At 57.1% G+C, this 57,671-nt stretch carries 51 protein-coding genes and 1 tRNA gene (2 of these 52 cut by a window edge); 17 read left to right on the top strand and 35 right to left on the bottom strand.

Features of this window, described 5'->3' with window-relative positions; all coding sequences use genetic code 11:
- Both Q666_RS56455 and mazG read left to right on the top strand, forming a co-directional pair.
- Positions 1–563, top strand: partial view of an ABC transporter permease gene (locus Q666_RS56455; protein WP_022998591.1) — the final stretch only. It extends 583 nt beyond the left edge of the window; only the last 563 of its 1,146 coding nucleotides appear in the window; the start codon falls outside the window, past its left edge; its stop codon occupies positions 561–563.
- Between the two features lie 76 nt (positions 564–639).
- Positions 640–1,461 carry a nucleoside triphosphate pyrophosphohydrolase gene (gene mazG / locus Q666_RS56450; protein WP_031268469.1) on the top strand — a complete coding sequence of 274 codons (822 nt, stop codon included), beginning with the start codon at positions 640–642 and terminating at the stop codon, positions 1,459–1,461.
- A gap of 39 nt (positions 1,462–1,500) precedes the next feature.
- Here the strand turns inward: mazG and hflX are convergent, their stop codons facing one another.
- From hflX to dusB, 9 genes are all read right to left on the bottom strand, one after another.
- Positions 1,501–2,781 (bottom strand): GTPase HflX, encoded by a 1,281-nt coding sequence (gene hflX, locus Q666_RS56445; RefSeq protein ID WP_022998589.1) that lies wholly within the window; start codon positions 2,779–2,781, stop codon positions 1,501–1,503.
- 120 nt (positions 2,782–2,901) lie between these two features.
- On the bottom strand, positions 2,902–3,159 hold the full coding sequence (gene hfq / locus Q666_RS56440) for an RNA chaperone Hfq (protein WP_173006241.1): 258 nt from the start codon (positions 3,157–3,159) through the stop codon (positions 2,902–2,904).
- A gap of 187 nt (positions 3,160–3,346) precedes the next feature.
- The gene (locus Q666_RS56435; protein WP_022998588.1) at positions 3,347–4,210 is read right to left on the bottom strand and encodes a D-amino-acid transaminase; all 864 of its coding nucleotides are present in this window, start codon (positions 4,208–4,210) and stop codon (positions 3,347–3,349) included.
- A gap of 103 nt (positions 4,211–4,313) precedes the next feature.
- Positions 4,314–5,690 (bottom strand): Trk system potassium transporter TrkA, encoded by a 1,377-nt coding sequence (trkA, locus tag Q666_RS56430; RefSeq protein WP_022998587.1) that lies wholly within the window; start codon positions 5,688–5,690, stop codon positions 4,314–4,316.
- 50 nt (positions 5,691–5,740) lie between these two features.
- The gene (locus Q666_RS56425; protein ID WP_022998586.1) at positions 5,741–7,108 is read right to left on the bottom strand and encodes a sigma-54 dependent transcriptional regulator; all 1,368 of its coding nucleotides are present in this window, start codon (positions 7,106–7,108) and stop codon (positions 5,741–5,743) included.
- The gene (locus Q666_RS56420; protein WP_022998585.1) at positions 7,098–9,362 is read right to left on the bottom strand and encodes a PAS domain-containing sensor histidine kinase; all 2,265 of its coding nucleotides are present in this window, start codon (positions 9,360–9,362) and stop codon (positions 7,098–7,100) included. The genes Q666_RS56425 and Q666_RS56420 overlap by 11 nt, the downstream gene beginning before the upstream one ends.
- Positions 9,363–9,744: 382 nt before the next feature.
- Positions 9,745–11,184 (bottom strand): nitrogen regulation protein NR(I), encoded by a 1,440-nt coding sequence (ntrC, locus tag Q666_RS56415; RefSeq protein ID WP_022998584.1) that lies wholly within the window; start codon positions 11,182–11,184, stop codon positions 9,745–9,747.
- A 2-nt stretch (positions 11,185–11,186) separates the two neighbouring features.
- Positions 11,187–12,326: a nitrogen regulation protein NR(II) gene (locus Q666_RS56410; RefSeq protein WP_035909465.1), complete on the bottom strand. Its 1,140-nt coding sequence runs from the start codon at positions 12,324–12,326 to the stop codon at positions 11,187–11,189.
- An 8-nt stretch (positions 12,327–12,334) separates the two neighbouring features.
- Positions 12,335–13,339 (bottom strand): tRNA dihydrouridine synthase DusB, encoded by a 1,005-nt coding sequence (gene dusB, locus Q666_RS56405; RefSeq protein ID WP_022998582.1) that lies wholly within the window; start codon positions 13,337–13,339, stop codon positions 12,335–12,337.
- 170 nt (positions 13,340–13,509) lie between these two features.
- On the opposite strand from dusB, the gene Q666_RS56400 reads away from it, so the two are divergent.
- The 5 genes from Q666_RS56400 (at position 13,510) to Q666_RS56380 (ending at position 17,032) form a co-directional block, all read left to right on the top strand.
- The gene (locus Q666_RS56400) at positions 13,510–14,763 is read left to right on the top strand and encodes a bifunctional 2-C-methyl-D-erythritol 4-phosphate cytidylyltransferase/2-C-methyl-D-erythritol 2,4-cyclodiphosphate synthase (protein ID WP_022998581.1); all 1,254 of its coding nucleotides are present in this window, start codon (positions 13,510–13,512) and stop codon (positions 14,761–14,763) included.
- Positions 14,764–14,769: 6 nt separating this feature from the next.
- Positions 14,770–15,279 (top strand): CinA family protein, encoded by a 510-nt coding sequence (locus tag Q666_RS56395; RefSeq protein ID WP_022998580.1) that lies wholly within the window; start codon positions 14,770–14,772, stop codon positions 15,277–15,279.
- 104 nt (positions 15,280–15,383) lie between these two features.
- Positions 15,384–15,851 carry a hypothetical protein gene (locus Q666_RS56390; RefSeq protein ID WP_022998579.1) on the top strand — a complete coding sequence of 156 codons (468 nt, stop codon included), beginning with the start codon at positions 15,384–15,386 and terminating at the stop codon, positions 15,849–15,851.
- Between the two features lie 171 nt (positions 15,852–16,022).
- Positions 16,023–16,499 carry a hypothetical protein gene (locus Q666_RS56385; RefSeq protein WP_022998578.1) on the top strand — a complete coding sequence of 159 codons (477 nt, stop codon included), beginning with the start codon at positions 16,023–16,025 and terminating at the stop codon, positions 16,497–16,499.
- Positions 16,500–16,597: 98 nt separating this feature from the next.
- On the top strand, positions 16,598–17,032 hold the full coding sequence (locus Q666_RS56380; protein ID WP_022998577.1) for a hypothetical protein: 435 nt from the start codon (positions 16,598–16,600) through the stop codon (positions 17,030–17,032).
- A gap of 18 nt (positions 17,033–17,050) precedes the next feature.
- On the opposite strand, the gene Q666_RS56375 is transcribed toward Q666_RS56380, so the two are convergent.
- The 10 genes from Q666_RS56375 to Q666_RS56330 all read right to left on the bottom strand — a co-directional run bounded on the left by Q666_RS56375 (position 17,051) and on the right by Q666_RS56330 (position 25,565).
- Complete coding sequence (locus Q666_RS56375; RefSeq protein WP_023014591.1) at positions 17,051–17,503, bottom strand: type II toxin-antitoxin system RatA family toxin; 453 nt, start codon at positions 17,501–17,503, stop codon at positions 17,051–17,053.
- 29 nt (positions 17,504–17,532) lie between these two features.
- Positions 17,533–18,507 carry a lipoyl synthase gene (gene lipA, locus Q666_RS56370; RefSeq protein ID WP_022998575.1) on the bottom strand — a complete coding sequence of 325 codons (975 nt, stop codon included), beginning with the start codon at positions 18,505–18,507 and terminating at the stop codon, positions 17,533–17,535.
- A 56-nt stretch (positions 18,508–18,563) separates the two neighbouring features.
- Positions 18,564–19,004: a thioesterase family protein gene (locus Q666_RS56365; protein ID WP_022998574.1), complete on the bottom strand. Its 441-nt coding sequence runs from the start codon at positions 19,002–19,004 to the stop codon at positions 18,564–18,566.
- On the bottom strand, positions 19,001–19,240 hold the full coding sequence (locus tag Q666_RS56360; protein WP_022998573.1) for a GlsB/YeaQ/YmgE family stress response membrane protein: 240 nt from the start codon (positions 19,238–19,240) through the stop codon (positions 19,001–19,003). Before Q666_RS56360 ends, Q666_RS56365 begins: the two co-directional genes overlap by 4 nt.
- 32 nt (positions 19,241–19,272) lie before the next feature.
- The gene (locus Q666_RS56355) at positions 19,273–19,521 is read right to left on the bottom strand and encodes a GlsB/YeaQ/YmgE family stress response membrane protein (protein ID WP_022998572.1); all 249 of its coding nucleotides are present in this window, start codon (positions 19,519–19,521) and stop codon (positions 19,273–19,275) included.
- A gap of 181 nt (positions 19,522–19,702) precedes the next feature.
- Positions 19,703–21,151, bottom strand: coding sequence for a dihydrolipoyl dehydrogenase (lpdA, locus tag Q666_RS56350; RefSeq protein ID WP_022998571.1), 1,449 nt, complete (start codon positions 21,149–21,151; stop codon positions 19,703–19,705).
- Between the two features lie 72 nt (positions 21,152–21,223).
- A complete protein-coding gene (locus tag Q666_RS56345; protein ID WP_031268462.1) occupies positions 21,224–22,570 on the bottom strand; it encodes a pyruvate dehydrogenase complex dihydrolipoamide acetyltransferase in 1,347 nt (448 codons plus the stop codon).
- A 16-nt stretch (positions 22,571–22,586) separates the two neighbouring features.
- Positions 22,587–23,984 carry a pyruvate dehydrogenase complex E1 component subunit beta gene (locus tag Q666_RS56340; protein WP_022998569.1) on the bottom strand — a complete coding sequence of 466 codons (1,398 nt, stop codon included), beginning with the start codon at positions 23,982–23,984 and terminating at the stop codon, positions 22,587–22,589.
- A 14-nt stretch (positions 23,985–23,998) separates the two neighbouring features.
- Positions 23,999–25,048 carry a pyruvate dehydrogenase (acetyl-transferring) E1 component subunit alpha gene (gene pdhA, locus Q666_RS56335; RefSeq protein ID WP_022998568.1) on the bottom strand — a complete coding sequence of 350 codons (1,050 nt, stop codon included), beginning with the start codon at positions 25,046–25,048 and terminating at the stop codon, positions 23,999–24,001.
- Between the two features lie 175 nt (positions 25,049–25,223).
- Positions 25,224–25,565, bottom strand: coding sequence for a septum formation initiator family protein (locus Q666_RS56330; protein ID WP_031268460.1), 342 nt, complete (start codon positions 25,563–25,565; stop codon positions 25,224–25,226).
- 123 nt (positions 25,566–25,688) lie between these two features.
- Here Q666_RS56330 and Q666_RS56325 point away from each other — a divergent pair, with 123 nt between their 5' ends.
- Positions 25,689–26,345, top strand: a complete 657-nt coding sequence (locus tag Q666_RS56325) for a protein-L-isoaspartate(D-aspartate) O-methyltransferase (protein WP_022998566.1) — start codon at positions 25,689–25,691, stop codon at positions 26,343–26,345.
- 238 nt (positions 26,346–26,583) lie between these two features.
- Here the strand turns inward: Q666_RS56325 and mfd are convergent, their stop codons facing one another.
- Positions 26,584–30,069 carry a transcription-repair coupling factor gene (gene mfd, locus Q666_RS56320; protein WP_022998565.1) on the bottom strand — a complete coding sequence of 1,162 codons (3,486 nt, stop codon included), beginning with the start codon at positions 30,067–30,069 and terminating at the stop codon, positions 26,584–26,586.
- Between the two features lie 17 nt (positions 30,070–30,086).
- Complete coding sequence (locus Q666_RS56315; protein ID WP_022998564.1) at positions 30,087–30,404, bottom strand: succinate dehydrogenase assembly factor 2; 318 nt, start codon at positions 30,402–30,404, stop codon at positions 30,087–30,089.
- Between the two features lie 231 nt (positions 30,405–30,635).
- Here Q666_RS56315 and recG point away from each other — a divergent pair, with 231 nt between their 5' ends.
- Complete coding sequence (gene recG / locus Q666_RS56310; RefSeq protein WP_031268456.1) at positions 30,636–32,738, top strand: ATP-dependent DNA helicase RecG; 2,103 nt, start codon at positions 30,636–30,638, stop codon at positions 32,736–32,738.
- A 104-nt stretch (positions 32,739–32,842) separates the two neighbouring features.
- Here recG and Q666_RS56305 read toward each other — a convergent pair whose 3' ends face one another.
- Complete coding sequence (locus Q666_RS56305; RefSeq protein WP_022998562.1) at positions 32,843–33,580, bottom strand: DUF502 domain-containing protein; 738 nt, start codon at positions 33,578–33,580, stop codon at positions 32,843–32,845.
- A 122-nt stretch (positions 33,581–33,702) separates the two neighbouring features.
- Between Q666_RS56305 and Q666_RS56300 the strand changes: the two genes are divergently transcribed.
- The gene (locus tag Q666_RS56300; protein WP_022998561.1) at positions 33,703–34,122 is read left to right on the top strand and encodes a YbaN family protein; all 420 of its coding nucleotides are present in this window, start codon (positions 33,703–33,705) and stop codon (positions 34,120–34,122) included.
- Between the two features lie 9 nt (positions 34,123–34,131).
- Here the strand turns inward: Q666_RS56300 and Q666_RS56295 are convergent, their stop codons facing one another.
- The 3 genes from Q666_RS56295 to glmU form a co-directional block, all read right to left on the bottom strand.
- Positions 34,132–34,572, bottom strand: coding sequence for a GNAT family acetyltransferase (locus Q666_RS56295; protein ID WP_022998560.1), 441 nt, complete (start codon positions 34,570–34,572; stop codon positions 34,132–34,134).
- A 3-nt stretch (positions 34,573–34,575) separates the two neighbouring features.
- Positions 34,576–36,402 (bottom strand): glutamine--fructose-6-phosphate transaminase (isomerizing), encoded by a 1,827-nt coding sequence (glmS, locus tag Q666_RS56290; protein WP_022998559.1) that lies wholly within the window; start codon positions 36,400–36,402, stop codon positions 34,576–34,578.
- Between the two features lie 116 nt (positions 36,403–36,518).
- Positions 36,519–37,874: a bifunctional UDP-N-acetylglucosamine diphosphorylase/glucosamine-1-phosphate N-acetyltransferase GlmU gene (gene glmU / locus Q666_RS56285; protein WP_022998558.1), complete on the bottom strand. Its 1,356-nt coding sequence runs from the start codon at positions 37,872–37,874 to the stop codon at positions 36,519–36,521.
- Positions 37,875–38,320: 446 nt separating this feature from the next.
- Here glmU and Q666_RS56280 point away from each other — a divergent pair, with 446 nt between their 5' ends.
- Positions 38,321–39,322, top strand: coding sequence for a hypothetical protein (locus Q666_RS56280; RefSeq protein ID WP_152533424.1), 1,002 nt, complete (start codon positions 38,321–38,323; stop codon positions 39,320–39,322).
- A 70-nt stretch (positions 39,323–39,392) separates the two neighbouring features.
- On the opposite strand, the gene Q666_RS56275 is transcribed toward Q666_RS56280, so the two are convergent.
- The 3 genes from Q666_RS56275 to Q666_RS56265 all read right to left on the bottom strand — a co-directional run bounded on the left by Q666_RS56275 (position 39,393) and on the right by Q666_RS56265 (position 41,965).
- Positions 39,393–40,133, bottom strand: coding sequence for a cytochrome c biogenesis protein CcdA (locus tag Q666_RS56275; protein WP_022998556.1), 741 nt, complete (start codon positions 40,131–40,133; stop codon positions 39,393–39,395).
- A gap of 126 nt (positions 40,134–40,259) precedes the next feature.
- The gene (locus tag Q666_RS56270) at positions 40,260–41,276 is read right to left on the bottom strand and encodes a TAXI family TRAP transporter solute-binding subunit (protein WP_035909458.1); all 1,017 of its coding nucleotides are present in this window, start codon (positions 41,274–41,276) and stop codon (positions 40,260–40,262) included.
- A gap of 395 nt (positions 41,277–41,671) precedes the next feature.
- Positions 41,672–41,965, bottom strand: coding sequence for a hypothetical protein (locus Q666_RS56265; RefSeq protein WP_031268452.1), 294 nt, complete (start codon positions 41,963–41,965; stop codon positions 41,672–41,674).
- Positions 41,966–42,336: 371 nt separating this feature from the next.
- Here Q666_RS56265 and Q666_RS56260 point away from each other — a divergent pair.
- Positions 42,337–42,412 (top strand) — tRNA-Lys (locus Q666_RS56260).
- A gap of 238 nt (positions 42,413–42,650) precedes the next feature.
- Here the strand turns inward: Q666_RS56260 and Q666_RS56255 are convergent.
- The 6 genes from Q666_RS56255 to tpiA form a co-directional block, all read right to left on the bottom strand.
- Positions 42,651–45,806, bottom strand: coding sequence for a multidrug efflux RND transporter permease subunit (locus Q666_RS56255; RefSeq protein WP_022998553.1), 3,156 nt, complete (start codon positions 45,804–45,806; stop codon positions 42,651–42,653).
- Positions 45,807–46,967 carry an efflux RND transporter periplasmic adaptor subunit gene (locus tag Q666_RS56250; protein WP_208984171.1) on the bottom strand — a complete coding sequence of 387 codons (1,161 nt, stop codon included), beginning with the start codon at positions 46,965–46,967 and terminating at the stop codon, positions 45,807–45,809.
- Between the two features lie 295 nt (positions 46,968–47,262).
- Positions 47,263–48,090, bottom strand: coding sequence for a VOC family protein (locus Q666_RS56245; RefSeq protein ID WP_022998551.1), 828 nt, complete (start codon positions 48,088–48,090; stop codon positions 47,263–47,265).
- Positions 48,091–48,118: 28 nt separating this feature from the next.
- Positions 48,119–49,747 carry a CTP synthase gene (locus Q666_RS56240; protein ID WP_022998550.1) on the bottom strand — a complete coding sequence of 543 codons (1,629 nt, stop codon included), beginning with the start codon at positions 49,745–49,747 and terminating at the stop codon, positions 48,119–48,121.
- Between the two features lie 133 nt (positions 49,748–49,880).
- Complete coding sequence (gene secG, locus Q666_RS56235; RefSeq protein ID WP_022998549.1) at positions 49,881–50,264, bottom strand: preprotein translocase subunit SecG; 384 nt, start codon at positions 50,262–50,264, stop codon at positions 49,881–49,883.
- 125 nt (positions 50,265–50,389) lie between these two features.
- Entirely contained in the window at positions 50,390–51,148 is a 759-nt protein-coding gene (tpiA, locus tag Q666_RS56230) for a triose-phosphate isomerase (protein WP_031268450.1), read from the bottom strand.
- Positions 51,149–51,379: 231 nt separating this feature from the next.
- Here tpiA and Q666_RS56225 point away from each other — a divergent pair, with 231 nt between their 5' ends.
- The 5 genes from Q666_RS56225 to glp are packed head-to-tail and all read left to right on the top strand — an operon-like array spanning position 51,380 to position 56,850.
- The gene (locus Q666_RS56225; protein WP_022998547.1) at positions 51,380–53,272 is read left to right on the top strand and encodes a peptidylprolyl isomerase; all 1,893 of its coding nucleotides are present in this window, start codon (positions 51,380–51,382) and stop codon (positions 53,270–53,272) included.
- 24 nt (positions 53,273–53,296) lie between these two features.
- Entirely contained in the window at positions 53,297–54,310 is a 1,014-nt protein-coding gene (gene trpD / locus Q666_RS56220) for an anthranilate phosphoribosyltransferase (RefSeq protein WP_022998546.1), read from the top strand.
- A gap of 3 nt (positions 54,311–54,313) precedes the next feature.
- On the top strand, positions 54,314–55,126 hold the full coding sequence (gene trpC / locus Q666_RS56215) for an indole-3-glycerol phosphate synthase TrpC (RefSeq protein ID WP_022998545.1): 813 nt from the start codon (positions 54,314–54,316) through the stop codon (positions 55,124–55,126).
- A 6-nt stretch (positions 55,127–55,132) separates the two neighbouring features.
- Positions 55,133–55,645 (top strand): cyclic pyranopterin monophosphate synthase MoaC, encoded by a 513-nt coding sequence (gene moaC, locus Q666_RS56210; protein ID WP_022998544.1) that lies wholly within the window; start codon positions 55,133–55,135, stop codon positions 55,643–55,645.
- A complete protein-coding gene (glp, locus tag Q666_RS56205) occupies positions 55,645–56,850 on the top strand; it encodes a gephyrin-like molybdotransferase Glp (protein WP_022998543.1) in 1,206 nt (401 codons plus the stop codon). Before moaC ends, glp begins: the two co-directional genes overlap by 1 nt.
- A 133-nt stretch (positions 56,851–56,983) precedes the next feature.
- On the opposite strand, the gene Q666_RS56200 is transcribed toward glp, so the two are convergent.
- Positions 56,984–57,671, bottom strand: the 3' portion of a protein-coding gene (locus Q666_RS56200; RefSeq protein WP_022998542.1) for a xanthine dehydrogenase family protein subunit M. It continues 110 nt past the right edge of the window; the window shows 688 of its 798 coding nt (coding positions 111–798); its start codon lies off the right edge, out of view; its stop codon occupies positions 56,984–56,986.

Raw genomic sequence — 57,671 nt, 5'->3', positions numbered from 1 at the left:
ACGCCATCGGCTGTGGTTCGGCGTTCATCACTGCCATTCTGGTGGACCGGGTGCCGTTCCTTCGCCGCGGCCTGCTGCCGATCGGCAATCTGGTGTCTGCACTGCCGATCATCGGTGTCGCCCCCATCATGGTGATGTGGTTCGGCTTCGACTGGCCGTCCAAGGCAGCGGTCGTGATCATCATGACCTTCTTCCCGATGCTGGTGAACACGGTATCAGGTCTCGCCGCTTCTGATGCCATGCAACGCGACCTGATGCGCACCTATGCCTCCAACTACTGGCAAACGCTTTTCAAGCTGCGTCTGCCGATGGCCATGCCCTTCATCTTCAATGCGCTGAAGATCAATTCGACGCTCGCCCTGATCGGCGCGATTGTCGCTGAATTCTTCGGCACACCGATTGTCGGCATGGGCTTCCGTATCTCCACGGAGGTCGGCCGCATGAATGTCGATATGGTCTGGGCAGAAATCGCCGTTGCCGCCCTCGCCGGATCGCTGTTCTACGGCCTCGTCGCGCTCCTGGAACGCGCCGTCACCTTCTGGCATCCGTCCGTCAGGGGGTGATTTGCCTCTCCACTTGTCATCCCGGATATGCCAAAAGCATCATCCGGATGACAAGCAGACAGGATGTTTCCACTCCATGACTCCCAGCCGAGACATTTCCCGCCTTATCGAAATCATGGCAGCGCTCAGAACGCCCGTGACCGGTTGTCCCTGGGATCTGGAACAGACGTTCGCAACCATCGCGCCCTATACGCTGGAAGAGGCCTACGAAGTCGCGGACGCCATTGCCAAGAACGATCTGGTGGAACTGCGCGAGGAGCTCGGCGATCTGTTGCTTCAGGTCGTCTACCATGCACGCATGGCTGAAGAAGACGACCACTTCGACTTTGGCGATGTGGTCGAAGCCATTACCAAAAAACTGATCCGCAGACACCCGCATGTTTTCGGTGACGAAAACGGAGAAAAACCGGAACTGGTCAAAGGTATCTGGGAACGGATCAAGGCTGAAGAACGAGCGGAAAAGCGAGCCGCCAGGGAAGCGCTCGGCATGGAAGAAGCGCAAAAGGGCTTTCTCGACGACGTCCCGACCGCCTTTCCGGCCCTTCAGGAAGCCGAAAAGCTGCAGCGACGGGCTTCAAGGGTTGGTTTTGACTGGAACGATGCCAGACTGGTTCTGGACAAGATCAGAGAAGAAACCCACGAACTCGACGAGGAACTCGCCAAATCCGCTCCGGACAAAGACCGGATCTCCGACGAACTCGGCGACACGTTGTTCGCGCTTGCAAACCTCGCCCGGCATCTGGACATCGATCCGGAAGAATCTCTCAGGCGCACAAACCGGAAATTCCGCAAGCGTTTTGCAGCCATTGAAGCTCACGCAGTGAAAACGGACACGACACTTGAAGCGATGACGCTGGATGAGATGGAAGCAGCCTGGCAGGCCGCGAAGAACAAATAGTTCCCCTGCTCAGCTCGTTCCGGCTTTCTATCCGACTAGCTAAAGATAAGCGGCATAAAGCTCGCGAAACGGGCCACGTTGCTTGTCGGAAACGCGCACTTCCGCTGTTACAAAATCTTCGGCATCGGTGCGTTCCAGCACCTCTGCCATCTGATAAAGTTTCGCCAGCAAAGCGCCATCGGCAACGGGGATCTTCACAGTCAGAATGTCGTCGTGCTGCGCCATGAAAGCATCGACACGGGCATAAAGCTGCTCGATCCCTTCGCCGGTCAGCGCGGAAAGGGCAATCGGCCCCTCTTCACCGGCATCTTCCAGCAACTTGTCGCGGTAAGCCGGATCAAGGCAGTCGATCTTGTTCCAGACTTCGATGATCGGCGCGCCCGTCAACGCGTCTACACCAAGATCGGTCAGCGTCTTCTTGACGTCTTCTGCCTGCGCTTCGGTGTCGGCATGCGAAATGTCCCGCACATGCAGGATGAGATCCGCTTCAAGCACCTCTTCCAGCGTCGCCCGGAATGCGGCGACCAAGTGGGTCGGAAGATCGGAGATGAACCCCACCGTATCCGACAGGATGACTTCCTTGCCATGCGGCAAGGCTACCTTGCGCAGGGTCGGATCGAGCGTGGCGAACAGAAGATCCTTGGCAAAAACGTCAGATTCGGTCATCCGATTGAAAAGCGTCGATTTACCGGCATTGGTATAACCAACCAGCGCAACAACCGGCTGCGGGATTTTCTTGCGTTTCTTGCGGTGCAGGTCACGCGTCCGGCGAACCTGTTCCAGCTGTTTCTGCAGCGCAATGATCCGGTCCTGAATCTGGCGCCGATCGGCCTCGATCTGGGTTTCACCCGGACCGCCCATGAAACCTGCGCCGCCGCGCTGGCGCTCAAGGTGGGTCCAGGAGCGGACGAGACGGCTCTTCTGCCAGGTCAGATGCGCCAGATCGACCTGAAGCCGACCTTCCTTGGTGCGGGCCCTGTCGCCGAAGATCTCCAGGATAAGGCCGGTGCGGTCGATGACCTTGGTCTTCAGCCGGCGTTCAAGGTTTCGCTGCTGAACCGGGGTGAGCGGATGATCTATGACAACGAGGTCCAGATCCTCGCTTGCAACGATCCCGGCAAGCTCGGCAACCTTGCCATCGCCAAACAGGGTTGCAGGCTTGGGATTGTTGACCCGGACAACGCCGGAATGCGCGATATTGAGATTGATGGCAGCACTCAGGCCGAGGGCTTCTTCCAGCCGCGCTTCCGGGCTGCGATTGCCGCGCAGTTCTGTCTGCGCGGACTCGCCACGCAACTGCAGAACCGGCTCCAGAATCATCGCACGGAAGGGCTGGGGCAGACGGTCTACCCCAGTATCTTTCAACCTTAGAGATTTCTGGCCAGGTTCCTCGGAACCGTTGGATTTAGAAAAATCGTCTGCGCGAGACTTCGGTTTCAATCAGCTTGCCTTTTCAGCGTTTTCCTCAGCCTGATCGAACAGTTGAACAGGTCCGTTTGGCATAATTGTGGAAATCGCGTGTTTGTAAACCAGCTGGGAATGCCCATCACGACGCAGCAGAACGCAGAAGTTGTCGAACCATGTCACGACACCCTGCAATTTCACACCGTTGATCAGAAAAATCGTCAGAGGAGTTTTTTGCTTGCGAACGTGATTAAGAAAAGTGTCTTGGAGATTTTGTGCGCGCTCAGCCATCAGTCTTTTTATCCTATTTGCCCCGGATGCGGCCGAGCATCCGGCGTTTCAGCAGCCTACCGTCAAAAGCCGTTCAGTATCAATGACTAATGTTTGACGCACCGCCCGCTTTTCGTATAGCCCACCAGTCAAGACCGTCTGCCTCGGTCTAAAATAGTTTCGTACTTTCGACCCAATGAGGCCAATCGAATCATACCGCCTGCAAATCAGTAGCAGTATGGAACAATTCGCGCAATCGGGTTGCCACCGATCCAGGATGACCGTTTCCGATAATCCTGCCGTCCAAACGTGTCACAGGCATCACGACAGTCGTCGCTGCCGTGACGAAAGCTTCCTTCGCATCGAAAGCTTCCTCAAGGCTAAACGGTCTTTCCTCAAACGTCAGCCCTTCCTTTTGGACGAGATCAAGAACCACGGCACGTGTAATACCGCGCAGGATTCCGCTCTCGGCCGGCCGGGTGACCAAAACGCCTTCCTTGGTAACGATCCAGGCGTTGGTCGATCCACCTTCTGTGACATTGCCGTCGGCATCCACATACCAGGCTTCCTTGCCGCCCTGTTCCTTGGCGTTCTGTTTCGCCAGCACGTTCGGCAAAAGCGCAACGGTCTTGATATCGACGCGCGGCCAACGGTTTTCCGGATAACTGAACACCGAGATACCCTGTTCGGCCTGTGCCTTGGCAGCAGTCGGGCTGGACGAACGGGCGGTCACCACGATCGACGGTGCAACGTGCGCCGGCGGGAAGAAGTGATCGCGCTTGGAAACACCGCGCGTCACCTGAATATAAACCAGTCCGTTGCGAACAAGATTCCGACGGACTACCTGATGCAGCACGAATTCCACGGCGTTGCGGGCCATTGGCCAGTCTATGCGCAGCTCACTCAAGGACCGGCCAAGGCGGTCCAGATGGCGCGGAACGTCGACGATCTTGCCCTGCCAGACTTCACAGACTTCATAAACGCCATCGGCAAATTGATAACCGCGGTCTTCAACATGCACCGCAGCATCGGCATGACGCACATACTGGCCGTTGACATAGGCAATCCGGCTCATGGTTCCTCCAGAACAGGACGGTTCGAAACGAACCGATTGGTATTTTTGAAAGTTTTGACCTTTCGGTCAGACAAAAGCAAGGCCAGAAAGAAGCCACTCAGCCTTAAAAGAAGTCAAGGCTGACGCGGAACATCTGTTCTACCTGACGCACGCGGTTCGCAACCGCGAAAATCACGATACGGTCTTGCGCCTGAATCTGCAGGTCACCATTAGGCGTAAGCACCTCACCGCCGCGGAAAACCGCACCAATGCGGATACCGGACGGCAGATCGATAACCCTAAGCGGTTTGCCGACCAGCGGCGACGTATCAAGTGCTTCCGCCTCGACAATTTCCGCAGCCCCGTTCTGAAGCGAATGAACGCCGCGGATACGACCACGTCGGACGTGTTGGAGAATACGAGAGATTGTTACGGCGCGCGGGTTGATAAACGCATCAATCCCCAGCGCGTTGGCAAAAGCCGGGTAACTCGGATTGTTCAACAGCGACAAGGAGCGCTTGCAGCCAAGCTTCTTCGCCATGACGGAAGACAGAATGTTGACTTCATCCTCGTTGGTGAGAGCCACCATGGTATCGGCATCGCCGGCATCGGCTTCATTCAGGATCGTCTGATCCAGCGCGCTGCCATGCAGGATAACCGATCGCTTCAGCTCATCGGCAACAGCCATCGCCCGCTCACGGGAAGCTTCGATAAGCTTGATCTTCGTTCCGGACTGGCGCTGTTCAAGTGCCTTGGCGACATAGAGCCCGATGTTGCCACCACCGCAAATCACGACACGGGCCGCTTCCGGTTCCTCGTGTCCGAAAATGCTCAGCGTTCTGCGAACCTGGTCGCGGCGGGCAACCACATAGGCAAGATCACCCGTCAGAATGGAATCGCTGCTCTTGGGAACAAACAGCCTATTGTTTCGATAAAGGCCGACGACAACGGCCCCAAGGTCCGGGAAGAGTTCGGTAAGCTGGCGCAAGGGAGTGTCCACCACCGGGCAGTCCTCCTCGCACATGATCCCGACGACAACAACCTGGTCGTCGGCAAACCGGACAGTCTCGACAGCGCCTGGAAGCGCCAGACGGCGCAGTACCATCTCGCCAACTTCGATTTCTGGCGAGATGATCACGTCGATCGGCATGTGGTCGCGCGAAAACAGATTGCGCCAGCGCCCCTGCAAATAGGATTGCGCCCGGATACGGGCGACCTTCGTGGGAACGTTGAAGAGCGAATGCGCCACCTGACAGGCCACCATGTTGACCTCGTCATAAAGCGTGACGGCAACAATCATGTCGGCCTCTTCGGCCCCGGCCTGTGCAAGAACGTCCGGATGCGCGCCATGCCCGACAAAGCCACGCACGTCCAGCTGATCGCCAATGGCGTTGATCAGTTGGGGAGAAGAATCGATCACGGACACGTCGTTCTGTTCCGCAGCCAGACGTTCGGCAATGCCGTAGCCCACCTGCCCCGCGCCGCAAATCACGATTTTCATGGAAAGATCCCTTTCCCGCCTTGCCGTTACCTATCGCTTCCCGAAGTGCCTCAGGTCATGCCCAGGGTTTTCAGCTTCCGGTGAAGCGCAGACCGTTCCATACCGACAAATTCGGCAGTCCGCGAGATGTTCCCGTCAAATCTCTTGATTTGAGCCTGAAGATATTCACGCTCGAAGATCTCCCGGGCCTCGCGCAGAGGCACGGACATCAGGTGTTCTCCCGTACCTGACGTGGGCAGGCTCGGCAGAGTTTCTCCAATTTCCGCTGGCAGCAGGTCCGCGGTGATGGTGCTGTCCGGATCGCCACGGCTCAGAATCATCAGACGTTCGACGTTGTTGCGTAGCTGACGCACGTTGCCCGGCCAGTCATGCGTTTGCAGAACCGCCATGGCGTCATCACCGATAGGCCTTTGCGGAATGCCTGAAGCACCGGAAATCTGGTGCATGAAGTGATGCACCAATACCGGAATATCCTCACGCCGTTCTGCAAGACCGGGCACACGCAGGGGAACCACGCTCAGACGGTGGTAGAGATCCTGTCGGAACAGTCCCGACGCAATGTGTTCTTCGAGATTTTTAGATGTCGAGGACAGGATGCGAATGTCGACCTGAACCTTCTGGGTGCCGCCAACGCGGGCGAAGCTCTGCTCCACGAGAACCCGCAGGATTTTCCCCTGGGTCTCGGCGGGCATGTCGGCGACTTCGTCGAGGTAAAGCGTACCGCCATGGGCTTCTTCCAGCGCACCAATCTTGCGCAGATTGCCGTTTTCATCCTCGATGCCGAAGAGTTCTTCTTCCATCCGAGACGGCGTGATGGTTGCAGCGTTCAGCACAACGAACGGGCTTTTGGCGCGCGGCGACATGTCGTGGATCATCCGGGCAGCACGCTCCTTGCCCGCACCGGAAGGACCGACGATCAGGATACGACTGTTCGTTCCCGCAATCTTCTGGATGGTTTGCCGAAGGTTGTGAGCTGCCGAGGAGTTGCCAATGATTTCGCTGGTTTCGCCGCTGCGCTGCTTCAGATCGCGGATTTCACGTTTCAGGCTGGAAGCTTCCAGGGCGCGCTCGACGATATGAACCAGCCGGTCTGCCTTGAACGGCTTTTCGATGTAATCGTACGCCCCGCGCTTGATGGCAGAAACCGCTGTTTCAATGTTGCCGTGACCGGAGATGATCACGACCGGCATTTCAGGATCCGTTTCACGGAAGATATCGAGCAGGGCCAGTCCGTCGAGGCGGCTTCCCATCAACCAGATATCCAAAATGACAAGCGAAGGCTTGCGCTCCTTCACTGCAGCCAGGGCGCTGTCTGAATCGTGCGCGGTCCGCGTTCCATAACCGTCATCATCCAGGATGCCGGCAATCATTTCGCGAATATCGGTTTCGTCGTCTACGACAAGAATATCATGCGCCATGGGCAGTCACAGTCTGGTTTTGCAGGTCGGTCTCCGGCTCGATCTCGGCATGTGCTGCCAATGTCAGTCGAACGAGCGTGCCCGTGTCCTCTGGTTTGGTTTTGGGGGCGTCGAGCAATTCGATGCCACCGCCGTGGTCTTCCAGGATCTTGCGAACGATGGCAAGGCCAAGGCCCGTCCCCTTCTCCCGGGTTGTCATATAGGGTTCCAAAAGCCGGCTGCGATTTTCTTCCGGCAGCCCGATGCCATTGTCGATGACATCAATCACGATCCGGCCGCTGCCGTCTTCCAGTTCACCGCGCAAATGCACGGTCACCTTGCCTTTGGGCAAATCGTCTCCAATGCGCGCACTCACCGCCTCCGCAGCATTCTTGACCACATTGGTCAGAGCCTGGCCAACGAGACGCGCGTCAAAGACAGCCGTCACCGGACTGGACGGAACATCCGCGGTAACACTGATTTCCGGATTTGCCACCGACTGCATGAACGCCGCATCGCGCACCGCCTCGCGCAGATCTCCAGATGTCTTCGTTGGCTTGCGCATACGGGCGAAGGACGAGAACTCGTCCACCATCTGGCCGATATCGCCCACCTGCCGAACAATGGTGTCGATGCATTGATCGAAGACTTCCCGGTCTTCCTCGATGCGTTTGCCGTAGCGGCGGCGGATGCGTTCTGCCGAGAGCTGGATCGGTGTCAGCGGATTCTTGATCTCATGCGCGATGCGCCGGGCAACATCCGCCCAGGCCGAATTGCGCTGTGCCGAAACCAGATCTGTAATGTCATCCAGCGTCACAACAAAACCATGCTCGCGCCGGGTAGACTGCTCCCTCGTTATACGCACGTTGATCGTACGCAGGCGTCCGCCCCGCGTGATCTCGATCTGCGATTCCGGAACCCTGTCACTTTCATTCTTCAAGACATCGGAAATGCAGTCGTTCAGCTCCGGCACCACCTCGATCAGAGACTTGTTGAGGATCTGCACTTCATCCAGCTGCAGCAATTCCAGGGCGGAGCGGTTGATCAGCATGATCGATGCTTCATCGTCAACGCCAATGACGCCGGTGGACACTCCGGAAAGAACGGCTTCGTTGAAGCGGCGGCGGCGGTCGATCTGCTCGTTAGCCGCCAGAAGCGCATCACGCTGCCCGAGAAGCTGACCGGTCATCTTGTTGAAGGTCTCGCCCAGGTTGGCGAGGTCACCACCGGATTTCTCGGTCGGAACCTTGACGACGAGATTGCCTTTGGACACCTCGTCTGCTGCCGAAATCAACGTTCGGATCGGCGAAACAAGTCGATTGGCAAACCCGAAACCTATCCAGATCGCCGACAAGAGCAACACCAGCGCGACGCCGAGATACACCAGAGCAAAGGCCACCTGGACGCCAAAGCGGCTATTCTCCATCTGCTGGTATTGCGAAGCACCTGTCTCGGCAAGACGCAGATATTCGACAACGCGCGGATCTATGGCGCGAACGGCATAGAGATAGAAATTGTCATAGGCGGACAATTTCATGACACCGCCGACCAGGTTGGAACTTCCCGGTGCGATCAGGATCGGATCCCCGGATTTAGCCTTGAAGAAACTGTCGGCAGGCGGCAGCGGCACTTCCGCGTTGGGATCTATGACGACGCGGGTGACCACCTCGCCGTTCTCGTTCAGGATGAAGGCCGCGAGGATACCGCGGAGGGAAACCTGCGTTGCAAAGAACTGATCGAAACGGGTCGGCTCGAATTCATAAACCGCCTTTGCCCGGTCGATATCGTTGGTCATGGCGATCAGGTCACCGCGCAGAACCCTGGCGTGTTCCTGAAGATAGGCCTGAGCAACGGTCAGGGCGTTGTCGATAATCTGACGCGTCCGGTCCTCGAACCAGCGATCAAGGCCGCGGTCCAGCGTAATCGCTGCCAGAATGGCCATGAGAACGGCCGGTACAGCAGCAACCACACTGAACAGGGCCACGACCCGCACGTGCAGGCGAGCAGCAGCCCGTCCACGCTGCCGCGCTTGCCACAACTTCAGGATCTCGAAGGCGATGACACCCACGAGAATTGCCGCGAGCGCACCATTTATAGTCATTGCGACCATGATGACTTCCCGCGTGGGATCGATGGACGTCAACCCCATCAGGATAACGAAGGTGACACCGATGGAAACGAGGGCAAGCAGGATGATCGCAAGACCCACGCGCCGCCAGAATTTGCCTGCGGCGCTGGATTGAGCGACGGGTTCTTGTACTGCTTCCAGTATCATTCGGTCTCTTTTGATTTCAGCTCGCCAAATGCGGACTGTCTTGCTGTATTTGCGGCAAACTTATCACACAATGTTGCGAAATTGCGACAGACCAGAAGAGGCGCAGAAAATTTGCGGTGGACAGGTGATCACTTTATCGCACACTGCTGAATTCGTTATTCTTTTTTGAAGCATTCACAAAATGAATGCCCCGTCTGTAATTGGAATTTTCCTTCAGATGACCCAATGAAACCAGGCTGATATTGAGGACCAAAATATCTCCTCGTGGTTTCGCACCCCGTGAATCACAAGACCACTCGTCACGACAACCTGCACCTGGAACAAAAAAGCGGCCAGACCTTTCGGCCTGACCGCATCAATTTGCCGCCCTGTCCTGAAAAGACTATCGGGTAGACCGCATCACCTGGATGTCGAGATCCCGGATCTTCTTGCGCAGAGTGTTCCGGTTGACACCGAGAAGCTCTGCCGCCTTGATCTGGTTACCACGCGTCGCCGCCAATGCTGCGCTGATCAGAGGGTACTCCACTTCCCTCAGGATGCGGTGATAGAGACCGGGAGGCGGCAAGGCATCGCCGAACGTGTCGAAATAACCGGACAGATATCGCTCGACCGATCCACCGAGATTGACGGTCTCCTGGGATTCCTCTTCCATCGGCGAGACCGAAGGCTGACTCAACTCCTGCTCCAGCAGGTTTTCGCTGATCACGTCCTGCGGATACAGCGCGGCCAAACGACGAACGAGGTTCTCCAGTTCGCGCACGTTTCCAGGCCAGCGATACCGGCGCAGAAGATTGAGCGCTCCCTGGTCGATCTGCTTTGCCGGCAGCCCCTCTTTTTCAACGAGCGTAAAGAAGTGCCTCACCAGATCCGGAATGTCCTCGACGCGCTCGCGCAGCGGCGGCAGGCGGATTGGAACCACATTCAGCCGGAAATAAAGGTCTTCGCGGAATAGGCCCTGATTAATCAGGTGCCGCAGGTCCTTGTTGGTGGCTGCAATGATCCTGACGTCCGTCTTGATCGGAGTGCGACCACCGACAGTGGTGTATTCGCCCTGCTGCAAGACGCGCAGCAACCTGGTTTGAGCTTCCATCGGCATGTCGCCGATTTCGTCCAGAAACAATGTGCCGCCATCTGCCTGTTCAAACCGACCGGAGCTGCGGTTCTGTGCTCCGGTGAAGGCACCCTTCTCGTGACCGAACAACTCGGCTTCGATGAGGTCTCGTGGAATGGCCGCCATGTTGATGGCAACAAACGGTCCGTTGCGCCGCTTGCCATAATCATGAAGCGCCCTTGCGACAAGTTCCTTGCCGGTACCGGACTCGCCGTTGATCATCACCGTCAGGTCGGTCTGCATCAGCCGTGCAAGAACCCGGTAGATCTCCTGCATGGCGGGAGACCGCCCCACAAGTGGCATGCCCTCGCCCGCATCATCAAGATCGACAGCCGGCCGCTTCTTCGGCTCTTCCAGTGCGCGCTGAACAATACTGGTCAGCTCCTTCAGGTCGAACGGCTTGGGCAGATATTCATACGCCCCCTTCTCCGAGGCCTTTATGGCCGTCATGAAGGTGTTCTGCGCGCTCATGACCAGAACCGGCAACTCCGGCCGCATCTTTTTCATGCGTGGCAGCACGTCGAAGATATTTTCGTCCGGCATGACCACGTCGGTGATCACAAGATCGCCATCGCCGGATGAGACCCATCTCCAGAGCGTTGAGGCGTTGGAAGTCAGCCGCACCGTATAACCTGCCCTGGACAGGGCCTGGTTGAGAACGGTGCGGATGGCTGCGTCGTCGTCTGCAACTAAAATCGTGCCCGTCGGCATGGTTACTCGGTTCCTCTGCTGGTCCGGTCGGACGAAGCTGTGCTGTCACCCGTGAACGCGGGCATCAGAATGCGGAAAACTGTCTTCTGGCGTTGGCTGTCACATTCGATGACACCGCCGTGGTCACCAATGATCTTGGCAACGAGTGCCAGACCAAGGCCTGAGCCATTGGTCTTTGTCGTGATAAACGGCTCAAACAGATGCGGAAGAAGGTCTTCCGGAACGCCCGGTCCATTGTCCTGAACACAGAACTCCAGCGGCAGGCTGACCTTTTCGTCGGTACCGGGAACAGACAGCCGCACACCGGGCCGAAACGCCGTCGAAACGCGAATTTCACCATCGGGATCATCGCCAATCGCTTCGCTGGCATTCTTGATCAGGTTCAGGAAAACCTGAATCAGCTGATCCTTGTTGGCATAAACCGGAGGCAACGACGGATCATAAATCTCCACAATCCGTTTGCCGCGGGCAAAGCCGGAATCCGACAAGCGCTTCACGTGGTCCAGAACCACGTGAATATTGACCGGCTCTCTTTCGATCGGCCGTTCGTCCGAAAATACTTCCATCCGGTCGACCAGTTTCACGATCCTGTCGGTCTCATCCATGATCAGACGTGTCAGCGCCCGGTCTTCGGCTGGCACCGACTGCTCTATAAGCTGGGCCGCGCCACGAATTCCTGACAGCGGGTTCTTGATCTCATGCGCCAACATGGCGGCAAGTCCCGTCACGGTGCGGGCGGCTCCACGAGACGTCAGCTGCCGGTCGATCTTTTCCGCCATGGTGCGTTCCTGGAACATCAACACCACAGCCCCCGGCCGCTCCGATACCGGCGCAGCGTTGATATCGACCACCTTCGGCGCACCGATACGCGGAGAACCGATGTCGACCTTGTATTCGTTGACAGGCGCGCTGCGTTCACGCACCTGCTCGATCAGGGTCAGCAAGGGGCTCCCGAAAGGAACAAAGTCGCTGATTGGATGGCGACGGAGCACCGATACACTGGACCGCATGAAAATTTCCGCGGCCATGTTGGCAGACTCGATCACGCCATCCGGCGCAACCAGAAGCACCGGGTGTGGCAAGGCATCCAGTATAGTCGGCCCGTCACTGGCAAGCGCGGCCGTACGGCCTGTCTGAGACATGATGTCCTTCAAGCTGCTGTCCGTTTGTTCGAGGAAGAAAGCCAGTCGCTTGCGAGGCGGATAACCTCCGACGGCTGATTGGAAGTCAAAAGGGTCTTGCGGACAGATCCAGGGATGTCGGCCGCGCCAGCAGACGTTGTCTCGTCCAGATACCAACCGAGATGCTTGCGCGCGATGCGAACACCCTGCCGCTCACCGTAGTGGCTGAGGATGGCCTCGTAGTGCTCCGCCACTAACTCCGCCAGCTCTGTTCCCGTTGGTGCGTCGAGCTGTTCGCCACTTGCCAGAAAATGTCCGATGTGGCCGGGCAACCAGGGACGTCCATATGCGCCCCGGCCAATCATCACGCCGTCAGCGCCGGAAAGCTCAAGCATACGCAAGGCATCTTCAGCACTCTTGCAATCCCCATTGGCAATCAGGGGAACCGAAATAGCGTCCTTGACAGCTGCTATCGCACGCCAATCGGCCTTGCCCTTGTAGAACTGGCATCGGGTGCGCCCGTGAACGGTGATGAGTTGCACCCCGGCTGCTTCCGCACGGCGGGCCAGCTCCGGTGCATTCAGGTTCTTGTCATCCCAACCAAGGCGCATCTTCAAAGTGACGGGCACATCGACCGCTGCCACTGTCGCATCAACCAGCGTCAGGGCATGGTCGAGATCCCGCATCAGTGCGGAACCGGAGTATCCGGATGTCACCTTTTTGGCGGGGCAGCCCATGTTGATATCGATTACATCGGCACCAAGACCAGCGATAACCTTGGCGGCCTCCCCCATCCAGCGGGCTTCACGCCCTGCAAGCTGAACGACATGAAGACCCTTGTCCTGAGCCTCCGCACGCATTTGCGTTTCGGCGTCGCCTTTGACGAAGGATTCGCTCGCAACCATTTCACTGACAACCATGCCGGCGCCGTATCTGGCAGCCAGCCGGCGGAAAGGGAGATCGGTCACGCCGGACATCGGCGCGAGCACGGCCGGGTTTGCGAGTTGATACCGGCCAATCGTGAGTGTTTTCATAGACGGCGACACAGCGTCTCTTTTCTGCTTATTGACTGTGCAGATTCATAATTGCCTATATTGTAGACAAGTTTCGCAATGCAACAAGTCAAAATTTGCGGTCCGAACAGGTTCCTAGGTAAAGACGGTTCAAAGCTGACGGTTTGATGCAGAGCACGAGGAGCCCGTTAATGACAAAAACCGCTGCCGCCCTTGTCGTTGCCGCAGGGCGTGGCACCCGTCTTGCGGGCTCCGACAATGCGTTACCCAAGCAATACAGGCCGTTGGCTGGCCGTCCTGTGCTGAGCCATACACTGGATGCTCTCGGGAATCACCCCCGGATCAACCGTCTCGTAACCGTCATTCACCCTGACGACGTGAACCATTTCTCTGAAGCAGCAAGAGCGGCCTCCACTGAAACAGCGTCCAAGATCGGGCCGGCAGTCTACGGTGGTGCCACCAGGCAGCAATCGGTCCTGGCAGGATTGAAGGCTCTCGCCCTCGAAGGATTTGATTACGTTTTGATCCACGACGCAGCACGGCCGTTCCTCCCATCTTCCGTGATAGACAGATTGCTTGAGCGACTGCAGGCAGAAAACGAAGGCGTACTTGCCGCCCTGCCCGTGGCCGACACGTTAAAAAGAGCCGATCAATCGGGTCGTTCGCTGGAAACCGTTGACAGAGCCGGGCTCTGGGCAGCGCAGACGCCACAGGCCTTTCCCTTGCAGCGCATACTCAAGGCGCATGAAAAGGCGGTAGCTGCGGGAAAACTCGATTTTACTGACGACACCGGCCTTGCGGAATGGGACGGGATGACCATTGTCCTGACGGAGGGCGACCCCGCTGCATTCAAGATCACAACTGCCGCCGACCTCCGTCGTGCAGAACAACAGGCCGAGTTACAACTGATGTCGACTACCCCCGCCTCCCCGTTGCCGCTTTCAGAACTTGCCGATGTCAGAACCGGGATCGGATACGACGTTCACGCCTTTGAAGATGGCGATGCCGTCATTTTGGGCGGAGTAGCCATTCCCCACTCCAGCAAGCTCAAAGGTCACTCAGACGCGGATGTCGTGCTGCACGCTATTACGGACGCAACGCTTGGTGCCATTGGCGATGGCGATATCGGCCAGCATTTCCCTCCAAGCGACCCGCAGTGGAAAGGTGCCTCTTCTGACCAGTTTCAACTGGACGCCATGCGCCGTTTGTCTGAACGCGGCGGCAGACTGGCGCATGTCGACGTCACCATCGTATGTGAGGAACCGAAGATCGGCCCCCACCGCGAGGCAATTCGCTCTTCGATTGCCAGGATTTGCGCCGTGCCTGTTTCGAGGATCTCGGTCAAGGCCACGACATCCGAGCGCCTGGGTTTTACAGGCCGCAAGGAAGGTATCGCGGCCCTGGCCAGTGTGACTGTGCGTCTTCCTTTTCAGGACGAGGACTAGAAATCCATGACCGAGACATATCCAAACAACCTGGAAGAGCTTGCGCCTCTGTCAATTGCTGTGCTGGACGGGCTCATTGCCGCCAAGAAAATGGTAGCGACGGCAGAATCCTGCACCGGAGGCCTGATTTGCGGAGCACTTACGGAGATCGCGGGATCTTCGGCCGCCGTGGACCGGGGGTTTGTGACCTACTCCAATGAAGCAAAGAACGAAATGCTGGGCGTTCCGAAAGACCTTATCGAAAAGCATGGGGCCGTCAGCAAGGAAGTCGCGATTGCCATGGCAGAAGGAGCGCTCGCCCGATCCAGTGCGGATGTAGCAGTTTCTGTAACGGGTATCGCTGGACCAGGTGGCGGAAGTCCTCAAAAGCCGGTTGGCACTGTCCATATTGCCGTCGCGGCAAAGGATCGCCCGACGGATCATCTCCATTGCTGGTTTGCAGACAACGGCCGGCAATCGATCCGGCTTGCCACCGTCAGAACTGCCCTCACATCGATTTTAAATGCAATTTCCTGAGTAAATGCTCATTAACGCTCATGGGAGTTCGCGCTGGGCTTCCGCTTGGTCATATGTATATTCCAGACAACTTGACCTCAACGTAACTCAAGATCAGAACCTTTATGATTAAACCAGCGACCATTCTGGCTGCATTTTTGTGCGCAGGCTCCACCGCTTTTGCTGGTGCCATACCTCAGCCTGGCGATTTTTACCTGATTTCACGCGATCGCAGCGGACACTTTGTGGGCAGTCACAAGCTGTTCACGGAAAACGCCCGCGGATTGAAAAAGGTCTCTTATTGCCAGCGCAGCTATTTTGTACGCAGCCATTCGGTCGCCTGGACGCAAGTGGAAACCGAACGCGGCAACAAAGTTCAGGTGGAATTCAATTTTGGCCGTGGCTGGCGTCCGATTTGCGGCAATCCCGAGCGACAGGTCAGTCTTGAGGACATCGGCGTCACAATGAGCGCGCACGATCTTCTGGCCGCTCCAGATGAGACTTCGGCCCCACAAAGCAGGCTTTCTGCGATCGGCGCAATGTTCCAGAGCAATAGCGCCGAAGAAGCCCACAGCACGTATCACACACGCTAAAAACCGGTCGCTTCTGGACAGATATTCGATATTTCGTCAACAAAATCAGTGCTTTTAAAGTTTTAATCAAACTCATTTCCCTTACGAAATCACTTTTACAAACACTTGCCGTATGGTCACCGTAAGCAGGAACCAACTCGCGAAATGATTTCGCGGTAAAGGGAACGGGATATGTTAATCCAACGTGCGCTTCTTGCAGGAAGTGCCCTCGCCCTTGCGTGCGCCAATGCGCAGGCCGGCAACAACACGCCGAAACCGGGTGATACCTACATTATTTCGCGCGACGGCAATCAGCTGTTCCGCGGCTCCCACCGCATCTATGACCGGATGGCGGACGGGCTGGTGGAAGTTCAGTATTGCGGCAGATCCTACTTTGTACGCTATGCGACAGTTGCCTGGACGCAGCTTGAAGTGCAGCAGGATTACAAGGTTCGCGTGGAGTTCAATCGGGGCAAGGGCTGGCGGCCGATTTGCGATCACCCTGAAGAACAGGTGACGCTTGAAGACCTCGGCGTACAGGATGATCCGAGACTTGTCGTTCAAAATGACGGGTCGTCGGTAAAGCGGGTAAACCGGTTCGCGGTCATTCGCGAAGCGTTCAAAACAACGGACGGCGACAACGCTGCCAAGTCATATCACGGCAACTAAAAAAGCCGGCACCGGGCTGGTAAGGCTCGGGTAAGCTGGTCAGCTTAGACTTTCAACAGGAACAGGTGACATAAACGCGCAGAAAAAAGGACCCTGACATGAAACGCGCCCTCGCGTTCTTCGCTGCTTTGACGGCCGCTGGCACTACCTTTGCCGGCGTAGCTCACGCTCAGAGCGACTTTTATATCAGGTCCCAGTATTCCAACGGTACGTTCACCGGATTTCATGAAATTCTGACAAAGCCGAAAGAGGGCTACTACCAGGCCCAATATTGCGACCGCACTTTCTGGGTATCCTCGAACACCGTTATCTGGACGGAAGAAGAAGCTGCTGCCGGAAGAAACCTCGTGGTCGAAGAGAATGTCGGCTCCAGCCGCACGCCCGTCTGTACCGATTATACATCCTTCGCAACGCTCGAAAGTCTCGGGTTGAAGAAGAAGGAAATCGAGCAGATCCGTCGCCAGGCAGAGCCCCTCGACATGCAGTCGAGCCGTATCCGCATCATTCGCGACGCCTTCAAGCAGTTCAAGTAAGCCCAAAAGTCAGCTTAATCAGGTCCCGTAAACCTGGTCCGCGCGAGCTTCGAAGGCGCTTGAAAACTTTCGGAAGGCCTTTTCGAACATCACGCCCATCAGAGAGCCGAGCGTACGACTGCGGAATTCGTAGGATATATAGAAACCGACGTTGCAGCTGCCCTCGCCTGCATCCTCGAAAGTCCACTTGTTTTCCAGGTGCTTGAACGGGCCGTCCAGGTACTCAACCAGGATCGTCCTGTCCTGCGGGCGCAGTTCAACGCGGCTGGTGAAGGTTTCCTTGAACAGCTTGTAGGCAACCGTCATGTCGGCCACCAGTACCGTCCGTCCACCATCCAGCTCCTTGCGGCCGCGCACGTGAAGATCCTGGCACAACGGCACGAATTCGGGATACCGCTCTACGTCGGCAACAAGGCGGAACATCTCGTCCGCCTTGTGGTTGACTTTGTGGTCGGATGAAAAACTGGGCATACGGTGTCCAGTGTCCTGTTGCTTTGGCGTTAGTGGCCGAGCTTTGCTTTGCGCGCGGCGCGAAGATCCGCGAAATCTTCACCAGCGTGGTGAGACGACCTCGTCAACGGACTTGCCGACACCTTCAGGAAACCTTTGGCGTAAGCAATACGCTCATAGCCTTTGAACTCTTCCGGCGTCACGAAGGAAACGACCGGATGGTGCTTCTTGGAAGGTTGCAGATACTGGCCGACCGTCAGGAAATCGACATCGGCGGCCCGGAGGTCGTCCATCAGCTGCAGCACTTCGTTGCGCACTTCCCCCAACCCGACCATGATCCCGGACTTGGTGAACATTTCCGGATCAAGTTCCTTGACCTTTTGAAGAAGGCGGATCGAATGGAAATAGCGCGCGCCGGGTCGAACGGTCAGATATTTCGACGGCACTGTCTCAAGGTTGTGATTGAAGACATCGGGCTTCGCCGCCACGACAATCTCCAGAGCACCGTCCTTACGCAGGAAATCAGGCGTCAGAACCTCGATCGTGGTCGATGGCGCGGTCTTGCGAATGGCATTGATCACATCTGCGAAATGCTGTGCACCGCCATCGTCCAGATCGTCCCGGTCGACGGAGGTAATCACCACGTGCTCGAGCCCCATTGCGGCAACGGCATCCGCAACACCCTGGGCTTCCTTCGGGTCGACTGGCCCTGGCATGCCCGTGCGCACGTTGCAGAAGGCGCAGGCACGTGTACAGGTATCACCAAGGATCATGAAGCTGGCATGCTTCTTCGACCAGCATTCACCGATGTTCGGGCATCCCGCCTCTTCGCAAACCGTAACGAGATTGTTCTCGCGCACGACATTCTGCGTTTCGCGGTAGACCGGCGATGTCGGCGCCTTGACACGGATCCAGTGCGGCTTGCGCTGTATCGGATTGTCCGGACGGTGAGCCTTTTCCGGGTGGCGCGGGCGCGCTTCGGATTGTTGCTGCGGGCGATTGAGCGTGTCGACGATCGTAACCATGGGCCTTAAGTGTCGTTATTCCGGTGAAAGGTCAAGACGGATTAGCGTTGAGCCAGCTATGTGCTTAGCGCAGGACCGGTCAGTTCCTGAAGCCGCTCGCGTGCACGTTCCGACAGCGGCTGAGACTTTCGCGTGCTCTCGCTCATCTGGACGATGACGGTCACCGCCTGCGCAACCGGCTTTCCATCCTGAAAAACCTTCTGGAACAGCTTGAACGAACTGCGGCCAACGTCAAGCACGGCCGTGCCGATCTCCACTTCGCCCGGCCAGTTGACTTCCGCCAGGAAATCCAGCTCCAGCCGCGCGATCACAAAAGCAGCGCCTAGGTCAGCCAGCGCTTCATTGTAGAGCAATTCAACACGGCCGGTTTCCAGAAAAGTGGCGAACACGGCATTGTTGACGTGTCCCTGCCGGTCCGTATCACCATAACGAAGCTTGTCGCCTGTCCTGAGAACAAAAGCCTCCAGGCTCTCGAATTCGTCCGGATTTGTGCTCACTTGAACATTTTCTTCCAGATGAACAGGAACAGGATAGAGCCCAGAACCGCGATAATCAGACGATCGAGAATACCACCTGTCACATGCAGGTTGAGCAGCGATGCGAGTTCACCGCCAACCAGCGCTCCGACAAGGCCGACAACGAGGCTGCCAAGAAAACCTCCGCGACTGTTCAGCACCCGGTGAGCAACGGCGCCCGCAATGAGGCCGATGATGATTGTGATTATCCACCCCATCGCGGACTCCTATTTCCAGAAATTTCAATTCGTCAGGCGATCAGTCGCGCAAGCAGCACAACGACAATTGCTCCAACGGCCGCCACGACAATTTCATTGACGTAGGCATTGCCCAGATTGACGTTGATACCTGCGAGCTTGAACAGGAAACCACCAACAAACGCGCCAATGAGACCGCTGACGAGGTAACGGATCAGACCACCGCCGCCAACGACGACGCTTGCAAGCCAACCGGCTATAATGCCGATTGCAACCCAGATCAAAATTGCTTTTACATCCATGACTGACGGCTCCTTTCAGCCTTTTCTCAGACGGTTTCACGTTACCCGTTTCAGAAAAAGCGTCCAGCGTTGATGTCCTGATCAACCTTCAGGCCTGCGCATTTCTTTCACTGTTTGCAGATCCAGAGTACGGCAAATGGAAAGCGGCCTCGGTGCAGTTTTGCCCCGAGGCCAAAAGGGATCAGGCGTTGAGCACCTTGCCATAGGCGTCCAGCACAGCTTCCTTCATCATTTCCGACAAGGTCGGATGCGGGAAGATCGTGTGCATCAGCTCTTCTTCGGTAGTCTCGAGGTTCATCGCGACGACAAAACCCTGGATGAGTTCGGTCACTTCTGCGCCGCACATATGCGCACCGAGAAGCTCGCCGGACTTTTTGTCAAAAATAACCTTGATCATGCCGTTGTCTTCACCGAGCGCGATGGCCTTGCCGTTGGCGTTGAACATGTACCGGCCAACGCGGATGTCGCGGCCCTGTTCCTTCGCCTTTGCTTCGGTCAGCCCAACAGAGGCAACCTGCGGGTTACAGTAGGTGCAGCCCGGAATCTTGCGATGATCCATCCCGTGAACGCCAGGCACACCTGCAATCTTCTCGATGCAAATCACGCCTTCATGCTCAGCCTTGTGGGCAAGCATTGGCGGACCGGCGACATCGCCAATGGCATAGAGGCCGGGCACATTGGTGCGCCCATACTCATCAATGACCACACAGCCTCGGTCGGTTTTCACGCCGAGCGCTTCCAGACCGATATTCTCGATGTTGCCCTGAACGCCGACAGCGGAAATCAGGTGATCAGCCGTAATCTGGCTGACCTTGCCATCCTTGGTCTCCACGTGGGCAGTAATCGAATCTGCCGCCTTGTCGACCTTGGTCACCTTTGCTTCGGTTATGATCTTCAGGCCACGCTTCTCCAGAGCCTTGCGCGCGAATTTCGAGATTTCCTCGTCCTCGACCGGCATCACGTTGGCCATCAGCTCGACAACCGTTACGTCGACGCCCATGGATCGATAGAAAGACGCGAATTCGATCCCGATCGCACCCGACCCCATGACCACCAGCGACTTTGGCATCTTGGCCGGTTTCATGGCCTCGAAATAAGTCCAGATAAGCTTGCCGTCCGGTTCAATGCCAGGCAAAGCACGCGGACGCGCACCAGTTGCCACGATGATATGCTTGGCGGTGTAGGTGCCTTCACCCTTCACGCCTTTCGGAACCGGATTCTGCGGCTCGACAACAGGCTTGGAAGATTTTCCAACCTTGACTTCGCCCGGTTTGGTGAGTTTGGCCTCACCCCAGATCACGTCGATCTTGTTCTTCTTCATGAGGAAACCGACGCCACCGTTCAGTCGAGCGGAAACGCCGCGCGAACGCGCAACGACATCCTTGACGTCCGCCTTCATGGAGCCTTCCAGTGTCAACCCGAAGCTCTTGGCATGGTTGGCGTGGTCCAGGATTTCCGCTGAACGCAGGAGGGCCTTCGTCGGAATGCAACCCCAGTTGAGGCATATGCCGCCAAGGTGTTCGCGTTCAACGATCGCAGTCTTGAAGCCCAGCTGGGCAGAACGAATAGCGGTCACGTAACCACCCGGCCCTGAGCCGATAATGATCACGTCGTAATTGGTATCAGCCATGGTGTATTTCCCCGGCGAATGAAGTCATCGATTGAAAACGGCGCGGCGTTGCCGCCGCGCCGGAGATGAGGCTTAAACAAGCATGCTCATCGGGTTTTCGATGTAGCCCTTGAACGCGGCAAGAAGCTCGGCGCCAAGCGCACCGTCCACGCAGCGGTGGTCGGTCGAAAGCGTCACGCTCATCACCGTGGCAACAGCCAGTTCGCCGTTCTTGACGACAGGGCGTTTTTCACCGGCGCCGACGGCCAGAATGGTCGCATGCGGCGGGTTGACGACGGCCGAGAAGTTCTTCACGCCCATCATGCCCATGTTGGAGACCGCGGTGGTACCACCCTGGTACTCTTCGGGCTTCAGCTTCCGTTCTTTCGCACGCTTGCCGTAATCCTTCATCTCGTTGGAAATGACGGAAAGAGGCTTTTCTTCCGCCCGGCGGATGATCGGCGTGATCAGGCCACCCGGGATGGAAACGGCAACACCGACGTCGGCATGCTTGTGGATGACCATGTTATCGTCGGTCCACGAGACGTTCGCATCAGGGACATCGCGCAGGGCCAGAGCCAGAGCCTTGATGGTCATGTCGTTGACCGAAAGCTTGTAGGCCGGCTTGCCTTCCTTGTCCTTGGCGGCAGCATCGTTGAGCTGTGACCGAAGAGCCAGAAGAGCGTCGAGTTCACAGTCCACGGACACATAGAAGTGCGGAATGGTCTGCTTGGACTCGGTGAGACGCTTGGCAATGGTCTTGCGCATGCCGTCATGCGGCACGAGTTCGTAGCTGTCCTTGTCGAACAGTTTCAGAACCTGATCCGCGGACGGGCCGGTTGCCATGGCCGGTGCCGCGGCAGCCTTCGGTGCTTCCGCAGCAGCGGCGGGCGCTGCCTTGCCTGTACCTGCAGCAAGAGCTGCCTCGATGTCGCGCTTGACGATGCGGCCATGCGGACCGGAACCGGAAAGTGCTTTTAGGTCGAGACCGTTGAGCTGAGCCAGACGGCGAGCCAGCGGGGACGAAAAGATGCGGTTTCCGTCAGCGGCTTTGGGAGCCGGAACCGGATCCGTTGCCGCCTTTGCCCCGACCTCGATCGCCGGCGAGCTTTCCGGCACAGCCGGAGCCTTGTCGCCTCCCGATGAAGAAGCAGATGCCGAAGATCCACCGGAGGTGTCGATGGAACTGGCATCTTCACCGTCTTCCAGAAGTACGGCGATCAGTTCGTTGACCTTCACACCTGAGGTTCCTGCAGGCACGACAATCTTGCCGACCGTGCCCTCGTCAACCGCTTCCACTTCCATGGTCGCCTTGTCGGTTTCAATCTCGGCGATTACATCACCGGCCGAAACCTGATCGCCTTCCTTGACCAGCCATTTGGCCAGGTTGCCCTCCTCCATGGTCGGAGAAAGGGCCGGCATGGTAATATTGATTGGCATGTCCGTCTCCCTGGCCTCAGGCGGTGTAGGTTACGGCTTTGACCGCATCGATGACTTCACCAACGTTCGGCAGAGCCAGCTTTTCCAGGTTTGCAGCGTAAGGCATGGGAACGTCCTTGCCGGTCACGCGCAGGATCGGTGCGTCGAGATAGTCGAACGCCTTTTCTTGAACCTGGTAGGCGATTTCCGATGAAACGGAGCACATCGGGAAGGCTTCTTCGATCGTCACGATCCGGCCTGTTTTGCGGACGGACGCCAGCACGGTGTCGATATCCAGCGGACGAATGGTGCGCAGGTTGATGACCTCGGCCGAGATCCCCATTCCGGCCAGCTCTTCAGCCGCCTTGATGGTGTAGGTCATGCCGATGCCCCAGGAAACCAGCGTCACGTCCGTTCCGCCGCGTTCCACCTTCGCCTTGCCGATCGGCAGAACGAAATCGTCCATGTCCGGGACTTCGAAGGAATGACCGTAGAGGATTTCGTTTTCCAGGAAGATGACCGGGTTCGGGTCGCGAATTGCTGCCTTCAGAAGGCCTTTTGCATCCGCAGCCGAATACGGCTGAACCACCTTCAGGCCCGGCACGTGGGCGTACCAGGAAGCGTAATCCTGTGAATGCTGGGCACCGACTCGCGCCGCGGCACCGTTTGGTCCACGGAAGACTATCGGGGCACCCATCTGGCCGCCGGACATGTACAACGTCTTGGCGGCGGAGTTGATGATCTGGTCAATCGCCTGCATGGCGAAGTTGAAGGTCATGAACTCGACGATCGGTTTCAGACCGGCCATCGCTGCCCCGACGCCAAGACCGGCAAAGCCGTGCTCGGTGATCGGCGTATCGATGACACGCTTGGCGGAAAATTCGTCCAGCAGGCCCTGGGTGATCTTGTAGGCGCCCTGATATTCCGCGACTTCTTCACCCATGATGAAGACGTCCGGATCACGGCGCATTTCCTCGGCCATCGCATCCCGCAAAGCTTCGCGAACGGTGGAGGACTTCATTGCCGTACCGGCCGGGATTTCCGGATCGTCAGCAGTTTCAGGCGCAGGAGCAGCAGGCGTCGGAGCAGAGGCGACAGCTGGTGCGCTCGAAGCTTCTGCAGCCGCAGGGGCTTCAGGGGCCGCAGCGGCGGCAGGCGCAGAAGCTGCGGCGTCGATGGCACTGGCGTCTTCGCCCTCGGCCAGCAGAACCGCAATCTTCGCGTTCACCTTGACGTTGTCGGTTCCTTCGGCAACCAGGATTTTTCCCAGCGTGCCTTCATCAACCGCTTCCACTTCCATAGTGGCCTTGTCGGTCTCGATTTCGGCGATCACATCGCCTGCAGAGATGGTGTCGCCCTCGGCCTTCAGCCACTTGGCGAGCTTGCCCTCTTCCATAGTCGGCGAAAGCGCCGGCATCAAAATGTCAATCGGCATGTTGTCCCCCGGCCTTAGAGCAGAATGTCGGTGTAGAGTTCAGACACATCCGGTTCCGGATCAGTCTGTGCAAATTCGGCAGCTTCCGCGACCCTGGCCCGCACATCCTTGTCGATGGCCTTGAGGTCGTCTTCGGATGCCCAACCCTTGTCCATGAGGCGCGCACGCACCTGTTCGATCGGGTCATGTTCGGTCCGCATCTTCTGGACTTCGTCCTTGGAGCGGTATTTCGCCGGATCCGACATCGAGTGGCCGCGGTAGCGGTAGGTGATCATTTCAAGAATGAACGGCCCCTTGCCTTCACGGCACCATTCCAGCGCTTCAGCGGAGGCTGCCTTGACTGCGCGCACATCCATACCGTCGACCTGCTTGCCCGGAATTCCGAAGGAAGCACCGCGCTGGGAAAGATCTGTGGTGGCGGATGCTCGGGCAACGCTGGTGCCCATGCCGTACTTGTTGTTCTCGATCACGTAAACGACCGGAAGCTTCCACAGCTCGGCCATGTTGAAGCTCTCGTAGACCTGACCCTGGTTGGACGCACCGTCACCAAAGAAGGCCATCGCCACGTTGCCGTTTTCACGGTATTTGTTCGCGAACCCGAGGCCGGTGCCAAGCGACACCTGTGCACCGACGATGCCATGGCCGCCATAGAAATGCTTCTCCTTGGAGAACATGTGCATGGAGCCGCCCTTGCCTTTCGACAAGCCACCGCGACGACCGGTCAGTTCCGCCATCACGCCTTTCGGATCGAGATCCATTGCCAGCATGTGGCCATGATCCCGGTAACCGGTGATCATCTGATCGCCGTCTTTCTTGGCCATCTGCATACCGACGACGACAGCTTCCTGTCCGATATACAAATGACAAAACCCGCCGATGAGGCCCATACCGTACAGTTGCCCGGCTTTTTCCTCAAAACGTCGGATCAGAAGCATTTCGCGGTAAGCGTGAAGTTCTTCGTCCTTATCGAACTCGGCGATCGCAGGCTGCGCCTTCTTGGCGGAGCTGCGTGTCCGGCTGGTGCTCTTGGAGCTAGCGGAAGTGGTCTTTGATGCTGTGGCCATAACCCTCATCTCGGCGTGACGTTTCCCCTAAGATAGGTAGGAGCAACTTATCCGGTTGGGTCTGTCAATCCAATCCACGCATCTCGCACTGCAACAACAGCATCAAAGCATTGTTAATACTACAGAATTTTATATTTAACCAAATTATTGTTAATGCAGCAAAATCAACTGAAATTCAGTTCATGCTGTAACGGTGGCCCGGCCTGAGAACAACCAGCTCGTCAGGATGCACCAGGTTGAGATTGAGCCTTGCGCGCTCATCGAGCATATCAGGATCGAGGCTCTCCGGCCGAAGCAGACTAACCCTTGAAACGAGCTCCTGACGCTGTGCGGTCAAGACAGCCAATTCACCTTCAAGTTCGGAAACCTGACGCTCGATCATTGCTCGGCCAACCATACCGAGCTCACCGCTCATTGCATGAAAGCCAAAGTAACCAAGCGCAGCAATGGCGATTGCAGGCGTGATCAATCGACGGAGAAATGACTGTTTTCGCTGACGGGTAGCTGCTCGGGGCACTCTTTGGACCTTAACGCTGATACACTGGCCTCTTGGTTCTCTCACTATGCGGATTTAGGTTTAATAGAGTCTTGAGACAGCCAATCAAATGCACGGTAAATTTGTGTCCGGCGAGAGCAGCCCATGGATCAGTGGACGACCGCACGCGCAGAAATGGTTGAGCAGCAACTGCACAGGCGCGGTATTAGCGATAAACGGGTTCTGTCCGCCATGGCCAGTGTGCCGCGCCATATCTTTGTTCCGGAGAGCCAGGTAAACCGAGCCTACCGGGATGGGCCTTTGTCCATCGGATATGGCCAGACAATATCCCAGCCCTATGTTGTTGCTCTCACTTGCGAACTGCTTGAAATCAGCGAAAACGCGAAGGTTTTGGAGATCGGAGCAGGTTCTGGTTACGCAGCTGCTGTGCTTGGAAATCTCGCTCACAAAGTCATTTCGATCGATCGACTTCAGGAGCTCGTCAACCTTTCCAGGGAAAATCTGGAACAGGCAGGTTGCAGGAACGTCGAGGTTATTTGCGCCGACGGAACACTTGGCTGTCCGGCGGAAGCCCCTTTTGATGCCATCGCAGTTGCGGCGGGAGCGCCGGCTGTCCCCGATTCTCTCAAAAAGCAACTCAAGGTAGGCGGTCGACTGGTGATTCCGGTTGGCAGGTCAAAGCGGCAGCAAAATCTCATCCGGATCGAAAGGCTTTCCGAAACCGAGTTCAAAACAGACAATCTCGGTGCCGTCGCCTACGTACCTCTGGTGGGCGCTGATGGATGGACGGATGCGGGCTGAGGCCTGTCGGGCGTCAACCGCCAACATCAGGTATCCCGGCGGCCTCTTCTATTGGTTCAAGCGTTGTAACAGAAAAACTCTGTTAAACAGGAAGTTACTCTGGCTTGGGGCCACCAGTTCGTCTATCGCGAACTCCTCGGTCCTCCGGATAACCACACTTTCAGTGCGATTTTGGGCTGGCCCCTGCTCGGGTCCGCGCCCTCGTTCCACACGTATGAGCGAGCCGGCGAACTCTGTCTCAGGCGGCCGCCAGGCGCGCCAACTTGGTCAGCACCGTTGCGGTCCCTTTCAAACGTGCGTCGGTTTTATCCCAATCGCGCGTCAGAACCACCTTCTGATCCGGTCGGATCTTCGCAAGGACACCCTGCTCGGCAATGTAGGAAACCAGACCGGCCGGATTGGAGAATTCGCTATTGCGGAACGTGATGACGATCCCTTTCGGCCCGGCATCGACCTTCTCCACATTGGCCTTGCGGCAAAGCCCCTTGATGAAGACGATCTTGAGGAGATGCTGCACTTCTTCCGGCAACGGTCCAAAGCGGTCGATCAGTTCCGCGCCGAAGGAATCGATTTCCTCCGCCTCGGTGACATCGCCCAAACGGCGGTAAAGCTGCAGACGCAGTTGCAGGTCCGCGACGTAATTTTCCGGGATAAGCACAGGCGTGCCGATGTTGATTTGCGGAGACCATTGCTCGTCGCCAAAATCCGCGCCACCATCCTTGAGCTGGGCAACCGCCTCTTCCAGCATCTGCTGGTACAATTCAAATCCGACTTCCTTGATATGCCCGGACTGCTCCTCACCAAGCAGGTTCCCGGCCCCGCGAATGTCGAGATCGTGACTGGCCAGCTGGAAGCCTGCACCCAGCGTTTCGAGAGACTGAAGGACTTTCAATCGGCGCTCGGCAGTCGCCGTCAACGTCTTGTTGGCAGGAACCGTAAAGAGCGCGTAGGCGCGGGTCTTGGACCGGCCGACACGGCCGCGCAGCTGGTAGAGCTGTGCAAGGCCGAACATATCCGCCCGGTGCACGATCAACGTGTTCGCGGTCGGAATATCCAGCCCGGATTCCACGATCGTTGTCGACAGCAGGACGTTGTACTTGCCCTCATAGAAGGCGTTCATGACGTCTTCCAGTTCCCCCGGAGGCATCTGGCCGTGGGCAACCGCCACTTTCAGTTCAGGCACCTGATTTTCAAGGAACTCGAGGCGCTCTGCAATGTCGGCAAGGCGCGGACAGACATAGAAGCTCTGCCCGCCTCTGTAATGCTCGCGCAGAAGGGCTTCTCGAACCACCAACGGATCGAACGGCGAAACGAACGTGCGCACTGCCAGCCGGTCCACAGGCGGCGTTGCGATTAACGACAGTTCGCGTACCCCGGTCAGCGCAAGCTGCAAGGTCCGCGGGATCGGTGTCGCCGATAGGGTCAACACGTGAACGTCCGATTTCAGCTCTTTCAGCCGTTCTTTGTGCTTGACCCCGAAATGCTGCTCTTCGTCGATGATAAGCAGGCCGAGATCCCGGAATTCGATGGACTTGCCCAGCAACGCATGAGTGCCGACGACAATATCGACTGATCCGTCCGTGATGCCTTTCTTGGTCAGGCTCAGTTGCTTGGTGGGCACCAGGCGGGATGCATGGGCTACGTTGATCGGCAAGCCATGAAAGCGCTCGGAGAAGGTCTTGAAGTGTTGACGGGCCAAAAGGGTCGTAGGTACCACCACCGCAACCTGGCGCCCGGACATGGCGGCAATGAAAGCTGCACGAAGTGCCACTTCCGTCTTGCCGAATCCAACGTCGCCGCAAACCAGCCGATCCATCGGCCGCCCCGATGACAGATCTTCGAAAACCGCATCGATCGCAGTAAGCTGATCGTCTGTTTCCTCGTAGGGGAATCGCGTCGCGAACTCGTCGTAGACGCCTTCCGGTGTTTCCACCACCGGCGCGGTCTTGAGAGCGCGTTGAGCTGCTGTCTTGATCAGGCCGTCGGCGATTTCCAGAATGCGCTTCTTGAGCTTGGCCTTGCGTGCCTGCCAGGCACCGCCACCGAGCTTGTCGAGCTGGGCTTCCTGGTCTTCCGAGCCATAGCGGGACAGAAGCTCAATGTTTTCAACCGGAAGATAGAGTTTGTCGCCACCGGCATATTGAAGTTCCAGGCAGTCATGCGGCGCGCCGACTGCTTCGATCGTTTTCAGACCGATGAACCTGCCGATACCGTGGTCCACGTGAACGACGAGATCGCCTTCCGAAAGGCCCGTCGCTTCGGTAATGACGTTGGCGCCCTTGGACTTGCGACGCGACTTGCGAACCAGCCTGTCACCGAGAATGTCCTGTTCGCCGATGAAGACGACGTCATTGAGCTCAAAGCCATGCTCGATGCCAAGTACACACAGCGCGGTTGTCTTGGCGGGAAGGCCCTCGATGTCCTTCAGCGTGTCCGCATTCTTGACCGCTCCAAGACCATGGTCTTCAAGAATCTGGCCGAGACGGTCGCGCGAACCTTCCGACCAGCAGGCAATCACCGTGCGTTTGCCTTGCTTTTGCAGTTGGCGCACGTGAGTTGTCAGCGCGTCAAAAATGTTGATGTCGCCCGCTGCCCTTTCGGCAGCAAAACTCCGGCCCTGACGCCCACCCAGTTCGACAATCGTCTTGCCGCTGCCTGGCGGCGGCGTAAAGGGATCAAGTGCGGCGCTTGCGCGGTCGGCGACAGCTGCACGCCATTCCTCTTCGGTGACATAGAGACTGGCCGGTTCCACCGGCATGTAAGGCACCGTTCCGGCGCTTGTCCCCATTTCGCGCGCTTCCTGACGTGCGCGGTAGTATTCCGTGACCTGGTCAACGCGTTCGCGGACTGCGTCACTCATGCTGGTGTCCAGAACGACAGGCGTGTCGCCGATGTAATCGAACAGACTTTCCAGTCGGTCGTGGAACAGTGGCAGCCAATGCTCCATGCCTGCGTATCGGCGACCGTCACTGATCGACTGATAGAGCACGTCTTCTCGGCTGGCTGCGCCAAAATTGGCAAGATAGGAACGACGGAAGCGGGAGATGGCTTCCTCGGACAATACGACCTCGCTCATCGGAACCAGGTCAAGGCGTTTCAGCTGTTTGGAGGTTCTCTGTGTTTCCGCGTTGAATGAGCGGATCGATTCAAGGGTATCGCCGAAGAAATCGAGCCGCACGGGCTCCTCCGCTCCAGGCGCGAAGAGGTCGACAATACCGCCCCGAACAGCATATTCACCGGTTTCACGAACGGTCGGAGTTCGCGAAAAACCGTTCATCTCCAGCCATGTGGAGATCGCTCCCATGTCGACCCGGTTACCCGGTGCCATGGAGAAGGTCTGGTCGGCCATGAAAGAGCGCTCGGGAACACGCTGAAGTGCCGCGTTGAGCGTTGTCATCAGCACGGTTTTCTTGCCGTCCGTCATGCCACGCGCAAGTTGGCCGAGCGCCAGCAAGCGGCGTGCACTGATCGCAGAGTTGGGCGAAACGCGGTCGTATGGCAGGCAATCCCAGGCGGGCAACTGCAGGATTTCGACCTCGGGATCGAAGAACTGAAGTGCTTCGCTGACCATGGCCATGCGCGTGGCGTCGCGGGCGACAAATACCAGGGCAAGACCCTGCGCCCGGGTTTCGGCGAGCAGCCTTGCAAGAGCGTAGCTTTCGGCCCCATCCGGAACGCCGGCAAGCGTCACGTTGGCCTGATCCTTCAGCAGGCTGTCAAACACAGCTGGCGTCCTTGTTGTTATCTGCCAAACCCGGCCGGACCGGCGGCTTCATGATAGGCAATGATGCGGCGGTAAAGCGGACCGTCCCACTCCTGCGGCAAGGGCTTGCGACCTGTCATCCAGGCGTACAGATCCTGGTCATGCGCTGTCAGCAAGTGCTCGAGTTCCAGGAGTTCTTCTTCCGTAAGGCTGTCGATCTTGGCATCCGCGAATCCACCCAACAGCAGATCCATTTCCTTCATGCCCCGATGCCAGCACCGAAACAGTATTTTCTTGCGCCGGGAATCCCGTTCGCCACCATTGATATCGACGTGTGCGCCGGACATTTCGGACATGAGAAACAGACCTATGAGAAGCTGACCGGCCTTTAGGCAAAGGCAGTATTGTTTTCGCCGATATCGGCCGGACGAGTGATTTCGTGTCGGTTATATAGCGCCAGAGAACGAGCTTGTCAGCGCCCAGTTCACAGAATGTTCTATTTGTTGCGCAGCGCTCCGCCTTCGTGGCAGAACAGGGGTTCGTGATACCGAATGCCCTGCCGTCTCTCGAAGGTTTACACGCCGAACATGCGCCCGCCGGTCCTCGATCCCCTGTTTGCCCCGGTTTCGACTTTGCCTGGAATCGGACCAAAGATCGAAAAGCTGGTGTCCGGCCTCGTCGGCAGCCAGCCGGACCGTGACGCGACCGTTGCTGATCTGCTTTTTCATATTCCTCATAGCCTTATAGACCGGCGGCACCGTCCGGGCATCGCCTATTCGGAAAATGGCGACATCGTCACACTGGATGTCACCATCGGCCGGCACATGGCGCCCCCCCGGCATTCGAAAGCACCTTACCGGATCAACGCCTACGACGAGACAGGTCAGATCACCTTTGTCTTCTTTCACCCGCGCCGTGACTGGCTGGAGAAAACTTTTCCCGAAGGCGAACGAAGAATCGTTTCAGGCAAGGTCGAATGGTTCAACGAGCGCCCTCAGATGGTGCACCCGGACTATTCGCTGAAACCTGAGGAAGCGGAAGAAATGCCGGCGATCGAACCGGTCTATCCGTTAACCGCCGGTTTGAGCTCCAAAACCTTGCAAAAGGCTGTGCGGGCGGCTGTCGACCGTGTGCCTCACCTCCCGGAATGGCTGAATGACGCCCATCTTCACCAGACTGGCTGGCCGGATTTCGCAGAAGCCTTGAAGACACTGCATGCACCGCATGAACGCAACGACATCGACCCCGCCTCCCCCTTCATGCAGCGGCTCGCCTATGATGAGCTGCTCGCCAGCCAGTTGGCTCTTGCCATGGTGCGGGCACACATGCGTACGCTTGGCGGAATATCGCGAAGCCCCAAAGGGGAACTGCAAAAAGCGGTGATAGCGTCACTGCCGTTTCAATTGACCGGCAGTCAGGCAAAAGCGATCGAAGAAATAAATGAAGACCTCGCCAAGCCGGTGCGCATGTTGCGACTTCTGCAAGGCGATGTCGGCGCTGGTAAGACCGTCGTTGCGCTTGCCGCCCTGGCACAGGTGATAGAAACCGGTGCGCAAGGGGCCCTGATGGCGCCGACGGAAATTCTCGCCCGCCAGCACTACGCGTCGATGTTGCCACTGTGCGAAAAGGCAGGCATTCGCCTTGCCCTGATGACCGGAAAGGACAGCCAGAAGGAACGTCGCCTTCGACAGGAACAGTTGGACGCAGGTGAGATCGACCTCGTGGTCGGCACCCACGCCCTTTTCCAGGGAACCGTGACCTTTCGCAATCTGGCCATGGTCGTCGTAGACGAGCAGCATCGCTTTGGTGTGCATCAACGGCTCGCCCTCTCGGCCAAGGGCAACGGCGTCGATGTTCTGGTCATGACCGCCACCCCTATCCCGAGAACGCTTGTGCTGACAGGCTTTGGCGACATGGACGTGTCTCGCCTGACGGACAAGCCCGCGGGCCGCAAGCCCATCACCACCGTATCAGTGTCCCTGGACCGACTGGACGAGATCATTGGCCGGGTTGGTGCAGCGGTCGCCGACGGACAGAAGGTTTATTGGGTATGTCCACTGGTGGAAGAATCCGAAAAGATCGACCTGGCCGCCGTTGAGGAGCGTCACCGGGTTCTGGAACATGCTCTTCGGCAACGCGTCTCTCTGGTCCATGGCCGCTTGAACGCCGACGAAAAGGATGCCGCAATGGCAGACTTCAAGTCCGGCGCAACCAAGCTGCTGGTGGCAACAACCGTTATTGAAGTCGGCGTCGATGTGCCCGATGCCACCATAATCGTGATCGAACACGCCGAACGCTTTGGCCTCGCGCAATTGCACCAGCTGCGAGGCCGTGTCGGACGCGGTGACAAGCCTTCGTCCTGCGTCCTTCTTTACAAGGGACCGCTTGGAGAAACGGCCGGCGCGCGCCTCAACATCATGCGCCAGACCAACGATGGTTTCCTGATCGCGGAAGAGGATCTGAAGCTGCGTGGCGGAGGCGAAATTCTCGGCACCCGGCAATCCGGCACGCCAGGTTTTCGTATCGCACGCGCCGACGAACACGCCGATCTGATGGAAGTTGCACGCGACGACGCGAGACTTATCCTTGAACTGGATCCCGATCTGAAAACCAAACGCGGCGAGGCTCTGCGCTGTCTTTTGTATCTGTTCGGCCGCGATGCCGCGATCAGGCTCCTCAGGGCCGGCTGACACGATCGAGCAGCGGCAGCCAACTGAGCCAATCGCGCGTAAGTCGTCAAGGACGCCTGACGACGTAGGGCAAAGCGAATAGTGGATTACATGGCTTAACGCACTCAGGCGTCTTCAGAACTTCTTAACCGTTCCAGCTGCGCCGGATCGACAATATCGTCTGCGAGAATTTCCGGATATTTCGGATTGACCAGACCTGCCGAGATCACGAGCTTTGCGGCATCTTCGACACTCATGTCCAGTTCAATCACATCTTCCTTCGGAACAAACAGCAGAAAGCCCGATGTCGGGTTCGGCGTGGTCGGCAAGAATACGGAAAGTGTATCGGCCTTGTCCTTGAGCCGGCGCTCCACTTCGCCCTTGGTGTCGGTGGAGATGAACACAATCGCCCATAGACCTCTGCGTGGATACTCGATCAGCGCCGCTGTGGTAAAGCTGCTTCCGCGTTGATCAAGCACCGTCTCAAAAATCTGCTTCAAGCCACTGTAAATATTACGAACAAGCGGCATGCGACCGACGATTTTTTCGCCAACCGATATAAGACTGCGCCCAAGGAAGTTTGCTGCAAGAAAGCCGACGACCGTGAGGACAAACACTGCAACAATGAGCCCGAAACCGGGTATCGGAAACGGCAGGTAGGTGTCCGGATTGTAGATCTTGGGTACAAACGGCTTGACCCAGCCGTCCACCCATTTGATGAAGGTCCAGGTCAACCACAGGGTAATGCCGATCGGGCCGGCGATGACCAGCCCTGTCAGGAAGTAGTTGCGAAGACGTGTTGCCGCACCCGGCCGATGGCCTATCTTGTGCGCGTCTTCTGCTTTATGTTTGTGTCGGCTCATGGGTTAAACCCGAAACTTCCCTGTGTGTGCTCGTCTTTTCAACTGACCCGCAATTAGATAAGCATCTTTATCGCAGTGCGGTATCCTTCGCTTGATTTATTTTTCAGCGATGTATTCAAATTATGCCGGATTTGGAGGCAGTGTTGCGGCGGACCACGTTCAAACTTCTGGGAACCGGATGTGTCGGCCTCGGGATTGTCGGTGCGTTCCTTCCCATTCTGCCGAGCACGATCTTCTTCATCCTTGCCGCTGCCTGTTTTGCCAGATCCTCTCCCGCGCTTGAGGCGCGCATCCTCAACCACCCTATCTTCGGGCCGCCAGTGATTGCCTGGCGCGAACATGGCGCGATCCCGCCGAAGGCAAAGATCTTCGCCATTTCCGGAATGACCTTCGGATATTGCGTCTTCTATCTTTCAGCCCATCCTGACCTGTGGCTTGCCATAGGTGTCGGACTGTTCATGATCGGCTGCGCAGCCTACGTCCTGTCTCGTCCATCGGGCCCGGGCAACAACCCTCCCGACGGTTGCAAGGATCCGTCATAGGTCGACGGGCTAAATGTCTGGAATAAGCCGCTTCCCAAGGGAAACAGCGCTTTCCTCCGCATATCCGAGTTGTTCGTAAAACCGCAGAACCTTGTCGTTGTCCTGACGTACCATAAGGTTGATCTTCGGACAGCCCTTCGCAACCAGGAATGCCTCGCAGCGGCTCATCAGCATTTTCCCAAGGCCCACCGTCTGACATTCGGGATCGACTGAAAGATAGTTGATCGAGCCGCGGTGGCCGTCATACCCGGCCATGACGGACCCGATAAGCCTGTCCCCGCGCAGAAGCACGAAGAAGGCACCGTTTTCGTCGGTCTGCTTGCGGTCGATGTCCTTGTCCGGATCATTCCAGGGGCGCGTCAGGCCACATTTCTCCCAGAGCGCAATGACGTCGGCTCTGTACCGCTCCTCAAAGGGCAAAACCCGATCTTGCGTGCTTGTGCTGTCCATGGACTATTCAACCGTCACGGATTTGGCCAGGTTCCTCGGCTGATCGACATCGGTGCCCATGAAGACAGCCGTGTGGTAGGCAATGAGCTGAACGGGCAACGCGTAGATGATCGGCGCAACGATATCCGACATGTCCGGCAGAATGACGGTATTTTCGGCCGCATTGCCACACTCCGACGCACCGCGCTCGTCTGTGATGAGCACGATCCGTCCGCCGCGCGCGGCCACTTCCTGCATGTTGGAAACGGTTTTCTCGTAAATCGCGTCAAAGGGCGCGATCACGAAAACCGGCATGTTTTCATCGATGAGGGCTATAGGACCGTGCTTGAGTTCCCCGGCAGCGTAGCCTTCTGCGTGGATGTAGGAGAGCTCCTTAAGCTTCAGCGCGCCTTCCAGTGCAAGCGGGAAATTGGTTGCCCGGCCGAGGTAAAGTGCATTGCTTGCCTTGGAGAGCGGATGCGCCAGTTTCTCGATATCGCTTTCACGGGCCAGGGCCTTGAGAGCGAGGCTCGGCACTTCGATCAATTCCGCGACAAGCTCCTGCTCCCGCTCCGGCGTCAGCACGCCGCGCTCCCGTCCGGCCTGCAGGGCAAGACCGGCGAGCACCGCAAGCTGACACGTGAAGGCCTTTGTCGAGGCAACGCCGATTTCAGGTCCGGCAATGGTCTGGAAAACCCTGTCGGCTTCCCGGGCTATCGTGCTTTCCGGCACATTGACGATCGCACCGATCGTGGCACCATTCGTCTTGCAGTAGCGCAGTGAGGCGAGCGTGTCTGCAGTTTCACCAGACTGGGAAATCACCAGCGCCGTGTCCTTGTCGCTGACCGGTGTTTCGCGATAGCGAAACTCGCTGGCGATATCGATCTCTACTGGAAGGCGGGCGTATTTCTCGAACCAGTATTTGGACACCAGACCGGCAAGATACGCTGTTCCGCAGGCCGTAATGATCAGGCGCGACAGGTCCTTGAACTTGAGTTGGTCAGCCCCTTCCACACGGGCTCGCTTGGTCGTGTAATCGAAATAGCGTGACAGCGTATGGCCCAGCACTTCCGGCTGCTCGTGGATTTCCTTGGCCATGAAGTGCTTGTAGTTGCCCTTGTCCATAAGACTGGAGGTGACAGACGACCTTGCTTCCGGGCGCGTGACAAGCTGGTTCGCCTGATCGAAGATCTCAACACCTGCCCTTGTGATGACAGCCCAATCGCCCTCATCAAGATAGGTAATCCGGTCGGTAAACGGCGACAGGGCGATGGCATCGGACCCGAAGAACATTTCCCCGTCTCCATGCCCGACAGCAAGCGGCGATCCTTTGCGGGCACCGATAAGAAGATCTTCCTCACCGGAAAACAGCATCGCCAATGCAAAAGCACCCTTCAGGCGCGGCAGAACCTGTGCAACAGCATCGCGAGGAGAAAGTCCGTTGGCCATCGCCAGATTGACCAGATGGGCTACGACTTCTGTGTCGGTTTCGGTATCCAGCACGGCACCGGCAGCGACGATTTCCTCTCGCAGTTCCAGATAGTTTTCGATGATACCATTATGAACGACGGCAACCGAGCCGGCCTGGTGCGGGTGGGCATTGGCAACAGTTGGTGCACCGTGTGTTGCCCACCGTGTGTGACCGATCCCGGAGATGCCTGTCAGGGGTGACTTTTCGAGAACAGCTTCAAGATTGCGCAGCTTGCCTTCCGCCCTGCGGCGCACGATGGCGCCATCCACCAATGTGGCAACGCCAGCAGAATCATAGCCCCGGTATTCCAGCCGCTTCAGCGAATCCACGATCCGCGGCGCCGCATCAACCGTTCCCAACACGCCAACAATGCCACACATGCAAAAGCCCTTTAAAAATGGATCCAACGGACCGCACTGCTTTAGACGACAGCGCCTGCCAACCAGAAATCAATCCCTGTTTCATTAAATGACAAGGGTCGAGAATTGTATGAAAGTCAGGATTTGGTTTCCTTGGCAGCCTTCAGCCGCTCCCGCAGCTGTTTTGCCTTGCCTTCCTTGACGATCTGCCGAGCGCGGCCAAATGCCATGGAATCCTGGTCCACATCATCGGTGATCACGCTTCCGGCAGCGACAAAAGACCCACAGCCAAGGTTGACCGGTGCCACCAGCGTGGAATTGGAACCGACAAAACTGCCCGCTCCAATCTCTGTCCGGTGTTTCAGGTAGCCGTCGTAATTGCAGGTAATCGTGCCAGCACCAATGTTCGACTTCGAACCGACACTTGCATCGCCGATGTAGCTGAGATGATTGGCCTTGGCACCGTCTTCGAAGGTCGTGTTTTTGACTTCGACAAAGTTGCCGACACGGGTGTCCGCCCCCAGAACCGCGCCGGGCCGCAGACGGGCATAGGGCCCAACAGCGCTGTTCCTGCCAACGGATGCCCCTTCAAGGTGACTGAAGGCGCGGATCCTTGCTCCGCTTGCGACCCTTACCCCCGGGGCGAAGACGACATTCTGCTCTACGACCACATCAGATTCCAGAACGGTATCATGCGAGAAATACACCGTGTGCGGTGCAAGCAATGTGCAGCCGTTTTCCAAAGCGATGTCACGCATACGAACCTGGAAATCCTCTTCACAGGCAGCCAGCTGAGCACGTGTATTGATGCCTTGCGTTTCGACTTCCGAGCCGGAAACCGCAACAACCTTCAAGCCCCTGCTGTTGGCGATTTCAACCGCGTCCGTCAGGTAAAATTCGTTTTTGGCATTGGCATTGCCAATCGCATCCAACAACGAGAGTGCATGCTGCCCCGAGAAACCCATGATGCCGGAGTTGCAGAATGTGATCCTCCGTTCTGCGTCCGAGGCGTCCTTTTCTTCCCGAATGGCAACCAGTTGCCCGTTATCGGTCAACAACCGGCCATAGCCGAATGGTTGTTGGGTTTCGAACCCAAGCACGGCCAAGTCTGCACCATCCGACAAGGCCCGTCGAACTTTGCCGATCGTGTCTGCCGTCACCAGTGGAGTGTCGCCGAACAGGATCAGGACATCGTCTGAAGGCGAGGCCAGCGCAGAACGGGCGGCAAGCGCCGCGTGAGCCGTACCCAGCCTCTCGTGCTGGACATGACAGTGCGCTTCCGGTGCAAGGTTTTGAACCAGCTTTTCAAGCTCGGGCATATCTGGGCCGGTTACGACGGAAATTCGGTCAGAGCCAGCCTGTTTCAGGGCCTTTACCACATGCCCGACCAACGGCAGTCCGCCGATCTCATGCATCACCTTTGGCAGGTTGGATTTCATCCGGGTGCCGAGTCCGGCGGCCAGAACAATCGAAAGGCAAGAACGGGAAGTCATCAAAGGTCCACTGTCAATTTTTCGGGCATCACCCACACAAGTCGGCCTCTATATGCCCCGATCCACAGAACATTGAAAGATCTGACTTCCCGAGTGCTTCGGTTTGCTTTTCATTAACCATAATGCACACCTGATGAGGTATCTTCTTTGAGATTCGGTTTCAGGCTCGGAAAGCAGGACTTTTGGCAAAACGGAAGGCACAAAAATCTGTTCGGGACGTTGTCCGGGATACGTTCACGCCTTCGCGTGTCGGCCTGCTTTCCTGGGCATTTGCGGCCGTTTGCATGGGAACTGTCGGCCTTGCTTCCTATCAGTTCAGCAACGCCCACGGCCAGTTCACACCGAAGTTCGATTTCCCGACGGGAATAACTCTGCCCCCGATCGGAAGCGTGGGTTCAACTGCCTCCATCACGTCACCTTCCGCCAGAGGGGTGCCGGTAGAAGTCATGCAGTTGCCGGAAGATAGCGATCACGCCCCCCTTCCCGGCCTGGACCAGAGCCAGATCGCGGTGCTGCAGAAAGAAATCGTCGGATTGCGTCGACGCCTTAGCGCACTTGCCGAACAAAATCTTGCTTATTCGCGCCGCATCGCAGCACTGGAGAAGGAAGCTGCTTTTTCGAGGCTTTCTGAAGCGGACAATACTGGCAAAGACAGCGGTCAACCAGTGGAACCGAGCCCGGGCATCGTCCGCACCGAGGTAACGGAAAAACTGGAAAAACCACTTCCCGTCCCCGTAGCGTCGCCTAAAGCAAAACGCGATGCTTCAAAGCTGAACCAGACGACTTCTGCGGCACCAGATCAGGCGGACACCAAGAAACAGGTTGCAACGCCGGCCCTTGATGTTCCCAAGGCGCCCCCCCGGATGGTCAGCATCGATTCCGGAACCGCTCCAGTCGACGCGCCTACCCGAAGTTTCAATCCTGCCGAACCGGTCCGGATAGTCGACCTACCAAGGGTAGATCTGCCCGCGCCAGGTGGCGAACCCCAAGCGACAGGTTCAATCCCCTTGGCTGTTGAAGACAATACGCCTTCTACGCCGCCCTCGCCGGAGCCGTTCGACGCAACACCTACCCAGACGACAAGTCGACCTGCGGTTATCACGCCTTCCAGTCCCGCCGGACGGCTTCGCGGTGGCGGTGACAGCAAACTGAAGCGAAGCGATTTCGGAGCGATTATCGGTCACTACAGCTCAACTGCTGCAGCAGCAAAAGCATGGGCCGATTTCAAGAATCAAAATGCGGAACGCATGCGTGACCTTCGCCCGCTCCTGATGGAACGAAATACGCCTCAAGGCGGTATTGCCTTGATGGTCGGACCGTTTGCCAATGCGGCGGACGCTGCCGTTGCGTGTCTTCACCTGTTGGATGTGACTGAGCTCTGTCACCCGGCCCTGTTCGCGGGTGACCCGCTCGTGACTGCGGCGGAATTTCGCGACACGGCGTTTTAAGGCAACCTAATCTCGTTAGATTTCAGTCGGTTGATGCAATGCGCCAAGACGAAGAACTTTGGCGCTGCGTTTACCCGATGGTCTGCAGCGCGGGGAACGTTTCCAGGAGCCAATAAGACAAGACCGCCATCTGCCCGGTCAGGAACATGACCCCGGTCAATACGAGAACCCCGCCCATGGTCTTTTCGACGACACCCATGTGCTTGCGGAACCGCCGCATGAACTTGAGAAACGGCGAAGCGAAAAGCGCTGCAATCAGGAACGGGATACCGAGGCCGAGTGCATAGGCGCTCAAGAGCAAGGCTCCCTGCCCCACCGTTTCTTTTCCGCCAGCGACAAACAGAATGGCAGCCAGTATTGGGCCGACACAAGGTGTCCAGCCAAAGCCGAAGGCAAGGCCGATGACATAGGCGCCAAGCGGACCCGCAGGCTTTTTCTCCACGTGAACACGCGCTTCCTTGTAAAGCAGGCCTATGCGGAACACGCCAAGGAAATGCAGGCCCATAACGATGATCGCGGCGCCGGCGATGTAGCTCAGGTAATCGAGATAGGCGCGAATGAACTGGCCAAGAAAACTGGCAGTCGCCCCCAGCAAAACAAACACGGTTGAAAAACCAAGCACAAAGAACAGGGCACTCAGAAACACCCGACGCGATGCAGCCGTGCTGTCTTCTGCTTCACCTGATAGTTGCTCCAGCGAAACGCCCGCAAGGAACCCCAGATAAGGTGGCACCAACGGCAGAACGCAAGGCGAGACAAAAGATAGGACACCGGCAAGCGCGGCGCCTATGATGGTGACTTCCTGGATCATTCGACATTCCGGTTGTTCAGGCAGCCCACCGGCAATCCGGCGAGGCTCGGAGCGACCTTATTAGCCGCTTCCCCGCTTTGACCAAAGACACAAGGTGCTCACCATTTGGAGAGCTGTGAACACCGGTCAGTTTGCCTTGGCCGGTGCGGTTGCGGGCACTAGGCCTTTTTCCTGGAAATAGGTCAATGCGCCAGGATGTAGCGGCGCCGGCATGCCGTAGGCAACCAGGTCATTTTCGGTCAGGCGGCCAAGTGCGGGATGCAGACGCTTGAAGCTGTCGAAATTTTCGAAAACCGCTTCTACGAGTGTTGTCACGATCGGTTCCGGCATGCGCGCAGACGTTACGAAGGTCGCGACAACGCCGAAGGAATCCACTGGCTGCGAAAGACCATAAAGGCCCGCAGGGATGTCGGCCGGCATGTAATAGGGAACTTCTGTCAAAAGCTCGTCAACCGCCTTGCCATCGATACCAATCAGACGAATATCGCAACGAGCCTGAGTTTCCTCGATCAACGCAGCCGGATGACCTATCAATTCGAAATAGGCATCAATTCTGCCTGAACAAAGAGCTTCAGACAGCTCCGATGTCTTGAGCTCTTCAAGATCTTCCTGATCACTCTGCGTCCAGCCAAGGCCGCTGATCAGTGCGTTCCAGGAAGCTGCAGACCCCGATCCCTTGCTGCCGATATTTATCTTTGCCTCTTTCAAATCATCGAAGACCCGATAAGAAGATTCGTCTCGAACGACGATCGTTGCGACTTCGGCATGAAGTGAAAAGATAGAGCGTAGCTCATCAAACGGCCCGACCTCTTCAAAGGCAGAGGTCCCGAGAAAAGCGTGATGCTGCCAGTCGGACTGCACATAACCAAAATCGATTTCACCGGAACGAATCTTTTCGATATTGGCAATTGACCCCAGCGTGGTTTCGACTGAGCAACGAACGCCGTGGTCGGCGCGTGTCATGTTGACGATCTTGCAAGTCGCCCCGCCGGACGGATAGTAGACGCCGGTAACGCCGCCGGTGCCAATCGTAATGAAATGCTGTTCATCCGCACGCACGCCAGCGATTGCACCGCTCATAACCAACAATCCCGCGCCCAGAAGTGCGGTGAGACGGCTGCATGCGGTATTGGAACCGGACAACTGGCGCGTAAAGCACTGCGCTGCTACGAGGGTCTCCAGAGACTTTGCCAAATGTTCCGCCCTTCTGCCGCCGACAAATATGGCGGTATCCTTCAACAACTCGGCCACACACCGACCACAACAACCCAGCATCAGGCGCTGCAGTGCGACTCCTGCACATCTGGCTGCCGAGGCACCCGCAAGATTACGCAATGTCGAAGGGATAGCAAAGGCGACGCGTCAACACCAGTTCGGGACGATAGGTTCAATCACAAGTTACCGAGCCCATGACCGGACCGATAGCGCAAACAGTTTGAAAAAATTTCTGGTCAGAACAAATTTCGATTGAACAAATGCTACGGACGAGAATATGCCACGGTCCCCAACCCCTTGGACCGGCCATACTCCAGACAGCGTCAGTTGTTTCGCCCTCCCCGGATCACCTCAAAGAGCTTCCCCTTTAGCTCTTCTTCAGCATCACCGTCGCGAAGGCCCTGCCGCCACTGGTCAAGGATGAGACGCAAGCCGAGCGTTTCCCGGCTATGCGGTAGGTCTCCGATAAACGACGCGAAAAACAGGTCGAGCCGTTCCCGGTCGATCAAGCCCTGGTCGATCAATCCGTGAATCAGCGTCATCGTCGCCGCGATGTGCCCTTTCACGAAATCGAACTCGACGGAGCTCGTGTGGGTGTCGATTGTCGTTGTGTGCATGTAACCTCTCATGTGTCTGATAACGTTACCTCACATAGCTTTATTGCGCTACCTGACAGTTTTCGCAGGAGAATGATCGTTATTTTCTTAGAAGCGAAAATTAGCAACTAGAGTTAAAAAGAGTAAAATCCACTGTACTTGATAATACTATCAATCGAAGGAGCGTTGTTGCTAATAACATGTGCAAGAATTCACCATTTCCCGATTTTGGTTGTGTGTTTTCAACAGTGACCACTGAACAACGCTGTTTTTTCCTACCCTGTTGAAAAAATCGATTTTGCCTCTTGCATTGTCCTCAAGGTCGGCCTAAACACACGCCACCAACGCGGTGGCGCTGCAACAACGCACTGAACCGCTTCGGAAATTGGTGAGAGCCGATAGCTCAGCTGGTAGAGCAACTGACTTTTAATCAGTAGGTCCAGGGTTCGAACCCCTGTCGGCTCACCAATATTTCCAAAAGCTTAGCCTTAAAAATTTTAAGCTTGTAGTATCCACCGCTTGCGCGTCGCACGGTGGACGAGATCTGTATTTTCACTATCCAAGTTCGCGATCCCGAGACCTGAGAACTTGCTGGCATTTGACCTAAAAGCAAAGCCGGACAACCCATCTGGATCGCCCGGCCAAACTAACCTTAAGTAAGATTCAAACAACGCAAAACCGTTTGCGTATTGAAAATTTTCCCACGTCAGGACGCAACAGGCTGCTGTTCCGTCTGGGTTTTTCCTTTTCCGCCAAACCAGCTTTTGACGGATTCACGCATGGTCTGCATGTTCACATAAAGAATCGGGATCATGAGAATGCCGATGCAGGTCGCAAACAGCATGCCACCGAACACCGCGAAGCCAATGGCTTTCTGACTGGCCGCACCAGCACTTGATGCGGTCATCAAAGGCACGACACCCAGCAAGAACGACAAGGCCGTCATCATGACCGCCCTGAACCGAAGATGAGCCGCTTCTACTGCTGCATCCTTGATCGACTTGCCATCGGCCCTCTGCTCCATCGCAAACTCCACGATGAGGATGGCATTCTTGGCGCCCATCCCGACAAGCATGATCATGCCGATCTGTGTGTAGAGGTTGACATCCCCCCCAGTCGCAAAGACCGCAACAAGCGCCCCGAGGATTGCAAAGGACACCGACATCAAGATCGCAATCGGCATCGTCCAGCTCTCATACTGAGCGACAAGGAAGAGATACGTGAACAAGATTGACAAAAGCAGGATGAAAAGAACGATCTGCCCCGATCCGAGCTGCTGCAGCGCTGTACCTGTCCACTCGAGAGAATACCCGTCCGGAAGGGCTTCAGCCCCCGCGGCATTGACTTCGTTGATGACCACACCTGTTGAGGCTCCAGGTGCCGGATCAGCCATCACGGCAGCAGCACGGAACATGTTGTAGCGGGTCAGAATCTGCGGACCTAGGACATTCTGTGTCGTCAGAATGCTGCGCATGGGCACCATGGTGCCGTCGCTCGACCGCACATAAAGTGCACCGATATCCTCCACCCGATCGCGGAACTTGCCTTCCGCCTGGATCATCACCTTGTAGACCCGGCCGAAGATGTTGAAGTCGTTGATATAGTACGAGCCCAGATAAGCCTGCAGTGTCGTGAACACATCCGACACATTGATGCCGAGCGTTTTGGCCTTTTCACGATCAAGATCGATAAAGACCTGAGGCACATTGGCCCGGAAAGTCGAGTAGGCGCGCCCAACTTCGGCACTCTGATTGGCAGAATAAATCATCGAGCCAAGTGCCGATGACAAATCCTGCGGCGAACCTCCACCGGTTTGTTGCAGCATCACCTGAACACCACCGGTCGTGCCAAGGCCCGGAATCGGCGGGGGGTTGAAGGCAATGATATTCGCACCGGGAATAGTCGAAAATTCCGCCCAGAACTTTGCAAGGATCGCGTCAATGCGAAGGTCGGGTGCCTGACGGTCTTCCCAGTTCTTCATGGTCGCAATCACCAGCGCCGCATTCGAGGACGTTGCGCCGTTGAGGATTGAGTAGCCGTTGACAATGACGACGTCTTCCACACCCGGCGTTTTGGAGGTCAGGTCAACCACCTGCTTGGTGACGTTCTCCGTCCGTTGCAACGACGCTCCATCGGGAAGCTGAACGTCGACCATCAGGTAACCCTGGTCTTCCGAAGGCAGAAAGCCCTGAGGCAGTGATCCGCCGAGTGTCACGATCAAGGCGACCGCCCCGGCAACAACGGCAAGCCCTATCACGGCGAAGCGAACAAGGCGGCGAATAATACCGGTATATCCGTTGCGTACCGAGGTGATGCCACGGTCGAACAGCCCCATGATGCCGCGCGGCGGGCCAGAACGGGCTTTCAGGATCAGGCCACAGAGAGCCGGAGACAGCGTCAGCGCGTTGATCGAGGAAATCAACACAGAGACCGAGATGGTGACAGCGAACTGGGAATAGAGACGGCCGGTAATGCCTGGCATGAAGATTGTCGGAACGAAAACCGCCAGCAGCACCAACGTCGTGGCAATCACCGGACTGGTGATCTGTTCCATCGCTTTCGTCGTGGCTTCTTTCGGCGACAAGCCTTCGTCGGCAATGATGCGTTCCACGTTTTCCACGACGACGATGGCATCATCCACAACGATACCAATAGCCAGCACCAGTGCGAACAGCGAAATCGTGTTGAGCGTCATGCCAAGTGCCAGCAGCACGGCAAACGTGCCGATCAGCGACACTGGAATGGCAACAGTCGGAATGATTGTCGCTCGCCAGTTCCCGAGGAAGATGAACACCACCGAGACCACCAGAAGGAAGGTCAGGAAAAGTGTGGTGATGACGTCGTTGAGAGAAGCCTGCACGAAATCCGTGGTGTTGAAGGGAACACCGTACTGCATGTCCGGCGGAAAATTCTTGGCCAGTTCATCCAGGCGAGCCAGCACGTTTTCCGATACCTGAAGCGCGTTTGCACCTGGTGCCTGATAGATTGCCAGAACCGTGGAAGGCTTGCCGTTGTATTCGCCGGAGGCGTTGTAAACCTGTGCGCCAAGTTCGACGCGGGCAACATCGCCAATTGTTACGACTGCGCCGTCTGCACCGGTTCGCAGAACGATCTGCTCAAATTCTTCCGGTGAGGCCAGACGGCCCTTTGCCTTGATCGTGTACTGGAACTGCTGTCCGTCCGGAACCGGAGGTGCGCCGATCTGACCGGCAGCCACCTGAATGTTCTGGTCACGTACGGCGGTGATGAAATCCGTCGGCGTCATGCCCAGGCTGGTCAACCTGTCCGGATCAAGCCAGATGCGCATGCCGTAGGAAAAGTCGGTCATGACATCTGCCAGACCAACCCCAGGCACACGGGCAAGTGCATCCTTCAGGTTGATCGAGGCATAGTTTGACAGGAAGACCGGATCGTAACTGCCGTTTGGCGAAAACAGTGTAATGACCAGCAACATGTTTGTGCTGGCTTTTTGCACTGTCACACCGTTGTTGGTCACATCGCTTGGCAGCTGGCTGTTGGCCTGACTGACCCGGTTCTGCGTGTTGACCGTGGCAATGTCCGGGTCTGTTCCGACAGCGAAGGTAACGTTGAGCGAATAGTTGCCGCTGTCGTTACTGGTCGACTGCATGTAGATCATGTCGTCGACGCCGTTGACCTGCCCTTCGATTGGGGCGGCAACAGTTTCTTCCAGCACTTCGGCATTGGCGCCGGTATAGGTCGCCGTAACGTTTACGACCGGCGGGGTGATATTCGGAAACTGTTCAACCGGAAGCGACAGATACCCAAGCACACCGGCAATAGTGATAACAATGGAAATGACCAGCGCGAATTTCGGCCGGTAGATAAAAAAGCGTGAAAACATTTAGCTTTTCTCCGCCGGCTTGGAAGCTAGTACCGGGTTCACGACAACGCCGGGGCGCACTTTCTGCAACCCTTCGATGATGACCTCGTCACCTTCCTTCAGGCCTTTAGAGACGACGAAATCCGTGCCTTCCTGCTGACCCAGTGTCACGTAGCGCTGTTCGACCTTCTTGTCCGACGTGATTGCCAGTGCAAACGCACCTTCCTGGTCCCTTTGAATGGCAGCCTGCGGCACAACCAGCGCCGTTTCCGTTTTCGGCGCTTCGAGAACCACCGTCACATAGGTTCCGGAAATCAGGCGGATGTCCTTGTTGTCGAATTGTCCGCGGAAGGAGATGGTGCCTGTCGCCGTATCGACCTGATTGTCAATGAAGACGATTTTGCCCTTTTCATTATAGTCCTGCCCGTTTGGCAGAACCAGTTTCAGGTCTGGAGACTCATCCGGCTGGATATCGGCAGGGTTTATCCCGTGTGTCTTGACCGCGTTGAGATACTGCGCCTCGCTGACGGAAAAATTGACATAGACAGGAGCAAGACTGATCAAGCTGGCCAGTGAATTCGTCGTGGGTCCAACGACCTCGCCAACGCTGTAGGTGGTCTTGCCGAGTTGGCCGTCGAAAGGTGCCGAAATGTCGGTGTAGCTGAGGTTGAGTTCCGCTTCCTGCAGAGACGATTGCGCTGCCTCCACAGAGGCTTCCGCCTGTTGCTTTTGCGCCAAGGTCGCTTCGTAAGCAGCCTCGGAGAGATGCCCCTTGTCTCGGAGGTCCCTGTCACGCTTCTCGTCAGCAGCCTTAAGTGCAGCGTCTGCCTTTGCGCTTGCAAGATCCGCCTTGGCCTTTGTCAGTGCGGCCTGATACTGCGCTTTTTCAATCGTGAACAACAGGTCGTTTTTCTTGACGACGGAGCCGTCCGGCACAGCTTTCTCTTCCAGGAAACCTTTGACGCGAGCCATGAGATCGACCTGGTCGATTGCAGCGACTTGCCCTACAAAACGTGCGCTTTGGCGAATATCCTGGGACGCAATCTTCGCAACGGTCACCGATGGTGGCGGCGCTGCCGGAGCGGCCTTTTGCGAGTCGTCGGAGCACGCGGCCAAGAGCGCCGAGGTTGCAGCAACGAGTGCAAAATTGCGAGGGAAAGAGGCAAAAGGCAAAAAAGTCATTCGGGAACTCCGCAGTCCGACCATCAGGTCAAGGCGCATAATTTGGGGTTCACTATAAAAGGACTGGTTGATTCAACAAGTGAATAGTGCCCTTGCCGTGTGGTCTTGGCGGGAAAAATTCCTTAACGTTTTCAAAGTCACGTATACATTGCCCGACACGGCAATCACGAAACACACCTAATGGTTTGTGCGTCGGCAAATTTTCTGAATGCGATAAAGTCCAGCAAATCCAGCCAGAGAGCCGTGGGCGGAACACGTCTCCCGGCTAAGCCTTCTCACAAAGAATGAATTTCATTTACGAGACAACTGGCGACAGGATCAGCGTGAGCCCGTTGAGCTGGCCTGCCGGCACTATCTTGCGCTGTTCCAAGCCTTTGCAGCCGATTTCCAGAGCAACAATCTGCGGCAGGGAGCCGGCAATTTGCGCAGCTGCATCAGTGCCAACCAGTGACGCATACGCAGATGGCGTTAGCACGGATATTGTTCCACGAGCAGTCTTGAGCTCCAGACCCAGACTGGTGGCGCGCATTTCGCGTTGGCCCGTGAACCCACCCAAAAACTCGTGATGATCCGAGGGATCGCCGGCTACGAGATAGACTGTCTTTATCGTTGACGCGCCGTTGGCATGATCCTGAAAGGCTTCTTTCCAGAAATTTTCGGGAAATCTATTCCTGCAGGTGAAATAGCCGATCTCCGGTGCAAGTGCATCACTGACAAATGTCAGGTCGAAGGCAACTTGCACCTTGCCGCCATCCACCAGATTGGCGGTGCGCTCGAAGGAAAACGGCTCGTAGAGTTTCAGTCCAGCCTTGCTGAAATCGTCCCTGTCCTTCGCAGGATCGGAACTGTCCAGCACCAGCATGCTGGCCCCTTCGTGCTGGGACAGAAAATCTCGGTTGAAAGCTCCGAACGAGAAAACCTCTTCAGAAGCCTCGAAAATGAGATCCCGATCGGCAACGCTCAACAACTCGACGAAAAAACCGTCGAGCTGAACCAAACGGTTGGCCGTTCCCCAGGAATGGCGATTTTCAGGAGTAACCGTGAAACCAAGGTCCGCCCACACCTGGCCCGCGGCCTCCAGATCCCTCACCGCTACAACGACGTGATCGAGCCCGCGCACCATTATCTTGTCCCCTTCCCGCCTTGGCCGATCAGACCAGACGGCCCTGATGGATCGCTGCGCTTATGAAGGATGCAAACAGCGGATGCGGATCGAAAGGACGGGACTTCAGTTCCGGATGGTACTGAACACCGACGAACCAGGGATGATCCGCGATTTCGACTGTTTCCGGCAAAACACCGTCTGGCGATGTCCCGGCGAAAATCAAACCGCATTTCTCGAGTTCATCGCGGTAGCCGATGTTGACTTCATACCGGTGGCGATGACGCTCCGAAATGCTGGTCGTTCCATAAATTTCAGCAATCTTGGAACCGGTCTTGAGCGCAGCAGGATAGGCTCCAAGGCGCATCGTACCGCCCAGATCGCCTTCGGCGTCGCGCACTTCCTTGCGGTTGCCCTTCGTCCACTCGGTCATCAGGCCGACAACAGGTTCCTTCGCCGGGCCAAACTCGGTGGAATTGGCTTCGGCGATCCCGGCGAGATTGCGCGCTGCTTCCAGAACCGCCATCTGCATGCCGAAACAAATTCCGAAATACGGGATCTTGCGGGTCCGGGCGAAGTGTGCCGCAGCAATCTTGCCCTCGGCGCCCCTTTCCCCAAAACCACCGGGAACCAGAATTCCGTGAACACCTTCCAGATAAGGGCTCGGGTCTTCCTTCTCGAAGGTCTCCGATTCGATCCATTCAAGGTTCACCTTGACCCGGTTGGCGATACCGCCATGGACCAATGCTTCGATCAGCGACTTGTAGGCATCCTTCAGAACGGTGTACTTGCCGACAATTGCGATCTTGACCTCGCCTTCCGGATTGGCAACCGCCTCGGAAATGCCGTTCCAGCGATCGAGCACCGGTGCAGGTGCCCCCTTGATGCCGAAAGCAGCCAGAACTTCGTCGTCCAGCCCTTCCTTGTGGTAGGCGACCGGCACGTCGTAGATCGACTTGACGTCGTAGGCCGGAATGACCGCGCTCTCGCGCACGTTACAGAATAGCGACAGCTTCCGTTTTTCCGTTTCCGGAATCGGGCGATCACAACGGATCATCAGGATATCCGGCTGAATACCAATGGACCGCAGTTCCTTTACAGAGTGCTGCGTCGGTTTGGTCTTCATTTCACCGGCGCTCGGGATGTAGGGCATCAGGGTCAGATGCACATAGACGACGTCGCCTCGCGGAAGATCGTTGCCAAGCTGACGGATCGCCTCGAAGAACGGCAGGCCTTCAATATCGCCCACAGTTCCGCCGATCTCGACGAGAACAAAATCGTAGTCCTCGTTGCCGGTCAGAACGAAGTTCTTGATCGCATCAGTCACGTGCGGAATGACCTGGACGGTTCCGCCCAGATAATCGCCGCGCCGCTCCTTGGCGATGATGTCCTGATAGATCCGCCCGGTGGTGATGTTGTCCTGCTGGTTCGCAGGACGACCGGTGAACCGTTCGTAGTGGCCGAGATCGAGGTCTGTTTCCGCACCATCGTCGGTCACAAAGCATTCGCCATGCTGATACGGGCTCATGGTGCCCGGATCGACGTTCAGGTAGGGATCGAGTTTGCGGAGACGGACCTTGTAACCGCGAGCCTGAAGCAATGCGCCCAGTGCTGCAGAAGCAAGACCTTTTCCAAGCGAGGAGACCACGCCGCCAGTGATGAAAATATATCGCGCCATGGACCAATACCATATCCTTGCCGAGGGCGCCTTGGCCACTCGGGAGTTGCGTTCTCAACACATAAAAATGCCCTGCGAGTTAAGCCGCAGGGCATATGTCGGGTGAATGGGCCAGAAGACCCGTTCGGCCGCCTTACTGGGCGGCCGGGACCTGAGGTCCGGAAGGTTGCTGTTGGTTCAGCTGTTTCAACGAATCGAGAACACCGCCTGAACCGCCTTCGGTCGTGCCGTCCGTCGTGGCAGGCGCTTCCTGGGTTGCTGTCGGAACAGCATCAAGAATCGAACCGGGCCGGTCCTGATTCTTTGCAATAAGGCTGAGCGTCAGCGATGTAGCGAAGAAAGCGACCGCCAGAACGGCAGTTGCACGCGTCAGGATATTCGCAGTCCCACGACTGGACATCAGACCACCGCCTCCGCCGCCAATGCCAAGCGCGCCGCCTTCGGAACGCTGCAGGAGGACAACAAGCACCAGGGCCAGGACGACCATCAAGTGGATTACGATGACTACGGTTTCCATCGAACGCCATTCTTCATTGAATTCAAGATTGGCGGCCTTCTACACCAGACGCCGCCAGCTTTCCACCCTTCAATTGCGCCTTCGACACAGAAGCTTCAAGGCCGGGCACAATATATTCGGTGTCTTCAGGAATAAGCAGCAAGTATGCCGAGGAAATCTTCAGCCTTGAGACTGGCGCCGCCAACAAGCGCGCCGTCGACATTTGCAACAGACATCAGTTCACGCGCATTGCCCGGTTTCACAGACCCGCCGTAAAGAAGGCGCATGGAAGCTCCTTCCCCGCCGAACCTTGCGGAAAGATTGTCCCGCATTGCCTTGTGCATTTCCTCAACATCCTCTGCGGTGGGTGTCAGACCTGTACCGATCGCCCAGACCGGCTCGTAGGCAATCACGCAGTTTTCGGCAGTCGCCCCATCCGGAACCGATCCGTTCAATTGGCGGTCGACAATCGCAAGTGCCTGGCCTGCTTTGCGCTCGGCTTCTGTCTCGCCGACACACACAATCGCCACAAGGCCGGCTCTCCAGGCTGCCCGAGCCTTTTCATTGACATCAACATCGCTTTCAGCGTGATCCGTCCGGCGTTCAGAATGACCGACGATGACGGCCCTTGCGCCGGCATCTGCAAGCATTTCAGCAGAAATGTCACCGGTGTGAGCACCAGAAACAGCGGTATGGCAATCCTGACCACCTACAGACAGAGCGCCACTGCCAGCCTTATCCGCAATTGCTGCGATCAGCGTTGCAGGCGCACAAATCATCGCATCGACCGAATCCGCCAGATCGTCACTGATGCCGGCGATCATCTTGTAGACTTCAGCCTGGCTTGCCTTCAGACCGTTCATTTTCCAGTTACCGGCAACCAGCGGCTTGATCGCTGCGCTCATGTTCAGTTTCTCCCGCGGCATGATCCTTGATTTGCCGCCTATAGAGCAGAAGCGTACACGCGTTGCAATCACCCTGAGGACGGGAAAACCCAAATCGCTTCCGAAGTTTGTAAAAGGCCGCCTTGCGGCGGCGGCGCGGCGTCTTTATGATCCGCCCGCTCCGGCCAAGGCCGGTCCTGAATTCAGCCGGTCACGCCGGCTGCCGGAACGAAGAAGAATACGGGAGTCGTCATGCTTGACGCGCTGCGCAAGGGCGCTGGCACCTGGGTTGCCAAACTGTTTATTGCTCTGTTGATCTTTAGCTTCGCCGTGTGGGGCATTAGCGGTTTCTTGACCGGTGTCGGCCAGAACACCGCCGCCAAGGTCGGTGACACGGAAGTCTCCCTGTTCGATTTTGACCGGGCCTACAGGCAGGACCTCGGACGGCTGGCTCAACAGTTCGGCCGGCCGCTGACGCCTGCAGAAGGCGCGACCCTCGGTGTTCCGCAGCAAACCCTGGGCAAGCTTGTGGCCGAAGCGGCCATGAACAACACCGCTCAAAACATGAAACTCGGTGTTTCGGACGAACGCCTGGCGACCATTATCCAGAGTGACCCTGCCTTTCAGGGCCTGGGTGGCAGGTACGACAAGAACCGCCTACAGCAGGTTCTGCAGGCAAACGGATACCGGGAAGACGAATATGTCGTCGAACGCCGCAAGGTTGCAGAGCGTGCGCAGCTTGCAGAAGGCCTCGCCGGAAGCATGAAGGCGCCGATTGCCTATCTGGAAGTTCTTGACGCCTATCAGGGCGAAACGCGAAGCGTTGATTACCTGGTCGTCACACCGGAATTCATCGGAGACATCGAGGATCCGGCCGAAGGTGTCCTGACAACCTACTTCGAAGAAAACAAGGACAATTTCCGCGCACCCGAGTTCCGTGAAATCAAATACGTCTCACTCACGCCGACGTCTCTCTCTCGTCCGGATGACATTTCCGACGAAGACGCTCGCGCTGAGTTTGAGCGCCGGTCGGAAGATTTCTTCCAGCCCGAACGCCGCAAGATCCGTCAGATGTCCTTCCCGTCTCAACAGGCTGCGGAAGAAGCTGCCGAAGAAATCGCGAACGGCAAGACCTTTGACGAACTCATGAGTGAACGCAACCTTGCCAACAACGACGTTGCCCTTGGCATCATGGCAAAGACCGATTTTCTCGATGAAGCTATCGGCGACGCCGCTTTCAGCCTGGAAGAAGGCGCGACCAGCGGTGCGGTGGAAGGCAGGTTCTCGACTGTCATTCTGAATGTCGAAGAAATCCTTCCTGAAAGCACCAAACCCTTCGAAGACGTGAAGGACGAGATCGTCCAGAGCCTCGCAAAGGAACAGGCGGAACGGGAAATTCTGGATCTGCTTAACGAAGTCGAGGATGCCCGGGCCGGCGGTGCTCCGCTGGACGAAATCGGCGAGCGTTTCTCCCTGACTGTAGAAACTCCGTCAGCTTTTGATGCATCCGGAAACGGTGAAGACGGTAAACCCGTAACCTTGCCTGATGCAGAGGGACTTGTAGCAGGTGCGTTCGACAGTGACATCGGCATCGAAAACGATGTCCTTCAGCTCGGTGAGCAAGGCTTTCTCTGGTATGACGTCGCAAAGGTTATTCCGTCGCGCGAACGGACCCTCGACGAAGTTCGCGAAGACGTCATTGCCGCCTGGAAGCAGGATGAACTCGGCAAACGCTTGAGCGACACTGCGGCAGACCTCTTGGCCAAAACAGAAGGCGGCACGCCGTTCATTGCCCTTTCCGCAGAAACCGGGCTGGAAGTGAAATCCGCAACTGACCTGAAGCGCAACACGCCGTCCGGGGATTTCGGCCGCGAAGCTGTTTCGGCAGTATTCGACGGCCCCGTTGGAACAAGCGCGGTCACCGAAACCAACGATGGCAACGGTCGGATCGTGCTTAAAGTGAGCGGTTCCAACGTACCGGACTTCCAGAGCGACGCACCGCAAGTAGCGGCCCTGGGTCAGCAGCTTTCCCAGCAAATTCAGGACACGCTGCTCGGCCAGTTCATCTCCGACCGGGAAACCAAGGCAGGGGTCGAGATAAACAATGCCGGTATCGCCCAGATGATCGGGCTGGACCGGAATTGATCCGTTTGAAAGTGGAATGACGACATGAGCACATTCAAGGACTTCATCGCCAAGGTGTCAGACGGTCACGCCTTGAGCCCTGAAGAAGCCCGCGAAGCCTTTGAGGTGATCCTGTCGGGATCTGCAACACCATCGCAGCTTGGCGGGTTTCTGATGGCCTTGCGTGTGCGCGGCGAAAGCATTGCCGAAGTCACGGGTGCGGTCGCGACCATGCGGTCCAAGATGATCCCCGTGAGGGCCCCGGCCAACGCGATGGATATAGTGGGAACGGGTGGCGACAATTCCGGCAGCTACAATATTTCCACGTGCACGGCCCTGGTCGTCGCCGGCAGCGGCGTACCGGTCGCCAAACACGGCAACAGGTCATTGTCTTCCAAGTCGGGCGCTGCAGAAGCGCTCGCCGAACTTGGCGTCAACATCGATATCGATGCCAGGAAGATATCCGATTGCATCAACAGGGCGGGTATCGGTTTCATGTTCGCTCCGCTGCACCATGCAGCCATGAAGCACGTGGGTCCAACCCGCATGGAACTCGGCACGCGCACAATCTTCAATCTACTTGGCCCATTGACCAATCCCGCAGGCGTGAAGCGCCAGATGGTTGGTGTGTTTGCCCGCAAATGGGTGGAGCCGCTTGCGGAAGCTCTTCGCGAGCTAGGGTCCGAAAAGGCCTGGGTCGTCCACGGCTCCGACGGAATGGACGAAATTACCACAACCGGTCCAACCGCTATTGCCGAACTCAAGAACGGGACAATCCGTTCGTTTGAAATTTCACCCGAAGATGTTGGCCTTGCCGTTTCCGATCCGAAAGATCTCAAGGGCGGACTTCCCTCGGAAAACGCGAAAGCCCTGCGCGACGTCCTCGCCGGAGCAAAGAACGCCTATCGCGATGTGGTGCTGTTCAATGCGGCTGCCTCCCTGCTGGTTGCAGACAAGGTGGAAACCTTGAAGGATGGTGTCGAGTTGGCGGCGCAATCCATTGACAGCGGATCCGCAGCCGACACCTTGGAAAAGCTTGTCGCAGCATCGAACGGGTAAGACATGGCAGACATTCTTCAAAAGATCGAAGCCTACAAGCGCGAGGAAATCGTCGCTGCAAAGGCATCCGTTTCGATCGACGAACTCAAGGCGCGCATCAAAGACGTGAGTGCTCCACGCGGGTTTCTCAAGGCGATCGAAGCCAAACACGATAACGGTGAGTACGCTCTCATTGCAGAAATCAAGAAGGCCAGCCCTTCGAAAGGGCTCATTCGGGAAGATTTCAATCCGCCTCTCCTGGCCAAGGCTTACGAAGTAGGCGGCGCAGCCTGTCTTTCGGTCCTGACCGATACGCCCTCTTTTCAGGGAAAGCCTGAGTTTCTGGCTGCTGCACGTGACGCTGTTGCCCTTCCGGCGCTGCGCAAGGATTTCCTCTACGATCCTTACCAGGTATATGAAGCCAGAGCCTGGGGAGGCGATTGCATCCTGATCATTCTGGCCGCTGTTGATGACGACACCGCCAAAGCATTGGAAGACACCGCGTTCGAACTCGGAATGGATGTCTTGCTTGAGGTACATGACGCTGATGAGCTGGAGCGTGCGCTCAAGCTGTCGTCTCGTCTGCTCGGTATCAACAACCGCAATCTCAAGACATTCGAGACCAAGCTGGAAACAAGCGAAGAGCTTGCACCGCGCATTCCGGACGACAGAATCATCGTCGGCGAAAGCGGCCTGTTTACCCCAGCCGACCTATCCCGAATGAACAAGGTTGGTATTTCAACGTTCTTGATCGGCGAAAGCCTGATGCGTCAGGAAGACGTCGCCTCGGCTACCAGAACGCTCCTGGCCCGTCCGGCCCTCTCCGAAGCGGTTTAGGCGGACATGGCCAACAAGGACGCCATTCTGACCCATCTGGATGCGGCAGGGTCTGCCAACATGGTGGACGTATCCGAGAAGTCCGTAACGCATCGGATTGCCGTCGCGCGCGGGACCGTCACCATGCGGACTGAAACCCTGGATCTCATCCGGTCCGGTAACGCCAAGAAAGGCGACGTTATCGGCACGGCACGCATAGCCGGCATCCTGGCCGCCAAGAAGACCCACGAACTGATACCGCTCTGCCATCCACTGATGTTGTCCAAGGTGTCCATCGACATCGATACCGATTATGATCTTCCCGGCCTCATAGTGACAGCGACAACCAAGGTCAGCGGCCAGACAGGTGTCGAGATGGAAGCTTTGACCGCATGCTCGCTGGCCTGCCTGACGATTTACGACATGGCGAAAGCAGTAGACCGGGGCATGGTCATCGGAGATATCCGTCTGGTCGAAAAATCCGGTGGCAAATCCGGCCATTGGACACTCGACAAGGACGGCAGCCTGGGTGGCACCTGATGAGCCTGATGCCTGTCGACGAAGCGCTGACGAAGCTCCTTTCCGGCGTGAAACCTCTTGAAACGGAATATGTTCCGCTCGAGAGCGCCAACGGCAGATATCTGTCCGCCCCCCTTGTTTCCACCCGAACCCAACCGCCTTTCGCAGCGTCTGCGATGGACGGCTACGCCATTCGTCATGAAGATCTTTCCGATGCCCGAACATCCTTGACCGTTGTCGGCGAAGCACCGGCCGGCCATGGTTTTTCCGGAACGGTCGGCAACGGTGAAACGGTGAGGATCTTTACCGGTGCTCCTGTGCCGGCCGGTACGGACACGATCCTGATCCAGGAAAACACTGAGCGTGAAGGCGAGCGCATAACCGTTCTGGAGAACCCGGCCAAGGGCGCATTCGTCCGTCCGGCCGGCCTGGACTTTTCCGAAGGTGATGTGCTTCTGCAACCGCCGCTCAAACTTGCGTACCGGCATCTCGCCCTTGCCGCTGCAATGAACCACGCGGTCCTGCCGGTGCACCGCAGACCGAAGGTTGCGATACTCGCAACCGGGGATGAACTCGTTCGCCCAGGAACGGAACCGGGACCTGATCAGATAATCGCCTCGAACCACGCAGGTATCGCCGCACTCGTGGAAGATTGCGGCGGTCAGCCACTCGATCTTGGAATATCACCCGACGAACCGGTGGCACTTGCGAACCACGTTAGGCGTGCGATTACCGAGAAGGCCGACATTCTCGTCACGCTTGGGGGGGCCTCGGTCGGCGACCACGATCTTGTTCAAAGTGTCCTTGGACAGGAAGGCATGGACCTGGCGTTCTGGCGGATTGCAATGCGTCCGGGCAAGCCGCTGATGGCAGGCCGTCTTGGCGGCACCAAGGTTCTTGGTCTGCCCGGAAACCCCGTCTCGAGCCTTATATGCGGCTTGCTGTTTCTGAAGCCACTCATGCAGGCAATGCTCGGTCAGATGCCGGAACAGTCCGGACCTCAACGAGCCATACTCGCTTCTCCCTTGCCCGAGAACGACCGCAGGCAGGACTACGTCAGGGCAACGCTTTCCAATTCGGAACACGGCGATCTGATCGTAACGCCGTTTTCCCGGCAAGACAGTTCCATGTTGAACCTGCTCGCCAAATCCGGCGCACTTGTGGTCCGTCCACCTCATGCACCGGCGCTGGAAGCCGGAGCAGAAGTGCCCATACTGGTACTCTGACGTGACGCGGCAGCTAGCAGTGCGACTGTCTGCGCTCGTGCCCCAATCGAGAAGCTGATTACTCCTCCCTCAGGAAAACAAAACCCGGCCGAGTGTCGGCCGGGTTCTTATTCTTAAATCAGCACGAGATCGGTTACGCCTTCTGGACGGCGCGCTTTGCCATAACGGTAACCAGGTTCGCACGATAAGCAGCAGACCCGTGAATGTCTGACAGAAGATCGTCTGCGTCGGGTGCTATGCCGGCGACGGCGTCGGCTGAGAAATTACTTGCAAGCGCCGTTTCCATGGCGGACATGCGGAAGACGCCACCCTGCCCTGCTCCGGTTACCGCAACCTTTACGGAGCCATCATTGCCTTTGGCAACGAAGACACCGGCCATGGCATAACGCGATGCCGGGTTCGGGTATTTGGCATAGGCACTGGCCGCAGCACCCGGAAACTTGACCGCGACGACGATTTCATCTTCATCAAGCGCGGTTTCAAACATGCCGGTGAAGAACTCTTCCGCTGCCAGTTCCCGCTTGCTGGTGACAACGGTTGCACCGAGCGCAACCAGCGCAGCAGGATAGTCGGCTGCAGGATCATTGTTGGCAATCGAGCCGCCAATGGTGCCCATATGACGAACCGCCGGGTCACCAATGCCACCGGCGAGTGACGCCAGTCCAGGAAGCTTCTGCTTCACCAGATCCGAAGTCGAGACTTCGAAATGGCTCGTTGCTGCGCCGATGGTCACACCATCACCGTTTGCGCTGATCCCCTTCATGTCCGCAATCTTGGTGACATCCACCAGATCGCTGGGGGCTGCAAGCCGCTGTTTCATG

Origin of the sequence: Labrenzia sp. C1B70 (genome assembly GCF_000475395.1) — a bacterium.
Taxonomy (GTDB): domain Bacteria; phylum Pseudomonadota; class Alphaproteobacteria; order Rhizobiales; family Stappiaceae; genus Roseibium; species Roseibium algicola.
This window is presented reverse-complemented; position numbering and strand designations above follow the sequence as displayed.

Bases quoted from the DNA above. Each gene is read 5' to 3' on its own strand.
- Q666_RS56385 (WP_022998578.1), top strand. From the start codon at position 16,023: ATGTTAATCCAACGTGCGCTTCTTGCAGGAAGTGCCCTCGCCCTTGCG.
- Q666_RS56250 (WP_208984171.1), bottom strand. From the start codon at position 46,967: ATGACTTTTTTGCCTTTTGCCTCTTTCCCTCGCAATTTTGCACTCGTT.
- trpC (WP_022998545.1), top strand. From the start codon at position 54,314: ATGGCAGACATTCTTCAAAAGATCGAAGCCTACAAGCGCGAGGAAATC.
- glmU (WP_022998558.1), bottom strand. From the start codon at position 37,874: ATGACTTCCCGTTCTTGCCTTTCGATTGTTCTGGCCGCCGGACTCGGC.
- Q666_RS56315 (WP_022998564.1), bottom strand. From the start codon at position 30,404: ATGTCCGAAATGTCCGGCGCACACGTCGATATCAATGGTGGCGAACGG.
- Q666_RS56395 (WP_022998580.1), top strand. From the start codon at position 14,770: ATGACCGAGACATATCCAAACAACCTGGAAGAGCTTGCGCCTCTGTCA.
- Q666_RS56380 (WP_022998577.1), top strand. From the start codon at position 16,598: ATGAAACGCGCCCTCGCGTTCTTCGCTGCTTTGACGGCCGCTGGCACT.
- Q666_RS56275 (WP_022998556.1), bottom strand. From the start codon at position 40,133: ATGATCCAGGAAGTCACCATCATAGGCGCCGCGCTTGCCGGTGTCCTA.
- Q666_RS56390 (WP_022998579.1), top strand. From the start codon at position 15,384: ATGATTAAACCAGCGACCATTCTGGCTGCATTTTTGTGCGCAGGCTCC.
- lipA (WP_022998575.1), bottom strand. From the start codon at position 18,507: ATGGTTACGATCGTCGACACGCTCAATCGCCCGCAGCAACAATCCGAA.
- Q666_RS56255 (WP_022998553.1), bottom strand. From the start codon at position 45,806: ATGTTTTCACGCTTTTTTATCTACCGGCCGAAATTCGCGCTGGTCATT.
- tpiA (WP_031268450.1), bottom strand. From the start codon at position 51,148: ATGAGCGCAGCGATCAAGCCGCTGGTTGCCGGTAACTGGAAAATGAAC.
- dusB (WP_022998582.1), bottom strand. From the start codon at position 13,339: ATGAAAACACTCACGATTGGCCGGTATCAACTCGCAAACCCGGCCGTG.
- Q666_RS56340 (WP_022998569.1), bottom strand. From the start codon at position 23,984: ATGCCGATTGACATTTTGATGCCGGCGCTTTCGCCGACTATGGAAGAG.
- Q666_RS56360 (WP_022998573.1), bottom strand. From the start codon at position 19,240: ATGGGGTGGATAATCACAATCATCATCGGCCTCATTGCGGGCGCCGTT.
- Q666_RS56435 (WP_022998588.1), bottom strand. From the start codon at position 4,210: ATGAGCCGGATTGCCTATGTCAACGGCCAGTATGTGCGTCATGCCGAT.
- Q666_RS56375 (WP_023014591.1), bottom strand. From the start codon at position 17,503: ATGCCCAGTTTTTCATCCGACCACAAAGTCAACCACAAGGCGGACGAG.
- Q666_RS56280 (WP_152533424.1), top strand. From the start codon at position 38,321: ATGCAGTTGCCGGAAGATAGCGATCACGCCCCCCTTCCCGGCCTGGAC.
- Q666_RS56425 (WP_022998586.1), bottom strand. From the start codon at position 7,108: ATGGCGCATGATATTCTTGTCGTAGACGACGAAACCGATATTCGCGAA.
- Q666_RS56295 (WP_022998560.1), bottom strand. From the start codon at position 34,572: ATGGACAGCACAAGCACGCAAGATCGGGTTTTGCCCTTTGAGGAGCGG.
- Q666_RS56400 (WP_022998581.1), top strand. From the start codon at position 13,510: ATGACAAAAACCGCTGCCGCCCTTGTCGTTGCCGCAGGGCGTGGCACC.
- Q666_RS56305 (WP_022998562.1), bottom strand. From the start codon at position 33,580: ATGAGCCGACACAAACATAAAGCAGAAGACGCGCACAAGATAGGCCAT.
- trkA (WP_022998587.1), bottom strand. From the start codon at position 5,690: ATGAAAATCGTGATTTGCGGCGCGGGGCAGGTGGGCTACGGCATTGCC.
- lpdA (WP_022998571.1), bottom strand. From the start codon at position 21,151: ATGGCTGATACCAATTACGACGTGATCATTATCGGCTCAGGGCCGGGT.
- Q666_RS56245 (WP_022998551.1), bottom strand. From the start codon at position 48,090: ATGGTGCGCGGGCTCGATCACGTCGTTGTAGCGGTGAGGGATCTGGAG.
- mazG (WP_031268469.1), top strand. From the start codon at position 640: ATGACTCCCAGCCGAGACATTTCCCGCCTTATCGAAATCATGGCAGCG.
- Q666_RS56300 (WP_022998561.1), top strand. From the start codon at position 33,703: ATGCCGGATTTGGAGGCAGTGTTGCGGCGGACCACGTTCAAACTTCTG.
- hflX (WP_022998589.1), bottom strand. From the start codon at position 2,781: ATGATTCTGGAGCCGGTTCTGCAGTTGCGTGGCGAGTCCGCGCAGACA.
- Q666_RS56325 (WP_022998566.1), top strand. From the start codon at position 25,689: ATGGATCAGTGGACGACCGCACGCGCAGAAATGGTTGAGCAGCAACTG.
- Q666_RS56265 (WP_031268452.1), bottom strand. From the start codon at position 41,965: ATGCACACAACGACAATCGACACCCACACGAGCTCCGTCGAGTTCGAT.
- glp (WP_022998543.1), top strand. From the start codon at position 55,645: ATGAGCCTGATGCCTGTCGACGAAGCGCTGACGAAGCTCCTTTCCGGC.
- pdhA (WP_022998568.1), bottom strand. From the start codon at position 25,048: ATGGCCACAGCATCAAAGACCACTTCCGCTAGCTCCAAGAGCACCAGC.
- Q666_RS56345 (WP_031268462.1), bottom strand. From the start codon at position 22,570: ATGCCAATCAATATTACCATGCCGGCCCTTTCTCCGACCATGGAGGAG.
- Q666_RS56410 (WP_035909465.1), bottom strand. From the start codon at position 12,326: ATGTCTCAGACAGGCCGTACGGCCGCGCTTGCCAGTGACGGGCCGACT.
- recG (WP_031268456.1), top strand. From the start codon at position 30,636: ATGCGCCCGCCGGTCCTCGATCCCCTGTTTGCCCCGGTTTCGACTTTG.
- Q666_RS56420 (WP_022998585.1), bottom strand. From the start codon at position 9,362: ATGATACTGGAAGCAGTACAAGAACCCGTCGCTCAATCCAGCGCCGCA.
- Q666_RS56225 (WP_022998547.1), top strand. From the start codon at position 51,380: ATGCTTGACGCGCTGCGCAAGGGCGCTGGCACCTGGGTTGCCAAACTG.
- ntrC (WP_022998584.1), bottom strand. From the start codon at position 11,184: ATGCCGACGGGCACGATTTTAGTTGCAGACGACGACGCAGCCATCCGC.
- Q666_RS56240 (WP_022998550.1), bottom strand. From the start codon at position 49,747: ATGGCGCGATATATTTTCATCACTGGCGGCGTGGTCTCCTCGCTTGGA.
- moaC (WP_022998544.1), top strand. From the start codon at position 55,133: ATGGCCAACAAGGACGCCATTCTGACCCATCTGGATGCGGCAGGGTCT.
- glmS (WP_022998559.1), bottom strand. From the start codon at position 36,402: ATGTGTGGCATTGTTGGCGTGTTGGGAACGGTTGATGCGGCGCCGCGG.
- secG (WP_022998549.1), bottom strand. From the start codon at position 50,264: ATGGAAACCGTAGTCATCGTAATCCACTTGATGGTCGTCCTGGCCCTG.
- Q666_RS56355 (WP_022998572.1), bottom strand. From the start codon at position 19,521: ATGGATGTAAAAGCAATTTTGATCTGGGTTGCAATCGGCATTATAGCC.
- trpD (WP_022998546.1), top strand. From the start codon at position 53,297: ATGAGCACATTCAAGGACTTCATCGCCAAGGTGTCAGACGGTCACGCC.